Origin of the sequence: uncultured Maribacter sp. (assembly GCF_947500405.1) — a bacterium.
Lineage (GTDB): Bacteria > Bacteroidota > Bacteroidia > Flavobacteriales > Flavobacteriaceae > Maribacter_B.
Map to the genome: position 1 here is coordinate 1 of NZ_CANMRY010000001.1, position 57,671 is coordinate 57,671.

Genomic DNA, 57,671 nt, shown 5'->3' on the forward strand with positions numbered 1-57,671 from the left:
ATACATACATACATACATACATACATACATACATACATACATACATACATACATACATACATACATACATACATACATACAAACCATCAAATAACTAATTCACTTAATACCTACCTATAATATTATAGATAGTTATCAAAAAGAACCAAACTATATTGCTCGCCTGAATACTACATATTATATTTGTTCCTTATTAGCTAAAAACTAGGAATGATTAAAATTACTTTACCAGATGGTTCAATTAAGGAGTTCCCTAAAGGAACAACTCCTTATGATATTGCAAAAAGCATAAGCGAAGGTCTTGCTAGAAATATAATTTCAGCAAAATTCAATGATACTATATTAGAAACCGTTTCTCCTTTAAACGAAGATGGAACATTAGTACTTTACACCTGGAATGATACGGAAGGAAAAAAAGCTTTTTGGCATTCTAGTTCACATATAGTTGCACAAGCAATTGAAGAACTTTACCCTGGAGCTAAATTAACTATTGGCCCCGCTATAGATAATGGTTTTTATTATGATGTTGATTTTGGCGAAAAAACTCTTTCCGAAAAAGATTTTAGTACTATTGAAAAAAGAGCTATTGAAATTGCCAGAGGCAAACATGCTTTTAAAATGCGTTCTGTTTCTAAAAATGTAGCGCTTACCTTATATAAGGAACAAGGCAATGAATATAAAGTAGAGTTAATAGAAAATCTAGACGATGGCACTATTACTTTTTGTGATCACGATACTTTTACGGATTTATGTAGAGGCGGACACATACCTAATACTGGCATTGTAAAAGCCATTAAAATTTTAAGTGTTGCAGGAGCTTATTGGAGAGGTGATGAAAACAACACACAATTAACTAGAATTTATGGCATTTCTTTCCCTAAACAGAAAGAGCTTACAGAATATCTTCATTTATTAGAAGAAGCAAAAAAGAGAGACCACAGAAAACTGGGAAAAGAATTAGAACTCTTTACTTTTTCACAAAAAGTAGGGCAAGGACTCCCTCTATGGCTACCTAAAGGAGCAGCACTTAGAGAGCGTCTAGAAGATTTTCTTAAGAAAGCTCAAAAAAAAGCCGGCTATGAGATGGTGGTTACACCTCATATTGGACAAAAAGAACTTTATGTTACTTCTGGGCATTATGCGAAATATGGCGAAGACAGCTTTCAACCAATAAATACTCCTAAAGAAGACGAAGAGTTTTTATTAAAACCCATGAATTGCCCACATCACTGCGAAATATACAACCACAAACCTTACAGCTACAAAGAACTACCAAAAAGGTTTGCAGAATTTGGAACTGTATATAGATACGAACAAAGTGGGGAACTACATGGATTAACAAGAGTTAGAGGTTTTACTCAAGATGATGCTCATATATTTTGCACTCCAGAACAATTGGATCAAGAATTTAAAAATGTTATTGACCTATCCTTATATGTATTAAGTTCTTTAGGATTTGAAAATTTTACTGCACAAGTATCTGTCCGTGATCTAACAAAACCAGAAAAATACATTGGCGAAGTAGAAAATTGGGAAAAAGCTGAAAATGCAATTATAAATGCTGCTAAAGAAAAAGGGCTAGATTTTATTATAGAAAGTGGAGAAGCCGCTTTTTATGGCCCAAAATTAGACTTTATGATTAAAGATGCTTTGGGTAGAAGTTGGCAATTAGGAACAATCCAAGTAGATTACAACCTTCCAGAAAGGTTTGAACTCTCTTATAAAGGAAGTGATAATGAGTTACACAGACCTATAATGATACACCGCGCTCCTTTTGGAAGCATGGAACGTTTTATAGCCTTATTACTAGAACATACCGGGGGTAATTTTCCACTTTGGCTTATTCCTGAACAAGCCATAATTTTACCAGTTAGCGAAAAACATGAAATTTATGCTAAAAAAGTTTTAAATTCATTAGAAAATAACGAAATTCGCGCCCTTGTAGACAATAGAAATGAAACTATTGGAAAAAAAATACGAGAAGCGGAAATGAGCAAAACACCATTTATGCTGATTGTTGGAGACAATGACATTGAAGGAAATACAATTTCTGTTCGTAGACACGGTGGAGAGGATATAGGAGCAATAAGCATTGAAAAGTTTACAGACTTGGTAAATAATGAAATAAACAGTACCTTAAAGTCGTTTTAAAGAAAAATATTAAGTTTAATTAAAATATATTAGTCATAGCAATTAGAAAGAGATTTAGGCCGCAACCTAGAAGGGAAAATAAAAACCCACACAAAATTAACGAGAACGTTATTTCCCCTAACGTTAGGTTAGTTGGTGATAATGTGGAGGTTGGTGTATATACATTGCAACAAGCAATGGCAAAATCAGAAGAACTTGGTTTAGATTTGGTAGAAATTTCTCCCAAAGCTGACCCACCAGTTTGTAAAATTATTGACTATAAAAAGTTCCTATACGAGCAGAAAAAGCGAGAAAAGGTTATGAAGGCGAAAGCCTCCAAAGTTGTGGTTAAAGAAATACGTTTTGGTCCTAATACAGACGATCATGATTATGAATTTAAAAAGAAACATGCTGAAAAGTTCTTAAAAGAAGGAGCTAAATTAAAAGCTTATGTATTTTTTAAAGGAAGGTCTATTGTTTATAAAGATCAAGGAGAAATTCTTTTACTTAGATTAGCCTCTGAGTTAGAAGAATTAGGAAAAGTAGAACAAATGCCTAAGTTAGAAGGTAAAAGGATGACAATGTTTATTGCTCCTAAGACAAAAAAATAATTTTTAAATTCCTTTACAGGATTTAAAAAATTTATATAGAAAACTGAATATCTGCCTATATTTTTATAGGCAGTTTCAGCATAAAAAAGTGAGATAATTTAATACATAGGAGAAAATGCCTAAACAGAAAACAAAATCCAGTGCTAAAAAGCGTTTTAAGCTTACAGGCTCTGGTAAAATCAAGAGAAAGCACGCTTTTAAGAGTCACATTTTGACTAAAAAATCTAAAAAGCGTAAGCTTGCGTTAACACACTCAGCGTTGGTACACCAAGCTGATGTTAACAGTATAAAAGAACAATTACGTTTAAAGTAATATTCTTTTCGGTAAACAATTATTAACCCTGGAGTTAGGCCATTAAAAGAATCAATATTTAAATTGATCGCCTTCTACAAAAAAATTAAAATTATGCCAAGATCAGTAAATGCAGTAGCTTCTAGAGCCCGAAGAAAAAAGGTAATGAAGCAAGCCAAAGGTTACTTTGGAAGACGTAAAAACGTTTGGACAGTAGCTAAAAATGCGGTTGAAAAAGCAATGTTATATGCTTATAGAGACCGTAGAAATAAAAAGAGAACATTCCGCGCCTTGTGGATTACCAGAATTAACGCTGGTGCTAGATTACATGGAATGTCTTACTCTCAGTTTATGGGAAAAGTAAAAGCTAACAATATAGAACTTAATAGAAAAGTTTTAGCAGACTTAGCAATGAACAACCCAGATGCTTTTAAAGCAATTGTAGAGCAAGTTAAATAAATTAAGAATATTATCTCACTATAAGGAAAATCCGATTCTAACGAATCGGATTTTTTTTATTTAATATTAGTATATTTAGGTATTAATTTTAAAGTATATCTATATCAATCCTATAATATACGTAATTGGTGTTTCTGGCTCTGGTAAATCTACTATTGCCAAATTACTATCCGAAAACACAAATATTCCATTTTTTGATGCAGATGATTTTCATCCTGAAGCAAACGTTATTAAAATGAAATCTGGCACTCCTTTAAATGACAATGACCGTTTAGGTTGGCTAAAGACCATAAATAAATTAGCCTCAAAAAAAACAAATGAAAAAGGAGCAATTATTGCCTGTTCTGCTTTAAAAGAATCTTACCGTTTACTATTAAGTAAAAATATTTCAGACAAAACCACTTGGGTATTCTTAGATGGATCTATAGAATTAATTAACAAACGTATGCAAGCAAGAGAAAGTCATTTTATGCCTTCTACACTACTAAAATCTCAATTTGACACTTTAGAAGTTCCTGAATATGGCATACACTATTCTATTGACACTTCTCCTGAGGTTATTATTAATGATATTAAAAAGAAATTACAGATTTAATACTTGCTTATTTAATACTGTTTAATAAAATGTATTAGACTTTTATACATTAAGATTATATTAATACATAGCTTAAATTAATGACTACAACTTTATTATTATCCGTATTTATAGGTATTGCAATTTTATTAATTTTAGTTTTATACTTTAAAATTCAAGCATTTATTTCTCTTCTTATTGCTAGCATTAGCGTTGGTCTCATAGCCGGACTAGATGGTATGCAAATTATACAAGTAATACAGAACGGAATGGCTAGCACACTAGGTTTTGTAGCCACTGTTGTTGGCTTAGGTTCTATTCTTGGTGCCATATTAGAACACTCTGGTGGAACAAAAGTTATAGTTTCTTTTATGATTACTAAATTTGGTATAAAGAGAGCCCCTACAGCACTTGCTATTTCTGGTTTTATTATTGCTATTCCTGTTTTCTTTGATGTTGCGTTTATTATACTTATACCTATAATCTATTCTTTACAAAGGAAAACAAGAAAATCTCTTTTATTATACGCCATTCCTCTATTAGCAGGATTAGCAGCAACACATGCTTTTATACCTCCTACTCCTGGCCCAGTTGCTGTTGCTGATATTATTGGAGCTCAATTAGGATGGGTAATTCTTATAGGTGCAATTACTGGAATACCAACTGTTCTTGTTTGCGGTTTAATTTTTGGAAAATATATTGCAAAGAAAATACATATAGATGCTCCAGAGTTACAAGAAGAAAATAACAAAGATAATAACCTACCTAATATAGGAATTGTATTTTCTATTATTCTTATTCCTATAATTTTAATATTAGCAAATACAACTATACAAGCTAATAATACTATAATTACAAATTATGGAACTGCCACGTCTATATTTAATTTTATTGGACATCCATTTATCGCATTAATAATTGCAAACTTATTGGCCTGGTACTTTTTAGGTATTAAAATGGGATATACCAAGAAAAAAATGTTAGACATTTCTTCAAAATCATTAGCTCCTGCTGGTATAATTATTTTATTGACAGGTGCTGGAGGAGTTTTTAAACAAATTTTAATAGACACTGGAGCTGGTAGAGTAATAGCAGAGCTAATGACCAATTTAGGGTTACCAATTATTATTTTTTCTTTCTTTGCCGCTGCAATTGTTAGAATTATACAAGGATCGTCTACAGTTGCTATGATAACTGCTGCAGGTTTAGTATCTCCTTTATTATCAATGCATACTTTTTCTAGCCCTCAATTAGCCTGTTTAGTTATTGCAATTGCTTCTGGAGCTTCTATCTTATCCCATGTTAATGATAGTGGATTTTGGTTAGTAAGTCAATATTTACACTTAACAGAAAAACAAACATTTAAATCATGGACTTTAATGACAACTATTCTTGCACTCACAGGTTTCGCTACGGTAGTATTACTATATTCTTTTGTTTAATTCCCAAATACCGTAATTACAATAGTTCTTCCGGAAGCATAATCTCTATGTTCACAAAGATAAATGCCTTGCCAAATTCCTAGATTTAACTTTCCTTTAGTTATTGGTATTTGTAGAGAGCTTCCCATTAAAGAAGCCTTTATGTGAGCTGGCATATCATCAGGACCTTCATATGTATGTTTGTAATAGGGCGCATTTTCAGGAACCATTACATTAATATGACTTTCAAAATCATCTCTAACTGTACTATCTGCATTTTCATTGATGGTTAAACTTGCAGATGTATGCTTAATAAAAACCTGAAGGTTTCCTATAGAAATATTTTTAATTTCAGGAATAGAATCAAGAACACAATCTGTAATTAAATGAAAACCTCTTTTAAATTTAGGCAACAGGATTTCTCTTTGATAAGATTTCATATTTTAAAAAATGAATTTACAAGAACTAAGATATAATTAAATCCAATGAAATACCTTTGTAAAAAAATATTGCAATGGATTTATCTAGAATTAAAATGGTAGTTACCGATATGGATGGTACGTTACTAAACTCTAACCATCAAGTTAGCGACCGTTTTTTTAAATTACACCAACAACTAAAAGGTAAAAACATTCAATTTGTTGCAGCAAGCGGAAGACAATACCATAGTATTATTGATAAACTCTCTTCTATTAAAGAGGATATCATTGTAATTGCAGAAAATGGTAGTTTTATAAAACAACAAAATAAAGAGCTATTATCTACCCCGTTAAAGCCTGAAATAAAGGATGAAATTTTAAAAATTGTTGCCAATATAAAAGGTGTACACCCTGTTCTTTGCACAAAAGAAAAAGCTTACTTATTAAATTCTTCTACCAAATTTGCTACTAAATTAAAAGAATTTTATTCAAAATATGAGATGTTAAACAATCTAGAAGATTACTCTGGAGAAGTTTTAAAAATTGCAATTTATCATTTTGAAAGTTCAGAGGAATTTATTTATCCAGCTGTAAAACATTTAGAAAAAAAAATAAAGGTAAAAGTATCTGGGCAAAATTGGTTAGACTTATCGGACTTTAATGCGCACAAAGGTTATGCATTACAAAAAGTTCAAGAATTAATTAATGTTCTACCAGAAGAAACAATGGTTTTTGGTGATTACAATAATGATTTAGAAATGCTAGCCATGTCTACATATAGTTTTGCAATGGAAAATGCTCATGAAAATGTAAAAAAAATTGCTAATTTTAGCACTACTAGTAATGATGATTATGGTGTAGAAAGAATATTAGAAAAACTTCTAAACTAAATAACATAACTAGGCAAAAACCCATAAATATTTTTAAATGCTACGGTAAATTGTTGCGAATTTTTATAACCTACCTCATAAGATATTTCAGAAACTGTATATTCTTTTTTTCAATTAACTCTTTTGCTCTCTGCATTCTATGCTTAGTTATATGTTTAAAAATAGTAGATTTAAACATCCTACTAGAAGGACCAAAATTAAACAGCAAATTATATATTCGTCCAATTTTAAAGTTATACGAAAACTTAAAATCATGAGGATAACCCTTTTCTTTTGAGCTTAAAAATTTGAATGGAATACAATTTGTTTCGGCGATTTACTATCAGTAATTCACAAAAAAACAAACTCACAAAAGAATATATTCTATTGAGAATATAGGACAAAAAACTTTTAATTAGTGTTTGGAGACAAAACAGAAAGCAAATTGAAATGGATTGCTATTACGTTTTTTGTTTCTTTTTTCTTGCCGCAGGAAATAAAATATTATTTAAAATTAGTCTATACCCAGGAGAAGTTGGATGTAACTCTAATTCTGTTTTAGGATCTCCTACTCTATGTTGGTAATCTTCTGGGTCATGACCACCATAAAAAGTAAAAAAACCTTTTCCTTTTATACCATGAATATAACGAGCCTCGCTATTAATTCTATTCTCGCCTAATACTAGTACTGTAGGTTTTATTTGCTCTCTATTAAATGCCGTTGTTTGCCCCATAAAACCTTTTACCAAAGAAGTATGATTTTGACAGAGCATCGTTGGTATTGGATCCCATTTAGCCGAAAAATCCATTAAAGAAAAATAATCGGTCTCTTTTTGAATTTTTCTTCTTTTACTGGTCATATCTATAGAAGAAAATTCATATTGCAATGGGTTTCTTTCTAAAATGTAGTCTGTAAATGCAAAAGATTTAGTGTAATCTAATTTACTCTGGTAATTAGCTTCGGAAGGGTCTCCATCAAACATTGGTTCACAAATATCTAATCCGTGTGTTGCCAATGCAATATCAAAACTATCGGTTGCAGAGCACATTGCAAACATAAATCCGCCTCCAATTACATAGTTTCTTATTTTTAAAGCTACCGCTCTTTTTGCTTCGGATACTTTACTATAACCAAGTTTAGTAGCTAAGGCTTCTGCATCTTTTTTTTGTTGCATATACCAAGGTGCTGCACGGTAAGCACCATAAAATTTACCATATTGCCCCGTAAAATCTTCATGGTGTAAGTGTAACCAATCATACAAAGCTAATTTATCTTCTAAAACCTCTTCATCATAAATAGTTATATACGGTATTTCCGCATAAGTTAAAACCATAGTAACAGCATCATCCCAAGGTTGTTTTCCTTTAGGAGAGTATACTGCTATTTTAGGAGCTTTTTCTAGAATTACAGATTCTTGATTTTTAGAAGGGCTACTTATGTCATCTAAAATTCCATTTGCTTCTCCGTCTGATAAAATCTCAAAAGAAACGCCTCTTATTTGGCATTCTTTACGTATTGCTTCGCCATCTGGTAATAAAAAAGAACCTCCCCTATAGTTTAGCAACCACTGTACTTTTTGTTGTTTTGATAAAACCCAATAAGTAATCCCGTATGCTTTAAGATGATTTTTTTGAAATTCTGCATCCATAGGAATTAAAATAACAGATGCTGTTACTTTGGAAACAAAAACTGCAAATAGTAAAAACAGTACTACCTTTTTCATATACACTTTATATAGTCTATACCCAAAGATAACTTAAAAAGAAGTTTCTATAAAAGTTAGAAACTTAACCTTATCCTAAAATCTAAAAAGGAACATCATTATCCTCTGGAGCACCATCATTCATAGAACTACCAAATGCTTCATTGGCATTGGGTAAATTCTTCGTGATAAAAGGATTATCATCGTCTTCATTCATTTTAGATTGAAACTCAAACGGAGAATCAAAATCATCTAAATTATCAAACTTACCTTGGTTACCAATAAATTTAAGACGTATATTTTCTAGACCACCGTTTCTGTGTTTGGCAACAATAAATTCTGCTTGGCCAGCGGTAGGACTTTGTTCTTCGTCATCCCACTCATCAATCTTATAATATTCTGGTCTGTATATAAAAGATACAATATCGGCATCTTGCTCAATGGCACCAGATTCTCTTAAATCTGAAAGTACTGGACGTTTACTACCACCACGAGTTTCTACAGCACGAGATAACTGTGATAATGCAATAACAGGAACATTAAGTTCCTTTGCTAATGCTTTTAAGTTTCTAGAGATTGTAGATATTTCTTGTTCCCTGTTTCCTCCTTTTTGACTACCACCAGCTGTCATTAACTGCAAATAATCAATCATAATCATTTTTATATCATGCTGTGAAGCTAGTCTACGACACTTTGCTCTAAGGTCAAAAATAGATAATGACGGTGTATCATCAATAAACAAAGGGGCTGCTTCTAAAGACTTAACCTTTACATTTAATTGTTCCCACTCGTGTTTTTCTAATTTACCAGTTCTTAATTTTTCAGAAGATAATCCTGTTTCCGAAGAAATTAATCTGGTAATAAGCTGTACAGAAGACATCTCCAAAGAAAAGAATGCTACTGCAGTTTTGGATTCAACTGCAATATTCCTTGCCATAGATAATGTTAGTGCAGTTTTCCCCATACCAGGACGGGCTGCAACAATAATTAAATCACTCGGTTGCCAACCAGAGGTTAACTTATCTAACTTATCAAAACCAGATGCCACCCCACTCATCCCCTCTTTTCCTGCAATTTCTTCAATACGCTTTTTAGCTTGAATAACTAAATTCTGTGCGGTTTCTGCAGAACGCTTAAGATTTCCTTGTGTAACATCGTATAATTTAGATTCAGCCGTGTCCAATAAATCAAACACATCGGTAGATTCGTCATAAGCAGATTCTATAATTTCTCCTGATATTTTTATTAGACTACGTTGTATAAATTTTTGAAGTATTATACGTGCATGAAACTCAATATGTGCAGAAGAAGCTATTTTTTGAGTTAGCTTTATAAGATAAAAGTCGCCCCCAACACTTTCTAACTTACCATCTTTCTTTAGTTGTGTAGAAACGGTTAATAAATCTATTGGTTCCGATGTTTCAAACAATTTAAAAATTGCTTCAAAAATGTACTTATGTGCGTCTTTATAAAAAACATCTGGATGCAAAATATCTATAACCTCATCCACCCCTTTTTTATCGATCATCATAGCACCAATAACAACCTCCTCTAAATCAACTGCTTGAGGTGGTATTTTCCCCTTTTCTAAACTGATAAGGGTAGATTTATCTATCTTACGACCAATAACTGGGTTCGGTTTTTCCATGAGTACGAAAGTATGCAATTAACCTTTAGTTAACATGAATTTCAATGCTTACGATATTCACATTTCACTAACAATTGACTGTTAATAAGTTACAAAATTATGTTGATAACAAAAAAAATCCGGAATTTTAATTTTCCGGATTATAAGAAAGTATTTAAAATATGCGGTTAGCCATTAAAAACACCCATACTTGCATATTTGTCCATACGTTTATTTACTAAATCTTTTGGTGATAACTTTTCCAATTCTTGAAAATGTTCAAATATTTTAGACTTTACAGCTTCAAAAGTGTTTTCTCTATCAGAATGTGCTCCTCCAATAGGTTCTTTAACTATTTCATCTACTATTTTCATTTTCTTCATGTCAGGAGCTGTTAGTTTTAAAGCATCAGCAGCTTGTTCTTTAAACTCCCAGCTTCTCCATAAAATAGAAGAACAAGATTCTGGTGAAATAACAGAATACCAAGTATTCTCTAACATTAAAACCTTATCTCCTACTCCTATTCCTAATGCTCCACCTGAAGCTCCTTCTCCAATAATAACAACAATGATTGGGACTTTAAGTCTTGTCATTTCTAAGATATTACGTGCAATTGCCTCTCCTTGTCCACGTTCTTCTGCTTCTATTCCTGCATATGCTCCTGGAGTATCTATAAAACATACAACAGGTACATTAAATTTCTCTGCAGACTTCATTAAACGTAATGCTTTACGATATCCTTCTGGATTTGCCATTCCAAAATTACGATACTGTCTTGTCTTGGTGTTGTATCCTTTTTGTTGGCCAATGAACATAAAACTTTGGTCGTTTATTTTTCCTAAACCACCAATCATAGCTTTATCATCTGCAACATTTCTATCCCCATGAAGTTCTAAGAAAGTATCTCCGCATAAAGCATTAATATAATCTAGTGTATATGGTCTATTAGGATGTCTTGATAACTGTACACGCTGCCAAGAAGTTAGATTTTTGTAAATTTCTTTACGAGTCTCTAAAAGCTTTTTTTCAATTTTTTTACAAGTTTGTGTTACATCAACATCACTCTCTTCTCCAATAATAACACACTTGGTTAACTGCTCTTCTAGTTCTTTAATTGGAAGTTCAAAATCCAAATACTCCATAAAAAAGTAATTTTTGTTAGTTTAAAGAACAAATATAAAGCTTTAATGGTAACGATTGCGCTACTACTTCTTTAATTTCCTTCTATTTTTAAGAATTCCGTTAGCAACTACAGTTGCAAGTATAATCAGTGCGCCTACATAAAACATAGAATTTATCTCTTCATTTTCTCCTAATAATAACAATGCCATTAGTATACCGTACACTGGTTCTAAATTTGTAGTAAGCATTACGGTATATGGTGTTAAAAAACGCATCACTTTTACTGCCGCAATAAACGCATAGGCAGTACATATAGAAGATAGTATAAATAAGTAAAACCAGTCTTTTGCTGATATTTGAAAAAATTCTGTCTTAAATGTATTTGTAAAAAGAAAATATATAGATAAAAATACGACACCTGTACTAAGCTCTACCATTGCTATTATAGATGGTTTTTCTTTTTGAACTAGTTTCCCATTAATTATTGAAAAGGTTGCTGCTAAAAAAGCGGAAATAGCTGCCAAAATCATTCCATATAAATAAGAAGTGTCTACCCTAAAAATAAAGTATAAACCTATAATAACTAGTAATCCAAAAAAAATCTCATATTTAATTATTTTTCTCTTATACCAAATTGGCTCTAAAATAGCCGTAAAAAAAGCTCCTATAGATAATGTTGCTAAAGCTATGGATACATTAGAAACTTTTATCGCAATAAAAAAGGTAACCCAATGGAGAGCCACGACTATTCCTCCTAAAAACATTGTTATAAGAGTCTTTTTGGTTATTTTAATCCTAATTTTCTTTACTAACACATATAAGATAATTAAAATAGATGCTATACCCATTCTATACCAAACAAGTGGCAATGCATCTATAGTTATTAGCTTACCTAAAATTGCGGTAAAACCCCATACAAAAACTATAAAATGTAGGTGAACTAAATTTTTTAATTTATCGTTTTGCATTTTGAAGAAGATAAAATGCCAATATTCCAAATAATATATTAGGTATTATTACTGCCAATAAAGGAGAAAAACCAGATTGTTCTGCTAGGGTTCCAAATACTTTATCAAAAAACACAAATATAAAAGCTACGAGAATACCAAAAGCAAGATTTACCCCCATTCCTCCTCTTCTTTTTACAGAAGATACTGCAACGGCGATTATTGTTAATATAAATGCTGTTAGTGGCAAAGCCCAACGTTTATATTTTACTAAAATATAGGTATTAATATTAGAAGCTCCTTTTCTTTTTTGCTCCTCTATAAATTTATTAAGTTGAAATAAATTTTTGGTTTCTGCTACATAGGAAACCGGAGTTAAATCATCTATTTTAAAGGCAAATAGAGTATCTAATCTTCTTTTACTTTCTAAAATTGCAGAGTCTCCTACTATAGTTCTTTTCCTATAAGATGTAAGTCTATACAAGCTATCTTTTTCTACCCATCTAATATTACTTGCTGCTATTTTAAATTTTAAATTATTTTCTTCATCAAAACGCTCAAAAGTAAAATTCTTTCCATTTTGCCTTGCCGATTCAAAACTACTTATATAAATAAAATCGGTTTCATTAAGTTGATTGTATATATTATTTGTTACACGATCTTGCTTTCCTTTTTTCAAGTATTTATACTTAAACTCATTAAAACCTACACTTGCTTTAGGTACTAAAAACATTCCCATAACAAACATAAGAATAGCAACTAAAGTTGCTCCTATAATATAAGGTCTTAAGAACCTATTATAAGAAACACCAGAACTAAGAATTGCTACAATTTCGGTATCATTAGCAAGTTTAGAGGTAAAATAAATAACAGATAGAAATAGAAATATAGGAAACAACAAGCTACCTATATATACTGTAAAGTGCATATAATATATAAGTATTTCATTGACAGGAGCATTATTTGCAGACATTTTTCCATTCTGCTCCGCAAAATTAACCATGATACCAATAGGAATAAAAAGTAGTAACATTACCGAAAAGGTTGCTAAATATCTTTTTAAAATATATCTATCTAGTATGGTAAGCATTTACAATCTTTTATCCATTTGTTTCACCATAGTATCTTTCCAAATTCTAAAATCTCCTGCTAAAATATGCTTTCTAGCTTCTCTTACAAGCCACATATAAAAGCCTAAATTGTGTATGGTTGCTATTTGTTTTCCTAAATACTCATTAGCCGCAAATAAATGTCTTAAATATGCTTTAGTATACTCTTTATCTACAAACGTAGTTCCTTCTGGATCTAGCATAGAAAAATCATCTTCCCATTTTTTATTTTTAATGTTAATGGTTCCATGAGAGGTAAATAGCATTCCGTTTCTTGCATTACGTGTTGGCATAACACAATCAAACATATCTATGCCCAATGCTATGTTTTCTAAAATATTTATTGGGGTTCCTACTCCCATTAAATATCTTGGCTTATCTTCTGGAAGCACTTCACAAACAACCTCAGTCATGCCATACATTTCTTCTGCTGGTTCTCCTACAGATAATCCACCAATAGCATTACCTTCTGCTCCGGCATTAGCAATGTATTCTGCAGATTGTCTTCTTAAATCTTTATATGTAGACCCTTGAACAATTGGGAAGAAAGTTTGCGAATAGTCATACACAAAAGGTGTTTTATCTAAATGTGTTATACAACGATCCAACCATCTATGTGTCATATACATAGATCGTTTTGCATATTTATAATCACATGGGTACGGTGTACACTCATCAAAAGCCATAATAATATCCGCGCCAATGGTTCTTTGTATTTCCATTACATTTTCTGGCGTAAACATATGGTAAGAACCGTCTATATGCGATTTAAATTTAACCCCTTCTTCTTTTATTTTTCTGTTAGATGAAAGAGAATATACTTGATACCCACCACTATCGGTTAAGATATTACCATCCCAACCCATAAACTTGTGTAAGCCCCCTGCTTTATGCAAAATTGGCGTTTTAGGTCTTAAGAATAAATGATAGGTATTCCCAAGAATAATGTCTGGTTTAATTTCTTCTCTTAATTCTTTTTGATGCACTCCTTTTACAGATGCTACTGTACCTACAGGCATAAATATTGGAGTTTCTATAGTCCCGTGATCGGTAACCATTGTTCCTGCTCTAGCTTTACTTAGAGGATCGGTATGATGTAATGTAAATTTCAAATCTTTATTTAAGAACACAAATATAATCAACTATAGCGCATAAAAAACTTAAGAAAAGGATAAAGATTAAATCTAGTACCGTTAATTTGTTATTTTAAAATGTTAAATATTTTTGCTCCTTTTTATCTTAACAATAAAGAGTAATGCCTTGCGTTCTGCTAGTAGAGACGAAAAATAACAATGGTATCATTATTGCTGCTGTTGAATTGTAAAAAATGAAATTATGAAAAAAATTCTTTTAGTAGCAGTATGTGCTTTGTTTAGCATTTCTGCATTTTCTCAAAAAGAAGCTGGTTTTGGTATAACTGGCGGACTTAATTATAGTGCTAATGGTGATTATTTTGAATCTGCCTCTAATGCAGCTGAAAATCCTGATAGAAACATAGGGTATCATATTGGTGTTTATGGTAAAGTTGGAGAGCGCTTTTATGTAAGACCTGAATTATTATACACCAGAACAAAGTCTGATTATGATGGGGACAAGTTTAACATGAGTAAGCTAGATGCCCCAGTTCTTGTTGGCGCAAAAATAATTGGTCCTTTACATATTTTTGCAGGACCTGCTTTTCAATATATATTAAATACTGATTTTGATGGTATTACCATAAATGATGTAGAAAATGATTTTTCTGTTGGTTTACATATTGGTGCAGGAGTAAATTTAGGAAAACTAGGGATAGATGTGAGGTATGAAAGAGGCTTAAGTAGTAATGAAGCTAGTTTTATTAATACAAATATTACTACATTACAAGCTAGTAGAATAGATGTAAGACCGGATCAAATAATTCTTAATTTATCTATTAAATTATAATAAAAAATAGTGCGTAGCTATAGTAACAAAAAAGCCAGAAAGTAAATTACTTTCTGGCTTTTAATTTAATATTTGCGTTAATTAATTCACATCAGGATTTAAATAATCTGCTGTACCACCATTTTCTGTTCCTGGGTAAGAATCTGGACTTGTAACCTCACCCGCCTCATTTCTTATTTCCTCGTTTGTTGGTGTAAAATCTCCGTCATCATCGGTATCTAAATAGTCTGCTCCTCCATCTTCATCGGTATCATCATTTCTTGGATTGCCATCTTTATTAATATCTTCTTTCCATGTTGGGACTCCATCTCTATCATGGTCAGATTCTTCTACACGAAATAAATTAACTTTAAAAATTATTGGTGCGTAAGCAACTCCAGGTCGTGTTCCTGCAAAATAAGCCAACCCAGATGGCATAAATATTAATCCTACTCCTGGATCTAGAATAGTAAAAGTCCCATCTCCGTTCTCTTCTACCTCGCCACCTGCTTTTAAACCTGCAACACCTTTACCAAAACCACTTACAGTTGTAACCATATCAAACCAAACTGGTGCATCTGCACTATCAAAAATAGTGTTGTCTATACGTCTTCCTTCATATGTTACAAAAGTAGAATCCATAGCAGTTGGTTGCACACCTTGATCTCCATCCCCTTTATTAGCAACTATATAATACAACGTATGCTCAATGTCTATTTCATTTCCAGGTAAATTAAAATCCTCCGAACTAACCTTAATAGTTTCACTCTTCAATTCTGGAGAATCAAATAACGAAGTTTTATCAGCGTTATCCCCTTCTATTACTCCAATTTTTATTTGGTAATCAAAACCATCGGGTTTATTCTCAAATTCCTCATAGTTATAAAAGTGTGTCTTTAAGTATTCTAAAATTTCCGCATCGTCTTCAATGGCTACTTCGCTTAGTAATCTAGGAGGATCAACATTATTACCATTATCATCATTATTACAAGACAAAGCAATAATAACTATTACTACTAGTGTTAAAAACTTATTCATTTTCATTAAAAAATAATTTAAATGCCGAAGATACAATTTTCCCTTATTTTTGTAGAGTACGTTAATAAAGAATTTTAATTCAAAAATGCGAGTAGACAAATACTTATGGAGTATCCGATACTATAAAACTAGAAATATTGCTACTACTGCTTGTAAGAAAGGGCATGTAAAAGTAAATGGACAAGTAGTAAAACCATCTAGAGAAGTATACCCTATGGATAAATTAATTGTACGCAAAGAGCAAATAAACTATGAATTAGTAGTTTTAGATACTCCTAAAAGCAGGGTTGGTGCCAAGTTAGTAGACATTTACAGAAAAGACACTACCCCCAAAGAAGCCTTTGCTCATGATGAACTCTTACAACATGCAAAAGATTATTATAGAAAAAAAGGGACAGGAAGGCCTACCAAAAAAGATAGAAGAGAAATTGAAGATTACTTAGATGAATCTGAATAAAGAATTTTGGGAGAATAAATATGAAAACAAAGATACTGGTTGGGATATAGGTTATATTTCTACACCATTAAAAACTTATATAGACCAATTAAAAAATAAGAATATAAAAATATTAATTCCTGGAGCAGGAAAAGGATATGAGCCTATTTATTTACATGAACAAGGTTTTAAAAACGTTTTTGTTGTAGATATAGCTAAGCAACCGTTAGATTTAATCCTTAAAAAAGCTCCCTGTTTCCCAATAGAAAGATTAATTCAAGAAGATTTTTTTAATCTAGAATTAAGCGGATTTGATTTAATTTTAGAACAAACTTTTTTTTGTGCAATTTCTCCTAAATTGCGTCCAAATTATGTTTCAAAAATGCATAGTTTATTAGCTAAAAAAGGTAAATTAGTCGGGCTTCTTTTCAACTTTCCAAAAACAGAAAAAGGGCCTCCATTTGGCGGTAGTAAAAATGAATATGTAACCTTATTTGACAATGATTTTACAATAAAAATACTCGAAAAAGCATCAAATTCTATTTTACCTAGAGCAGGTAAAGAACTCTTTTTTATCTTTGAGAAGTAAATTATAGCGGACTATGAAAAACACAATACTATCTCATAAACAAATACAACATAAAATAAAGCGTATTTCTTATCAAATTTTTGAGGCAAATGTTGATGAAAAAGAAATAATTATTGCTGGTATTGATGGTGTTGGTCTAAAGTTTGCAAAAAAAATTCAAACTATACTACGAAAAATAACAGATGCAGAAATTACTTTATGCAAAGTTATGATGGACAAAACTGATCCTTTAAAAAGTGGTGTAACTACTTCTATACCAGAGAATAAATACCTAAACAAATCTGTTGTATTAGTAGATGATGTTTTAAATTCTGGAACAACTTTAATTTATGGTGTACACCATTTTTTAAAAACCCCTTTAAAACAGTTAAAAACAGCAGTTTTAGTGAATAGGAACCACAAAAAATATCCTGTAAAGGCAGACTATAAAGGAATTTCTTTGTCTACCTCTTTACAAGAACATGTAAATGTTACTCTAGAAGCTAATAATGATAGTGTTTTTTTAGACTAATAATTGCTTAATAGTTTCTACTGTTTCTTCTGGAGTTCTAGTATCTGTATTTAAGGTATTATGGGCTTTGGAATAAAAGAAACTCCTTTCGAACATATGCTTTCCAATAAATTCTGGCATTTCCTCATCCTTAATATTTTTAATTAGCGGTCTATGCTCTTTCTCTAAAGAAAGGCGTTTTACTAACTCATTAATCCCCACCTTTATATAAAATACATTTTTAGTTGCAGAAAGTATTGTGCTCATGTTTACACCATAACAAGGAGTACCTCCTCCCGTAGAAAGAACTATATTTTTTTCTTTATTTAAAATTTCTTCTAAATAATAAAGTTCTTTTTTTCTAAAATAAATCTCCCCTTTTTCTTTAAAAATATCAGGGATTGTTTTTTTTTCTGAATCTTCAATATAATCATCTAAATCTAAAAAAGAAAGGTTCATATTTTTCGCAAGTAACTTACCAACAGTAGTTTTACCACTCCCCATATAGCCTACTAAAACAATTTTCATACAGTATTTTTTTTTACAAAATTCAGCTAATTAATAACCATTTCAAAGAATTTTAAAATTTCTTTAAAATCTCCTTGCTAAATTAATTAAACGTACTATATTTGCACCCGCAATAAGGATTTTAGTTCTTTATATTTTGACCTGGTAGCTCAGTTGGTAGAGCATCTCCCTTTTAAGGAGAGGGTCCTGGGTTCGAGCCCCAGCCAGGTCACAGATACTTAAAAACCTCTTTATTTAAAGAGGTTTTTTAATTTAAATATGTGCTCTGTTTATTATTATAAAAATCACATAAGTTCTTCATAATTTTGACCTGGTAGCTCAGTTGGTAGAGCATCTCCCTTTTAAGGAGAGGGTCCTGGGTTCGAGCCCCAGCCAGGTCACTAAATAAACTTATTTTTTTTATATACTTCAGAAAAATTAAATAGTAACTACACCTAAACAGAACAAAATAAGTTCCTTTTTTGTCAAAAAATTACATGTAAAAATTTTGTGATAAAAGATTTTACTCGTGGTTTTTTTAAGCATTATCCCTAAATAATAGAATATTCTGATTAATAATAATGCACGCGAATAAACTTATACTGCTTTAATAAATGAAATTTTCTTTTTTAAATCCTATTTTTACAATTATAAATTAGTCATTTGCTTAAAACATGGGAATAAAACAAATTGCAAAACTCGCAAATGTATCTATTGGTACAGTAGACCGTGTTATTCATAAAAGGCCAGGTGTTTCTAAAGAAACAAAAGCAAAGATTCTTAAAATTATAGAAGAAACCGGATATACAAAAAACACTACTGCTAGCAGGCTTAAGCTAGCTTCTATAAAAAAGATAAAATTTGCTGTGTTATTGCCTGAGACCAAAAAAGAATGGAATTATTGGAAACTACCTATTCAAGGCATAAATAATGCCGTTAATGAATTAAAAGAAATGGGGGTTGCTGTAGACTTTTTATATTTCACAGATTCTAATACGTATACAAAAAGTATAGAATTTATTTTTTTGAAAGAATATAACGCTATTATTACAGTTCCTTTTTTTAAAAAAGAAAGTAATACTCTATTACAAAAAGCTGCTAAAAAAAAAACTACCGTTGTTTTTTTAGATACCGAAATAGACTTAGAAAAAAATGCTCACTTTATTAGGCAAAACTCTCATCAAGCAGGTAAAGTTGCCGGAAGATTACTTTATGGCCTTGTTGGTGCAGATGGGGAATACCTTGTTATAAATAAACAAAACGACAAAGGAACTTTAGTTAACAACTTACAAAGAGAGGATGGTTTTAAAGAGTTTATAAAAAGTGTACAGTACAAAAAAGAAATACTTTCTAAATCTTATATCTTTAAAAAAGACTTTAATTTATGTCCTGATTTAATTACATGGTTAAAAACTAAGTCTCTAAAAGGGATTTTCGTAACAAATTCTAAATCTCATATTATTGTAAAAGCATTAAACAAAGAAGGTATTACAAATACGCAAATAATTGGGTTTGATTTGAATGACAAAAATATTAACTGCTTAAAAAATGAAGAAATAAGCTTCCTAATTAATCAGCAACCTGAATTGCAAGGATATATGGCCATTAAAAACTTATTTAACCATATTGCTAAGCAAGAAACTTTAAAAACAAACTACAATATTCCTATAGATATTATCTTAAAAGAAAACCTTTTAACTTCATAGAAACAAAACTCTAAATTAATTTTTAGTTCCCCACTAGCTTTATATATTTGCGCTTTATTATATTGCCCACGTGGCGGAATTGGTAGACGTGCTACCTTGAGGGGGTAGTGTTCTTATGGACGTGCTGGTTCGACTCCAGTCGTGGGCACAAAACGCTTTTTTACTATGTATAAAAGCGTTTTTTATTCCGCAACAATAAGTCCATCTATTAATTTTCTGGTTTTATCACTATTCCAATCTGCGGCACCCGTTTTGACTACTACAATTTCTCCTTTCTTATTAACTATATAGGTTGTTGGTATACTATTAGATGAAAAAGCCTCTGGTGCTTTAGAATACTCGTAATACACAGGAAAAGTAAAATGATTTTCTTGAAGATAAGCATTTACTTTTTCAGGGGCATCTTGTGCTATAAATAAGAATACAACATCTTTATTATAGGTTGCATATAATTCTTGTAAACTTGGCATTTCTGCAACGCAAGGAGGGCACCAAGTAGCCCAAACATTTATTAATACTACCTTACCCTTTGTTTCTCTTAAGTTTATGTGTTCCAATTTAGAAGTACGTAACTGCCAATTATAATCCTTAATTATAACCCGCTCTTCTTCATTCACCATAGAAGGACTAAAAGAAATTATTCTATTTACATATACTTTAATAGAAAAACCTAAGGGAGTAAATAACAATATAACTAGTAGCGCAACAAACAGTATATTACCAATTAGTTTCTTGTTTATTTTCATCTTACTCCTTTATCAAATCTTGCAACAAAGTATCTATTGTATTATTATCCCAATCTGCAATATCTAATTCTTTAATAACAACCTCTCCTTTTTTATTTAAAAGATAAGATGCTGGTGCCTCTAAAATTTCTAATGGCGATTTTTTTCCTATAAATAGATAGGTTACAGGAAAAGTAAATTTATTTTTTATCATAAATTCTTCCACTGGCGCCCTTTCCTCATTGGTTATAATATAAAAATCTACTGTATCCTTATATTTATTATATACTTCTTGAATTTCTTGTAACTCTGCTGCACAAGGCAAACGCCACGAAGCCCAAAAATTAACAAAAACAACTTTCCCTTTAGATTTATTAAAATTAAAAACATTCCAATTAGGGTCTTTTAATTCCCATTCATAATCTTTAATTTTTTCTCTATTCTCTACTGCAATAACAGTTGGTGTTTTAGCAAATATTTTATTTAACCACACCTTACCATAATAACCCACTGGGGTAACAAAAAAAGAGGCTACTGCAACTATTAATACTACGTTTACTAATGTTTTTTTACTCATATATACTCCAAAACTAAAAAACTCCTGAAGAAAATCAGGAGTTTTTTATTAAATATTTATAACTAGCAATTAGCTAGCGTTTTCCATTTTTATAACATTTAAAGCAGAACCTTTTCTGTACCACTCTATTTGCGCATCATTATAGGTATGGTTAGCCATAATAACATCTTTACTTCCGTTTGCATGAACAATTTCAATTGTTAATTGCTTATCCGGAGCAAACTCAGAAATATCTATAAAATTAAACGTATCATCTTCTTGAATTACATCATAATCATTCTCATTTGCAAACGTTAATCCTAACATACCTTGTTTTTTAAGGTTGGTCTCATGAATACGAGCAAAAGATTTTACAATAACTGCTGCAACCCCTAAATGCCTAGGCTCCATTGCTGCATGCTCACGAGAAGAACCTTCTCCGTAATTATGGTCTCCAACTACAATACTTCTTATACCTGCAGCTTTATATGCGCGTGCCGTATCTGGAACACCACCAAAGTCTCCTGTTAATTGATTCTTTACAAAATTAGTTTTCTTACCAAAAGCATTTACAGCACCTATTAAACAGTTATTAGAAATATTATCTAAATGTCCACGGAAACGCAACCAAGGCCCAGCCATAGAAATATGATCTGTTGTACATTTACCAAAAGCTTTTATTAATAATTTAGCTCCAATTAAACTCTCATCTTTTATAGGAGTAAAAGGCTCTAGCAACTGCAATCTTTCAGAATCTGGAGATACTTTAACCACAACACCAGAACCATCTTCATCTGGAGCTAAAAAGCCTGCATCTTTTACATCAAACCCTTTTGGTGGTAATTCCCATCCTGTTGGTTCATCAAACATTACTTCTTCTCCGTTTTTATTAATTAGGGTATCTGTAATTGGATTAAAATCTAATCTTCCAGCAATAGCAATAGCTGCAGTAATTTCTGGAGAAGCTACAAAAGCATGTGTATTTGGGTTACCATCTGCACGCTTGGCAAAGTTTCTATTAAAAGAGTGTACAATACTATTTTTAGGAGCATTCTTAGGATCACTATATCTTGCCCATTGCCCAATACATGGTCCACAGGCATTTGTAAAAATTTTAGCATCTAGGTTTTCAAATATTCCTAGAATACCATCGCGCTCTGCAGTATAACGCACTTGTTCCGAACCAGGGTTTATTCCCAATTCTGCTTTCATTTTTATTCCTTTATCAATAGCTTGTTGCGCTATGGATGAAGCTCTAGACAAATCTTCATAAGAAGAGTTAGTACAAGAACCTATTAATCCCCACTCTACCGCTATAGGCCAATCATTCTCTGTAGCCTTTACATTCATATCTGTACCAACTTTGGTAGATAAATCTGGCGTGAAAGGGCCATTTAATAATGGTGTTAATTCCGATAAATTAATTTCTATAAGCTCATCAAAATAGTCCTTCGGATTTGCATAAACTTCTGCATCACCAGTTAAGTATTCCTTAACCTCATTTGCTGCATCTGCAATATCTGCCCTATCCGTAGCTCTTAGATAACGTTCCATAGCTGCGTCATACCCAAAAGTGGATGTTGTAGCACCTATTTCTGCACCCATATTACAAATAGTTCCTTTTCCTGTACAAGATAAAGATATAGCCCCAGGGCCAAAATATTCTACTATAGCTCCAGTTCCTCCTTTTGCTGTTAAAATTTCTGCTACTTTTAAAATAACATCTTTAGGAGCTGTCCAACCAGAAATTGTTCCTGTTAACTTAACTCCTATTAATTTAGGAAACTTTAATTCCCAAGCCATTCCTGCCATAACATCTACAGCATCTGCACCACCAACACCAATAGCTACCATTCCTAAACCACCAGCATTTACAGTGTGCGAATCGGTTCCAATCATCATTCCTCCTGGAAATGCATAATTTTCTAATACTACCTGATGAATAATACCTGCTCCTGGTTTCCAAAAACCAATTCCGTATTTATTAGAAACCGACTCTAAAAAATCAAAAACTTCTGCACTTGTAGTATTTGCTGATTTTAAATCTGCTGAAGCTCCGTCTTTTGCTTGTATTAAGTGATCACAATGTACTGTGGTTGGTACTGCAACTTTAGTCTTCCCCGCTTGCATAAATTGTAATAGTGCCATTTGTGCCGTTGCATCTTGACACGCAATACGGTCTGGCGCAAAATCTACATAATCTTTCCCTCTTACAAATGCTTTGTTTGCTTTACCATCCCATAAATGGGCATATAAAATCTTTTCTGCTAAAGTTAAAGGTTTACCTACTACTTGTTTTGCAGCATCTACTCTATTTTTAAGATTTGAGTAAACTCCTTTAATCATGTCAATATCAAATGCCATAAGATTTTTATTTTTAATTTCTTTTTAAGTTTTCTCTAAGGTACAAAAATTACCACATTCCTATAAAGCAAATATACAATCTATTCGTACGGTCATCTCCAGTAACTAAATCCTCTTTGAAATAAAATTTTTTTGACACGAATTCGTTATTCTTAGTAATACAGACCTTTCCTAATCCCTAAAAATATCTACTGTGAAGATTAAAAAATTCTGGAAACGAATTTTACTAGCATTAATCTTAGTTCCAATGCTATTAATAGGGAGCCTAATGCTATATATTCAGAGTAATCAATCTGAAATTATTAAAGGAGAAATTACCAAACTAAACAAAGAACACAAAGGGCTTATTAGAGTTGGCAAAAGCAAATTATCTCTTTTTAGCAATTTTCCGTACGTCTCTATAAAAGTATATGATGTACAGATTTTGGAAACAAAAAAAGACAATGCGCCTATTATCATGAATGTAAAAGACATATTCGTAGGTTTTAATCTATGGGATATTGCAAAGGGAAATTATGATATTCAGTCTTTAGTACTAGAAGAAGGCGTTTTTAATGTCGTAATTCATGAAAATAACACTACTAATATTCAAAATTCCTTAGCTAGCACACAAGAATCAGAAACACCATCTACTAGTATTCATTTAAAAAAAATAAAATTTAAAAATCTTGATATTCACACATTAGATGAAGCTACCAATACTGATGTTGAAAAATTTATTTATACTGGAGTAGGTGGTTTTAGTCAAACAGACAGTATCATCGCAGGGCATATAGATACCGATTTTGAATTAAATGTGATAAAAGATGGAGATACGACTTTTATTCATAAAAAACATTTTGAAATTCATACCGATGTGGCATTTAATGAATACACTGGCATTCTAAACATACAACCTTCGGGTATTGTCATGGAGAATGGGGATTTTGAACTAGAAGGCTCTATAGATACAAAGAATGATGTAGACCTTAACCTTTCTATAAAGGGAACTAAGCCCAATTTTGATATGCTTATTGCTTTTGCTCCTACAGATGTAATACCCATATTAGATAAGTACAAAAATGCTGGTGAAATTTATTTTAATGCTACTATTCAAGGACCGTCTAACAAAGGAAACCGACCTTTTATAAACGCCAACTTTGGAGCAGGAAAAGCCTTTTTGGAGAATACCCAAAAAAGAAAAAAAATAGATAATATGGGTTTCCATGGCCATTTTACAAATGGCGCAAATAGAAATACCAGTACTATGGAATTTTCTTTAACCGATATGACTGCATCTTTAGAAAAGGGAGAATTTAAAGGGTCTCTTTTTGTAAAGAATTTTGAATCTCCTGAAATCGACATGCAACTAAACTCAAATTTTAATCTCGATTTTGTTACAGACTTTTTTAACCTACAACAAGTACAAGATGCCTCTGGGCAAGTATCCCTGAAAATGAATTTTCATGATATTATAGACATAGATAATCCCGAAAAGGCCTTAGAAAAACTGAACCAAGCTTATTTTGCAGAATTATTGGTAAAAGATTTGAGTCTGTCTTCTAAAGAGCTTCCAGCTCCCTTACAGAATCTAAATGTACATTTAGTAATGAATGGCAAGGAAGCAACATTGCATAAGTTTCAATTATTAATGGGTAATACCGATGTATCTATACGTGGTTTTCTTTCCAATTTACCAGCCATAGTACACCATACCAACATTCCAGTAAAAGCGCATTTAGATATAGCCTCTAACACCATAGATGTTTCCGAATTAACTGGTTTTTCAAAAAAGGATTCTATACAAACTGGTATCGATGAACAAATAAAAAACTTAAGTCTAGGGCTTTCTTTTAAAACTTCTGCCAAAGATTGTACAGAAACTACTTATTTGCCTAAAGGAGAATTTTTTATAGATAGTTTATATGCAGACTTAAAACATTATCCGCATAAACTACATGATTTTCATGCCGATATATTAATAGATGAGAAAGACTTACAGTTAGTAGATTTTACAGGTTATATAGATGATAGCGATTTTCATTTAAACGGCCTCATACATGATTATGGCTTTTGGATGCAACCAGAGCTTAACGGAGAGGTAGATTTAGATATTAATCTTACTGCTAAAAAACTAAAACTCGAAGACCTCTTTTCTTATAAAGGAGAAAATTACGTTCCCAAAGAGTACCAACATGAAACCTTTAACAATTTGGCATTGCATTTTGCGTCTAGCATGCATTATAAAGACTCCTCATTACATTCTATAGATTTGGATTTAGATAAGCTAGATACCAAAATGAAATTACACCCACTTCGTTTTCATGATTTTAAAGGAAATATACATTACGGAGAGGAACATATAGTTATAAAAGATTTTCATGGAGAAATAGGAACTACCAATTTTAATTTTGATTTAAACTATTATTTAGGGAAGGATGCACAAATAAAGAAAAGAGATAATTATTTAGCACTAAAAGCAAATTATATAGATTTTGATGCCCTTTTTAATTTTGATGCAAGTCCGCCAAAACAAACAGGAGTTGTTACTTCAAAAACTGAAGATGTAAAAGAGCATGCAGATGCATTTAACATATATGAGTTGCCATTTACAGATATGCAATTTAAGGCAGATATTACTCATTTTATATACCATAGAATAGACTTACAAAATATTAAAGCCGATTTAAGAACTACTCCTAACCATTACCTTTATGTAGATACATTAGATATGAATGCCGCAGGAGGAAGTATTCAATTAAAAGGGTATTTTAATGGCAGTGATCCAAAACATATTTATATGCAGCCCAATTTGGTTTTAAATAATGTGGATTTGGATAAATTGCTGTTCAAGTTTGAAAATTTTGGACAAGACCATCTCGTTTCAGATAATTTACAAGGAAAGCTTACTTCTAGAATTAATGGTAAAATTAGAGTATATCCAGATTTGGTGCCAGATTTAGACCAATCTACTTTAGATATGGATGTACAAGTATTAAACGGAAGATTAAAAAATTATAACCCAATGCTAGCACTTTCCGATTATATGGAGGATAAAAACTTGCAAAATATTCGGTTTGACACCTTGCAGAATAACCTAAATATACAGCAAGGAAAAATTACCATTCCCGCAATGACCATTGCTTCTACTCTAGGGCATATGCAACTTTCTGGTACGCATGATAATAATCAAAACATAGACTACGCCATACGTATTCCTTGGAAAACCGTAAAAAAAGCCGCTTGGCAAAAACTGTTTGGAGGCAAGAAAGATACTATTAGTAGTCTCCAACAAGAAGATGAAATTGTAAAAGTAGATGCTAACCAAAAAACAAAATACCTTAATTTAAAAATTAAAGGAACTATAGACGACTACAAGGTGTCTTTAGGGAAGAAAAAAGGACAATAGCAATTGTTATTTACTCCCAATAATTAAGAATTAAAAAGTAAAATTTAGTGCTTTTACTAAGAAACAATTCATCCTTTTTAACTTATATTGATTACTTGACTTTATCGAAAAATAAGGAAATTAGCATATCATTGGATACAAAATATTAATGTTCTTTTTTATCCGCGACAATCTGGTTTAATGAAATTATTTCAAAACAGAATTTAACCTATTAAAAGAATTAAACAAATTAAATCCATCAGTAAAGCACCACCTAATCGTTGGCTTTCTTATCAGCATCTGGATATTTATTTTGCTTATTATTAGAGCCTTTGATGATGGCACATTGGACTTTCGCCTATGGTTTTTAATAAGTATTGGATTTAGCCTAACTGCATTAATATCGTATACTTTTCTTTCTCTTATTCAAAAAAAAACTTATACTAAATTTTTAAAATGAAGTATTAGCGTAAAAATACATATATAATTTTATAATTAAATTAACGTTTTAAAAGTGCTATTAAACTAATTTTGGCACGGAAATAGCTATTTTTACGTACATTGTTGGCTCTATTTTTTTTATTATTACTTTTGTCAACGATTTAAAATTAAATATTTTTTATTATATTTAGATATCAAATCTCATAACAATAACTATGAAAAAAAGAAAAATAAAATATAAGACTGATTATCTCTTACCTAAAAATAATTTTTTGGTTGGAATGGGGTCTATATTAAATTTAGCAGGTAGTTATTTTGAATATAATTACTCAAAGTCAGATGGTGATGCAGACCTAAAAGCTTTAACCTCAGATTGGGAAAATATCGGAGAAGATATTAGAAAATCTAAAAGTAATTTTGAAAAAGAGAATAAACAAGAATTTTGTTTAAAATAATTTCTTGTGTCTAAAAACAGAAAAGTTGAAAGTAAGCCTGCTATAAAAAAAGCGCAGCAAGAAATTCCAGAAGAACTTCAAGTAATAGAGGAAGATTTAACAAGTTATAATCCAGAAATTTTTAAGGGAGTTCCCCATAAAAAGAAAATGGAAATTCTACAAAGTTTTTCGATAGTATCAATTCAACATAAAAGCCATTCAGGCCCTTTACCTGATGCAGATACTTTAATAAAATATAATTCTGTTATCCCGAATGGAGCTGATAGAATTATGAAAATGGCAGAAACCCAACAAACTCATCGAGTAAGTATTGAAAGTAAAGTAATTACTAGTCAATCTAACCAAAGTAAATTAGGGCAAATATTCGGATTAATAATTGGTTTAGTCGGAATTGGATGTGGTACGTTTTTAGCTGCTACAGGAGAACCTACAGTTGGTGGAATTATAGCTGGAGCAACAGTTGTCAGTTTAGTATCCGTTTTTGTGATTGGAAAATCAACTCAACGTAAAGGTTCAGATTAGCAGTTACATTTCTCAAATCGTAACCTATAATACAGGATAAGCAACAGCTTAAACGCTCGATATTAACATGTTACATCCAAACTTATAAACACTTCAATTCTACTCATTCTTTATCCTTTAGATTAACTTGAAATGACATATAAAAACAAAAAGTCCGAGCTTAAAAACTCGGACTTTTTAAAATATTATAATCGTAACCTAAAACTAACTTACTAATTGCTTTTGAGAAGGTTTAAACTTTGTAAGTACAATACCTTCTACAGCAGCTTCGTACTCTTCCATAGTAGGTGTTCTTCCTAAAATAGTAGATAATACTACTACTGGTGTGGAGGATAATAAAGATTCTCCTTTTTTCTCCGCTGCATCTCTCACAACTCTTCCTTGGAATAAACGTGTAGAGGTGGCCATTACGGTATCTCCTGGCTCAGCCTTTTCTTGGTTACCCATACAAAGGTTACATCCTGGACGTTCTAAGTACAGCATATTTTCATATTTAGTACGTGCTAAACCTTTTGGTGCGTCATCATCGAATACAAAACCGGAGTATTTTTCTAATATTTCCCAATCGCCTTCTTCTTTTAACTCATCTACAATGTTATAGGTTGGTGGTGCAACTACTAAAGGTGCATTAAACTCCACTTTTCCTTGTTGTGCCTCTACATTCTTTAGCATTTGCGCTAAAATCTTCATATCTCCTTTATGGATCATACAAGATCCTACAAATCCTAAATCTACTTTCTTAGTACCTCCATAGAAAGATAATGGTTGAATGTTATCGTGTGTATAACGCTTAGATACATCTTCGTTATTTACATCTGGATCCGCAATCATTGGCTCCACAATCTTATCTAAGTCAATTACCACTTCTGCATGGTACTGTGCATCTGCATCTGGCTTTAAAGCTGGTCTTTCACCAGATTTTAACTCTGAAATACGCTTGTTTGCTTTATCTACTAAGCCTTGTAATACCTTCTTGTCGTTATCCATACCCTTATCTAACATAATTTGGATACGATCTCTTGAAATTGCTAAGGACTCTGCTAATGTAGCATCTTCCGATATACAGATAGATGCTTTTGCTTTCATCTCTGCCGTCCAATCTGTAAATGTAAAGGCTTCATCTGAAGTTAAGGTACCAATATGTACCTCAATGATTCTTCCTTGGAATACATTCTCTCCGCCAAACTGATTTAACATCTGCTCTTGCGTAGCATGTACCACATCACGGAAGTCCATGTACGGTTTCATATTTCCTTTAAAGGTTACTTTTACAGACTGTGGAATTGGCATAGTAGCCTCTCCTGTTGCCAATGCTAAAGCAACGGTTCCAGAATCTGCTCCAAAAGCAACACCTTTTGCCATACGTGTATGCGAATCTCCACCGATAATTACATCCCAATCATCTACGGCTATATCGTTTAATACTTTATGAATAACATCGGTCATTGGAAAGTATTTTCCCTTAGGATCACGACCTGTAATTAATCCAAAATCATTCATAAATGACATTAATCTTGGAATATTAGCTTTAGACTTATCATCCCAAACTGAAGCAGTATGACAACCCGATTGGTATCCTGCATCTACAATTGGTGAAATAACAGTTGCTGCCATCATCTCTAACTCTTGAGAGGTCATTAATCCTGTAGTATCCTGAGAACCAACAATATTAACTTCTACTCTAACATTAGATCCAGCATGTAATGTTTTTCCTGGTGTGGTTCCTACTGCATTTTTGTTGAATATTTTTTCAACGGCAGTTAACCCTTGCCCTTCTATAGAAACTTCTTTTGCCGCAGCGTATACTTGAGGAACATCTATTCCTAAAGCTTTACACGCAAAAGTTTGTAATTTTTTACCGAAAACAACGGCGTAAGAACCACCTGCTTTAATAAACTCCATTTTTGGAGGTGTTAATGCTGTAGAAATATCTTTAACGGCTTTACCGTCTTTGTATAATTTTTTCTCTTTTGTATTTATAGTAAGTACTGTACCTGTTTCTACAGAATATACTTGTTCTAAAACTGGTTCTCCGTCTGCATCATAAACGGTTTTACCGTCCGCATCCTTTTTAGTTATCCAGTTTTTAAGATCAATACCAATACCACCAGTTACCCCAACTGTTGTTAAGAAAATTGGAGCAATACCATTTGTTCCAGCAATAACTGGTGCAAAATTAATAAATGGCACGTATTTGCTAAAAGGAACCCCTGTCCATAAGGCTACATTATTAACTCCAGACATTCTTGAAGACCCCACTCCCATGGTTCCTTTTTCCGCGATTAACATTACGCGCTTATCTGGATGCTGCTCTTTTAAAGCTAACAATTCATTTTGCATATCTTTATTATGCTCAAACATACACTGACCATGTAATTCACGGTCTGATCTTGAGTGTGCATCGGCACCTGGCGATAATAAATCTGTAGAAATATCTCCAACACCAGCAATATAGGTTACGATTTCTATCTCTTCTTCTACTTCTGGAAGTTTTGTAAAGAATTCTGCTTGCGCATAACTTTCTATAATTTCTTTTGCAATAGCACTTCCTGCTTTCATTGCGTCTTCTAAACGGTCTGTATCTGCTTCATATAGGAATACCTGGGTTTTTAAAACCTCAGCTGCTTGTTTTGCTATAGATGCATCTTCACCTAAAGCTAAATCTAACAACACTTCAACGGAAGGCCCACCTTTCATGTGCGATAATTGCTCTAAAGCAAAATCAGGTGTAATTTCTTTTACAACTTCTTCTCCTAAAATAATTTCTTTTAAAAAGGTAGCTTTTACACCTGCAGCACTTGTGGTTCCAGGTAAAACATTATAGATAAAAAAGTGAAGAGAATCTTCTCTATACGCATTATCTACATCTTTAATTTGGTCAATAATTGCGCTTAATAATTCTGCGCCATCAATTGGTTTTGGATGAAGCCCCTGTCCTTTTCGTTCTTCAATCTCCGCAATGTAATCCTTATAAATAGTCATAAAAGAAATTAGTTTAGTATTGTATTTTAATAAGTGATTTTATCTAGCTATAAGCATTTTCTCTATATAGCCCTATCCACATAAAACGCTCTTCCCAACAAAAATATTTTAGGGAAATTCAATCTTGTAAAATTACTAAAATCTATAAGTTTTTGGAAAAAATTCTAGTTGCCTCACTATTGTTTTAAAGAAAAACAAAAAAAATAGGTATGAAAAAACGAATTCCGTATTTATTGAGTGCTTTTTTTAACAATATCGCTAACGAAAACGTTTGAAATACAGTAACGACACTACCACAAATGTTTTATAATTGTCTCTTCGGAGATATTTTCGGCCTCTGCTTTGTAGTTTTTTATAATTCTATGTCTTAAAATCCCAAGGGAAACGGCTTTAACATCTTCTATATCTGGAGAAAATTTACCATTAATTGCCGCATGCGCTTTTGCAGCTAAAACTAAATTCTGTGATGCTCTTGGCCCTGCTCCCCAATCTATATATTGTTTTACAAAATCTTCTGCAGTATCTAAATTAGACCTAGTTTTATTTACTAACTTAACTGCATATTCTACTACATTATCAGGAACAGGTATTCTTCTAATTAATTTTTGAACTGCAATAATTTCTTCTGCACTAAATAAAGTATTTATTACTGCTTTGCTATCTGATGTGGTATTTTTTACTACTTGTATTTCTTCTTGTACAGACGGGTATTTTAACTCTATTGCAAACATAAAACGGTCTAACTGCGCTTCTGGCAAAGGATACGTACCTTCCTGCTCAATAGGGTTTTGGGTTGCTAATACAAAATACGGTAAATCTAATTTATGCTGTGTTCCTGCAATAGTAACTGCTCTTTCTTGCATTGCTTCTAATAAAGCTGCTTGCGTCTTAGGTGGCGTTCTATTGATTTCATCTGCCAATATAATATTAGAAAATATTGGTCCTTTTATAAATTTAAAATTCCTGTTTTGATCTAAGACTTCGCTACCTAAAATATCACTTGGCATTAAATCTGGCGTAAACTGTATACGCTTAAAATTTAAACCTAATGTTTGGGCTATAGTATTTACCATTAAGGTTTTTGCCAAACCAGGAACACCTATTAACAAAGAATGTCCTCCTGTGTAAATAGAAAGTAATATTTGATCTATTACTTGATTCTGCCCAACTATAACTTTAGCAATTTCTTGCTTTAAGGCTTTGTGTTTTTTTACTAAATTTTCTATTGCAGTAACGTCTGACATGTATTTATTCCTTTACCCAATTATTGGTAAAATCGCAGTCTTTCTTAGAGTCATTTACACTAATATAAGTATCTTCTATATGATTATCCATCCACTCTTTAATAGCTTCGAACTGCTTTTCTGTTAGTGCTAATTTCTGAATTTTAATATAGTCTTTTGCAAAATCTGCTACATGTTCATCATACCTATTAGTAACTTTTAATAGCTTATATTTTGGAGGACCTCCTCTTGGGTCATCTTCTCTAATAGGATAAGAAACTTCATTGTCTTTCAAGTCTCTTACTTGGTTATATAGAGATGGGTCCATTTTTGTTAACTCAAAACGAGAATCAAAATTTGTTGGGTTTCTTAACAAACCTCCATCAAACTTTGTTTCTTTTTCATCAGAAAAATTAAGAGCAGCTTCTGCAAAAGTGAACTTCCCTTCGTTTATTTTAGCGCGTATACTATCTAGCTCTGTTTTAGCTTCAAGTAATGCATCGTCCGAGATTTCTGGTTGAATTAAGATATGCCTTAAATCTAACTCTTGGCCTCTAATTTTTTCAATAAAAATAATATGGTATCCAAATTGTGTTTCAAAAGGCTCTGAAACTTCTCCTTCTTGTAAACTAAATGCTACGTCTTTAAACGTTTTATCAAACCCTGTTTCTTTTGTAATACTATAAAACCCTCCTTTAGATTTGGAACCAGGATCTTGAGAATACAAAATAGCCTTTACACTAAAACTAGCATCATTATCATCTACATCGGCCTTAATTTCATTTAATCTATCAATTACTTTTTGTATTTCTTCTTCAGATGGTTTTGGAGATTTTACAATCTGTGCTATTTCCATTTCTGCACCAAAAACGGGTCTTTCTTCTTTTGGAATCTTATTAAAAAACTGTCTTACTTCTTCCGGTGTAATTTCTATTTCAGATACAATGCTACCCTGCATTTTCTCTGATAACATACGTAATTTATTAATCTTAAATAATTCCTCTCTAAAACTAGCCTCATCTTCTTTTTTATAATACTTTAAGACCTTGTCCATTGATCCTATTTGTTGTACTAAAGATTGTAGTTGCCTATCTCCTGTTGCATTTACCTCATCATCAGAAACTAAGATACTATCTTGTACTGCTTGGTGGGCATACAAACGGTCTTCCATTAATTTTCCTAACAAACTACAACGTGTAATATCTTCTGTAGATGCTCCTTGACTTTTTAAATCTATCAGTGTTTTTTCTATGTCAGACTCTAGAATAACATAATCCCCAACTACTGCAGCAATACCATCTAACTTAATTCTCTTAAAAGTAACTGAATCTTTTACAGGTTCTATAGTTGCTTCTTCTACTACTACTTCTTTAGGTTCTATTTGCGTATCTGGAACTTCTTGTTCTACTTCCTGTGCAAAAGCAACTCCAGAAAACATACTACATATAAATAATGCTTTTATTTTATTCATTCTTAACATATACTTCAAATTCTTTTTCTTTAACTGCTTCGTCTATTATTTCTGTTTCCAATTTTCTAACAAAATCTAACTTTCTTCTACTTAGCAAGACTTGTTTAATATTTGGTTTTACAAAAGACAAAGGAGCAACGTCATTTACTTCTTTTACTTCTACAATTTTTCCCAAATATACCCCTAATGCATCCTCCAATTCAAAAAATTGTGATTTTTTTAAGTACTTATCCTGATTATCAATAGTTAATGGAGGTATTTCTTGTATAACTCTAGAGGCAGATACCCAAATAGAATCATTAAAATTTAATTTCTTAAACTGAACACCAATAGAGTCTAAGAATTTTAAATCGTGACTTTTAAAGCTCTTTAGCTTTTTTATTACCTCTTCTTTATTTAAAAATTGTTTAGGCAACTCTACAAAACGTAGTTTAACTATTCTTTCTTTGAGCTTAAAATTTTCTTTTTCACGTTCATAAAAACTTTCTAATTGTGCATTAGTCACCAAAGAATCGCTCCCTTGTTGCACTAAAGCGTCTTTATAAGCTCTGGTATATAAATCCGTTTTATAATTTGCTACTAGAGTATCAAACTCCGCTAGCTTTTCTTCTGGTAAATTAATCTTTGCTTTCTTTAACAACAACTGCTTAGAAGCCCAATTATTAACATAATTAGAAATTATTGCCGCACTATCATTAGAAGAAATTCCTTTTCTTAAAAAAGGAGCCACACTACTCATATATAAATAAGACTCTCCTACTCTTGCCAAGGGTTTTTTCTCTTCTTCTTTCTTAATAAAAGAGCCACAAGAAAAGACACTAAAAACAATTACCAAACACAAAATAAATTGTGTTGCAATTTTTAACTTCATATTCATTTTAAATAAACACATTCCGCAAAAATAGTAATAAGATGGTGTTTCGCAATATTTTATGTTTTTACTAATTACATTTAATACCCATATTATATAGAATTACTAATTTAGACCTCTAATATTTTTGATTTAAAATTTTAAATGGATAAAAAAATAAAACTTATATGGGATTTTCGTGGTCCTGCAGCATTAAAAACCGCAGAACACCATGAAATACATTTAAAAGAATATATTACCATAGAAGGACTTTCTATAAACATTACTGGCTTTTCCGTTCTTAATGATATGCATAGTATTGCTTATATGGTTGTAGAGGAATCTAACATGATACCAGTAAGAGATGCTTTAAAACCGCATAGAGGAGAAATCTATGTTGAAAAATAAGGCTTAGAACCTTAATCTATTATTACTTTACCAATAAAAAACTACTACTCTTTACAGATAATATTTTATGACAGAGCCTAAAAAAACAAGAATTAATAAATACCTAAGTGAAGTTGGCTTTTGCTCTAGAAGAGCTGCTGATAAACTTATAGAACAAGGCAGAGTTACTATCAATGATAAAGTTCCAGAAATGGGCACTAAAATTATTGAGGGAGATATTGTAAAGGTAGATGGCGAAAGTGTTACCCAACCTAAAGAAAAACCCGTATATATTGCTTTTAACAAACCTATTGGTATTGTATGCACTACCGATACAAGAGTAGAAAAAGATAATATAATTGACTATATAAACTACCCTAAAAGAATTTTTCCAATTGGCAGATTAGATAAACCAAGTGAAGGTCTTATTTTCTTAACCAATGATGGTGACATAGTTAACAAAATATTACGTGCAAGAAACCATCATGAAAAGGAATACATTGTTACTGTAGACAAACCTATAACGCCAAATTTTTTACACCAAATGCGAAACGGTATTCCAATTTTAGATACCGTAACTCGTAAATGTGAAGTAGAAGAAATAAGTAAATACCAATTTAAAATTATTTTAACGCAAGGATTAAATCGTCAAATTAGACGCATGTGCGAGTATTTAAATTACGATGTAAAGAAGTTAAAAAGAGAACGTATTATGAACATCTCTTTAGATGTACCCGTTGGAAAGTGGCGTTATATTACCGAAAAAGAACTTGCAGAAATTAACAGACTTGTATCTACCTCATCAAAAACTCATGACACTGATTTTTAACATGTTACTTCCTTAAAAAATAGTACATTTTAACATACTTTTATTTAAAAATTAGTACCTTGTAGTTGGTCTCTTTTTGCTCTAGAGAGTAAATAGTTTTCTAAAATCCAAAATTACCATGGCAGCAAACAAAAAAGTATCCATATTACTATTCACTACTTTTATTCTTTTAAGTTTAAATAGCACAATAGCTTTTGCTTTTCAAGAACCAGAAACTAATTATGCAGAATATAAAGGAGAAGTATTAGATGAATCTTCAAAAAAACCATTGATTTTTGCTACTCTAGCTATAGAAAAGTCAAACATTAGTACTGTAACAAATAAAGAAGGAGAATTTTCTCTAAAGATTCCAAATTCCACCGAAAGTAAAAATGTAATCGTTTCTTTCTTAGGATACAAAACAAAAATTATTCCTTTAAATGAATTCAAAAAAAATAAAACAAAAATATATTTAGCTATCTCTGTAACAGAACTAACCGAAGTTAATTTAAGTATTCCAAAAAATGCAGAAGCACTAGTAAGAGAAACATTAAAAAGTAAAGGAGAAAATTATTTTGACGACCCAACTTTAATGACTGCTTTTTATAGAGAGACAATAAAGAAAAGAAGAAAAAATGTCTCCTTATCTGAAGCCGTAGTTAATATATACAAAACACCATACACCTCTAAAAGAAATGATGCCGTAAAACTATATAAAGCAAGAAAAAGTACGGATTATAATAAACTAGATACCGTTGCCTTAAAACTGCAAGGAGGGCCTTTTAATGCTCTTTATATTGACATTATAAAATATCCTGAATATATTTTTAGTGAAGAATCGTTGGACAATTACCTCTTTAGCTATGACAGCTCTACAAGAATAAATGATAAATTAATCTATGTTATTAATTTTAAACAAAAACCCCATGTATACTCTCCCCTATATAAAGGGAAACTTTTTATAGACATTGAAAACAAAATTCTTACCAATGCTACCTATAAATTAAATATTACAAACAAAGAAGCTGCATCTAGAATGTTTGTTCGCAGAAAACCAAAAAACGCTAACGTACGACCTACAGAAGTTGCCTATAGAGTAGACTACAGAGAAAAAAATGGTAAATGGTATTATGGGTACAGCAATGTTTTTTTAGAATTTAAAATTGATTGGGATAAGAGATTATTTAACTCTGTTTATAGTATGACCTGCGAAATGGCAGTTACGGATTGGGAAAAGAGCACTAAAGAATCACTCCCTAAACCAAAAGAGCGTATTAAATCTTCTATTATTTTAAGTGATGCTGCTGTAGGTTTTTCTGATCCAGATTTTTGGGGAGAATATAATATTATAGAACCAGAAAAATCTATAGAATCGGCTATAAGAAAAATTAAACGTCAGCTAAAACGTATTAATGTAAACGAAGGTACATCTAGACCGTAACTAAAAAAGAGAGCCAAAACATAACAAAATGATTTGGTTCTCTTTTAATTTTATGCTTATACTAATTAGCTACTTCACTAATAAATTTTAACCTATATAAACGAAGTTCTTCATCTTCATAATCCCCATCAAACTCTTTACTGGCTTCTTCTAAATCATCTGTTTCTGCTTCTAAAAAGTAATCGTGTATTTCATCTTGTTGATCTTCATCCAAAATTTCATCAATCCAATAGCCTAAATTTAATTTTGTACCACTGAAAACAATTTGCTCCATCTCTTTTATTAAATCTGGAAGCTCTATACCTTTAGCAGAAGCAATATCATCTAAAGACAATTTACGATCCACATTTTGTATTATATATAGCTTTAAAGCAGAATTTGCGCCCGTACTTTTTACTACTAAATCATCTGGACGAATAATATCATTATCTTCTACATAACTGGATATTAACTCTACAAATGGTTTTCCGTATTTTTTTGCTTTCCCTTCTCCTACACCATGAATATTTAACATCTCTTCCATAGAGATAGGATATTTTAAAGCCATATCGGCCAAAGAAGGGTCTTGAAACACTACAAAAGGAGGTACACTTAATTTATCTGCTTGTGCTTTACGCAAATCTTTTAATTGCTTTAACAACTTCTCATCTGAAACCCCTGCAGCTTTAGACGCACTAACAATAGCAGCATCGCTCTCCTCATTATACACATGATCCATAGTCATCATGAAAGACTCTGGTGTATCTAAATATTCTTTCCCTTTTGGAGTTACTCGTAACACTCCATACTGTTCTATCTCTTTTTTAAGATACCCTGCAACAAGTACTTGACGAATAAGTGCCATCCAATAACTAGAATCTTTATCTTTCCCTATACCAAAAAAAGGCTTTTCATTAGTTTTATGAGAAGATATTAAGGCGTTAACCTCTCCAATTATTGTTTTTACTATCTCTTTGGCTTTAAACTTTTCACTTGTACCCTGAACCACACTAAGTAGTTTTACTACATTCTCTTTGGCTTCTTTTTTATCTTTAGGGTTACGAGCATTATCATCCATATCTGCTCCTTCGCCATTTACCTCATCAAAAGATTCTCCAAAATAATGCAGCATAAATTTACGTCTAGACATAGACGTTTCTGCATAGGCAACAACCTCTTGCAAGAGTGCATTTCCTATTTCTTGTTCTGCAACAGGCTTACCAGACATAAACTTTTCTAGTTTCTCTACATCTTTATACGAATAAAAAGCAAGGCAATGCCCTTCTCCACCATCTCTTCCTGCACGTCCTGTTTCTTGGTAATAACTCTCTATACTTTTAGGAATATCATTATGTATTACAAAACGAACATCTGGTTTGTCTATTCCCATACCAAAAGCTATTGTAGCAACTACTACATCCACATCTTCCATAAGAAACATGTCTTGGTACTTAGACCTTGTTTTTGCATCAAAACCAGCATGGTATGGCACCGCACTTACGCCATTTACTTGTAATACTTGCGCTAAAGCCTCTACTCGTTTTCTACTTAAACAATAAATAACCCCAGATTTTCCTTGATTTTGTTTTACAAAACGAATAATATCTGCATCTATATTTTCTGTTTTGGTACGTACTTCATAAAACAAATTTGGTCTATTAAATGATGCTTTAAATAATTGCGCATCTGTAATACCTAAATTTTTAATAATATCTTCTTGTACTTTTGGGGTAGCCGTAGCTGTAAGACCTACAATAGGAATATTATCTCCTAATCTCCCAACAATATTTCGTAAATTTCTGTATTCTGGTCTAAAGTCATGCCCCCATTCCGAAATGCAATGTGCCTCATCTACAGCAACAAAAGAAATGGTTACAGAATTAAGAAACTCTACATATTCTTCCTTTGTTAAAGACTCTGGTGCAACATATAAAAGTTTTGTAATCCCATTAGTTACATCTTCTTTTACTTGTTTTATTTCTGTTTTATTTAAAGAAGAATTTAATACATGTGCTACACCATGTTCTGAGGAAACACCTCTTATGGCATCCACTTGGTTTTTCATCAAAGCAATTAAAGGAGAAACTACAATGGCTGTACCTTCTTTCATTAATGCTGGTAATTGGTAACATAAAGATTTACCCCCTCCCGTTGGCATAATTACAAAAGCATTTTTGCCATCTAAGATTTTTCTTATTACTTCTTCTTGTAAGCCTTTAAACTGATTAAATCCAAAATGCTTTTTTAGTGCAGCATGTATATCATCAACATTACGACTCATAACTATCTATTGTCATTTTTCACTTAATCCTGTGAATATTATCACATGAATTTAATAAATTATACTTTTAAAACCTAGCTACTAAATAAAACAAAGCTAATTTCTATTTTATAAAATATTGTATAAAATTAAGTTTGCTTAATTTTGCAGTTCTTAAAGATAATACATTCTTTTAGGAATACAATCCTTTTAATTGCACATTACATTGAACAATACAAAAGCTATACTAGATTTAGCAAAAAAAACAATAGACCTCCAGAGTAAAGCAATAGGCAATATTGCTAATTTGCTAGATGCAAATTTTGCAAATGCCGTAAATGCAATTATGGAAGCCAAAGGCAGAGTTATTGTTACAGGAATAGGAAAAAGTGCTATTATAGCAAGTAAAATTGTAGCCACTTTTAATTCTACTGGAACTCCTGCTATTTTTATGCATGCTGCCGATGCCATTCATGGTGATTTAGGAACAGTACAAGATAATGACGTTGTTATTTGTATTTCTAAAAGCGGTAATACACCTGAAATAAAAGTTTTAGTCCCTTTACTAAAAAGAGGCAAAAATAAACTTATAGGAATTACCGGAAACACAGAATCTTTTTTAGCGCAACAAGCAAATTTTATTCTTAATACTTATGTAGAAAAAGAAGTATGCCCAAATAATTTAGCACCTACTACCAGTACTACAACACAATTAGTAATGGGAGATGCTCTAGCTATTTGTTTGTTAGAACTAAAAGGATTTAGCAGTACTGATTTTGCAAAATACCACCCAGGTGGTGCATTAGGCAAAAAACTATATTTACGTGTTGAAGACATAGCTAATAATAACAAAAAACCACAGGTTAATATTTATGCAGATGTAAAAGAAGTTATTGTAGAAATATCTGAAAAAATGCTTGGGGTAACTGCAGTATTAGAAGACAATAAAATTGTTGGTATTGTAACAGATGGGGATATTAGAAGAATGCTTAATAAACATGACTCTATTAAAGGGCTTACCGCAAAAGATATAATGACCACTTCTCCAAAAACAATAGAAACTGGTGTACTTGCAATTAAGGCTTTAGAAATAATGCAAAATAGCGGTATTTCTCAATTACTAGCTATTAAAGACAATACATACCAAGGCGTTGTTCATTTACACAATTTAATAAACGAAGGCATATTATAATGAGTAATAAAAATAAACAAACTCCTGCAGAAATGTCTTTTCTTGACCATTTAGAAGAATTACGTTGGCACCTTATAAGAAGCACCTTAGCAGTTGTAATTATAGGAAGTCTTGCTTTCTTATTTAGAGGATTTGTTTTTGATACGGTTATTTTTGGGCCTAAGAAAATGGATTTTCCAACCTATAGATTATTTTGTGAAATAGCAACTTACTTAGGTTTTGATTCTGACTTCTGCGCTGATAAATTACCTTTTACCATACAAAGTAGATTAATGTCTGGCCAATTTTCTGCACATATTTGGACCTCTATTTGGGCTGGTTTTATAGTTGGTTTTCCGTATATTTTATACGAAATGTGGAAATTTATTAGCCCTGGGCTCTATGAAAAAGAACGTAGAAACTCTAAAGGCTTTATTTTAATAGCCTCTTTTTTATTTTTTCTAGGAGTTTTATTTGGATATTATATAGTAGCGCCATTATCTATTAACTTTTTAGGAACTTACCAAGTAAGTGAAGAAGTACTAAATGAGTTTGATTTAAGCTCATTTATTGCTACAGTACGATCCTCTGTTATAGCATGTGGTATTCTTTTTGAATTGCCAATTATCATATACTTTTTAACCAAAATAGGAATAGTAACTCCAGAGATAATGAAAAAATATAGAAAAATAGCTTTAGTTGTTGTTCTTATACTTTCTGCTGTAATTACACCTCCGGATGTTGCTAGCCAAATTATTGTTGCAGTACCTGTTTTAATTTTATATCAGGTAAGTATTTATATTTCTTCTTATGTATTAAAAAAAGAAGCTAAAAAGGCAAAGAAAAACCTAAAAACAAGTTAGACCTTAAAAAGGAATTGGTTAAAAATTACATAAATTCTTTTGATGCTAACCAAATAGAATTAGATTTGAAAATATGAAGCTAAGAGCAGATAATATTATGAAAGCCTATCGTGGGCGCCAAGTTGTTAAAGGTATTTCTTTAGAAGTAAACCAAGGAGAAATTGTTGGTCTTCTTGGCCCAAATGGCGCAGGAAAAACCACTTCCTTTTATATGATTGTTGGCCTTGTTAAGCCAAATAGCGGTAAAATCTATTTGGACGATATGGAAATTACCAATTTCCCTATGTACAAAAGAGCTCAAAATGGCATTGGTTATTTAGCGCAAGAAGCATCTGTTTTCAGGAAACTAAGTATTGAAAAAAATATTCTTAGCGTTTTACAACTTACCAAACTAAGCAAAAAAGAGCAACACATGAAAATGGAGTCTCTTATTGAAGAGTTTAGCCTTGGACACATTCGTAAAAACCGTGGCGATTTACTTTCTGGTGGAGAGCGCAGACGTACTGAGATTGCAAGAGCATTAGCTACAGACCCAAAGTTTATATTACTAGATGAGCCTTTTGCTGGTGTAGACCCTGTTGCTGTAGAAGACATACAACGTATTGTAGCACATTTAAAAGATAAAAATATAGGCATTTTAATTACGGACCACAACGTACAGGAAACACTTGCTATTACAGAACGGTCTTACCTAATGTTTGAAGGTGGTATTTTAAAATCTGGAATTCCTGAAGATTTAGCTGCGGATGAAATGGTACGTAAAGTATACCTTGGACAAAACTTTGAATTACGTAAAAAGAAGCTTGATTTTTAAAGGGCTGATTTTTCTAGTTAAAAAGAATAAATTTCATGGATAATTTTGAAGAAACATTAAAAAATCCTGTTTGGCATGCGTTAAGTGAAGCACATGAAAAATTTGCTATATCTTTAAATGGAGTTAAATTTTATGACCCAAAAATTTGTCCTTTTGGAGCTTTTGAGACCCCAGAAAAAACCAGTAAGGCATTAAACGAATATGCCAAACTTACTAATGATTTTTTTCTAGTTTCAGAAAACATAGACCCAATATTTGATGAAAAATTTGTGGTTTTAGATCGTAAAATTGAAGGCGTACAAATGGTTTTAAAGGGTGCTTTAGAAGATTGTATAATTACGGAAGAAATTGTACCTCTCACAGAAGAACATGTAGATAAAATTTACGATTTAATATGGCTAGTTATGCCTGGGTATTACAAAAAAAGAAGCTTTGACATGGGCTCTTATTTTGGTATTTTTAAAGACAATATATTAGTTGCTGTAACTGGGCAACGCATACAAACGAATAGCTTTATTGAGGTTAGCGGTGTTGTTACGCACCCTAATTACACAAGACGTGGCCTTGCCAAACAATTGGTAGCACATACTACAAAAGAAATTTTAAAAACCGGAAAAAAAGCAATTTTACATACTACAAAAGGTAATGCAGCTATTAAACTTTATGAAAAACTAGGATATACATTAACTAGAGAAATGAACTGGTGGTATTTTCATAAAAAATAAAACTTACTCCAAAAATCAATATTTAATTTTATTCCCATCTTTTTAAACGCCAATCTTTTTGTTTTTCTTTAGACAAGAAAGTCCAAATTACTACTCTACTTATTTTATTTCCTTGCCCCATAGGCAAAGTGCCCACTTCTTTTGCTTCCACTCTTTCTAGTAATTTATGTACTATTGGCAAATTAGATTCTTTAGACACTAAGGTAGAAAACCACAAACATGAATTTGCAAATTGCCTACTTTGGTAAATCATATCTTTTACAAATTTCATTTCACCACCATCACACCATAACTCGTTTGCTTGTCCACCAAAATTAAGAGTAGGTTTCGCTTTTTTATCCCCTTGTAAATTTTTTAGTTTTCTTCTTGTTCCTCTTTGCGCCTCTTCTAAAGAACCATGAAAAGGAGGGTTGCAAACAGTTAAATCAAACAACTCCCTCTCTTTAATAATTCCTTTAAAAAAATCTCTAGAACTGGATTGCTGCCGCAATTCTATTTTTCCCCTTAAATGCGCATTCTTTTTAATAATATTCTCTGCAACTTCTATTGCTTTTGCGTCAATATCAGAACCAACAAAAGTCCACCCATACTCCGCTTCTCCAATAATAGGATAAATACAATTAGCTCCTACTCCAATATCTAAACATTTAATTTTGCTATTTTTCTTAATACCCTCTTCTAACATTTCCGGAACATCTCTATATAAAACATCTGCTACATTATGTATATAATCTGCCCTTCCAGGAATAGGCGGACATAGAAAGTTAGCTGGAATTTCCCAAAAACTAATCTTATAATAATGCATTAACAAAGCGGTATTTAACATTTTTACCGCTTGTGGGTCAAAAAAATTAATAGATAAGTCGTTGTATGCATTTGGTTGCACAAAAGGCTTTAAATCTGGAAAAGTTGTAATTAAAGCATCAAAATCATAACGATTTCTATGCTTACTTCTAATATGCAATGTAACTTTTTCTTTTGGGTGTTTTCTTTTTACTCCTCCCATTAATTCATCTTCATTTGTTCCTCAAAAAATAATACTGCTTTATCTAAAGTAAGCTTCATTAATTCTTTATTGTGCCAAAATCCATGTGGTGCTCTTGGTAAAGAAACCAACTCACAATACACATCATATGTAGATAACTTAGCTACACTATTTACAGATTGCTTAAATGGAACAATTTTATCTGCACTACTATGTATAAATAGCATTGGCGAAGATGTTTTACTAATATGAAAGTATGGAGAAGCTAACTTCCAAATATCTTTATTCTCTGTGTATGAAACTCCTAACCACTCTGCTAAAGGTTCGCTTTCTGGTACTAAGGAAAAATCTGCATCTGCCGCTAATATTACTGCAGCATTAACCTTAAAATCATTAGGATTACCAACAGGATTTAATGGCGATATTTCATTTGTTGTTGCAAGCATCATTGCCAAATGCGCTCCTGCAGACCCCCCTAAAACACCAACCGCATTAGCATTTAATTTGTATTCCTTAGCATTCTCTTTTACCCATTGCACAGCTGCTTTAGCATCTATAACAGCTCCTGGAAAAAGCGCTTCTTTTGTGGTTCTGTATTCTATACATGCTGCTGCAAATCCTCTTTTTGCTATTTCCTTAGCTATTTTTGCAAAGCCATCCTTGTCGCCAACTTTAAAACCACCACCTCTAATTACAACAATAGTTCTTAATTTTCCTTTAAAGACTTTTGGCTTGTATAAATCTAATAACAGGGTATCTTTCTTATAAGTTGCATATCTAATATCTTTTACAACAGCTATAGAAGTTTCTATTGCTACAGAATCTTTCTGAGAAAAAACAAAAGTAGACACAAAACAAAAAAGCAAGGTAATTGCAAATTGGAGCTTATATTTAATTACTTTCTTCATAAATAACCCCTCATTTATTAATACTCTCATAACTATTTACTAATTAAATTTATTTATTAGAACTTAAGTTTGTAATAAAAGAACTTACAACATAAAAAATAATAACAAATGGTATTGCTAAAAACTGTAATGTTAGTATTAAGACTAAGCTTATAATTATGAAAATATAGCGTAAAGCGTTATCCTTAAAACTCCAATTTTTAAATTTAAGAGCAAAGAGAGAAATATTAGCATTTAAAAGATAAGTACTAAGTATAATAACACTAATTAAAAACCACTGATTTAAAATTATACTATTTAAAAAGTCATTATTATGATGTAATAATATTAATGGTAACGACAATATTAATAAAGCGTTTGCTGGCGTTGGAAGCCCAGTAAAGGAAGTAACTTGATTTTCATCTATATTAAATTTTGCCAACCTATAAGCAGATGCTAAAGTAATTAAGAATCCTAAAAAAGGTAAAGGCGAAACTTTTAATCCTACCCAAAAAGTAGCATCCGACGCTTGTGATGCCATATCTACGTTCCACCCGCCAGACATAGACATTGCTAATAATTGAAACATTACAATACCAGGAACTAAACCACTAGTAACCATATCTGCAAGGGAATCTAACTGCAACCCCAAAACACTTTGTACGTTTAGAACACGAGCCGCTAAACCATCAAAAAAATCAAAAAATATACCTAAAAAAACAAATAAAGCAGCAAGCTCTAATTGATTTAAAACTGCAAAAATTACCGCTACACAACCGCAAAATAAATTACCTAAGGTTATTAAATTAGGAATATGTTTTTTCATCTTTTTTCGTATACTTTACGTAAAAGTAAGACATTTTTTCAGGAATGGGATTTGTTCCTAAATTATTCAGATATTTGCATTACACTAACTATTTCCTAATCATGTTTATTAAAAAATTATTATTTTGTTTAATTGTTCTTTACAGCACTTTTAACAGTGCACAAAACAAAATAGAATTATCTCCATTATCTAAAGTTAGCCTATTAACCATAGGACCTCAAGAAGAACTTAGTTCTAAATTTGGACATAGTGCTTTTAGAATACAAGACCCTACATTAGGAATAGACGTTACCTATAATTATGGGATGTTTAATTTTAGCGACCCATATTTCTATTTTAAATTTACTACAGGAAAACTACCCTATAAAATTGGCAGACATTCTTTTGAAAATTTCATGTACACCTATAAGGTTGAAAACAAATGGGTAAAAGAGCAGCATTTAGCTTTAAATTTAAAAGAGAAAAACGATCTAATAGCCTTTTTAGAAAACAATTTACTTCCAGAAAACAAGTATTATAAATATGATTTCTTGTTTGATAATTGTGCCACCAAAATTCCTGAAGTTTTAAATAAAGTAACCCAGAACAACTTACTATATAACTACCCTCATTTAAAAAATAAAAAAACATTTAGAGATTTAATACATGAATTTTTAGTTGAAAATGAATGGTCTACTTTTGGGATAGATTTAGCTCTTGGCTCTGTAATTGACAAAGAAGCAACACCCTGGGAACATCAATTTTCCCCAATTTATGTGTACCATCAATTAGAACACACTACAAAAAAAGATGGTACTCCATTAGTTTCTAAAACTGCTATGATTTTAAAATCTAAACCAGAAGAAAAAAGCAACTTATTTATTCTTAGTCCTCTTTTTTGGTTAGGGCTAATCTTATTAGCAACAACTGTAATAACAATTAAAGATTATACCTCAAAAAAAAGAACAAAATGGTTAGATGTTGTTCTTTTCTCAGCAACTGGTCTTGCTGGCATATTAATACTCTTTCTATGGTTAGGAACGGACCATACTGCAACTGCGTGGAATTTTAATTTCTTATGGGCATTTCCTATAAACTTATATTTTGCTTTTTTAGTAAGAAAAAACAAACTTCCAGAAACCATAAAACTATATCTCATTATTCTTTTATCACTAATTTTAGTTACTATGTTTTTATGGGTTGCAGAAATACAAGTATTCTCTCCTATCTTAATTTTTATACTACTTTCATTAATAATAAGGTACCTTTACATACTTTTTTATTTAAGGCACTCCCATATTAAATCCTAGTTTTAAAACATGAATTTACTTACTGTAGAAAATATTGCTAAATCCTTTGGCGAACTTGTTCTTTTTGACAACCTTTCTTTTGGCATTAATAAAGACCAGAAAATTGCTTTAATTGCTAAAAATGGTAGTGGAAAAACATCTATTTTAAATATACTATCGGGTGCAGAAAGTCCAGATAGTGGGCAAGTAAACTATCGTAAAGGAACCAGAGTCTCTTTTCTAGAGCAAGAACCAAAAATGGATCCTGACCTCACTATTGAGGAGACTATTTTTGCTTCGGATAATGAGGTATTAAAAGTAATAAGAGCTTATGAAAAAGCTTTAAACAATCCAGAAGACGCAGAGGCTTACCAAAAAGCTTTTGAAGCAATGGACCGTTTTAATGCATGGGATTTTGAAACCCAATACAAGCAAATTTTATTTAAACTTAAGTTAGAAGACTTAAACTTAAAAGTAGGTCTATTATCTGGTGGACAAAAAAAGAGATTAGCTTTAGCAGATGCACTAATTAACAAACCCGATTTATTAATTCTAGATGAACCAACTAACCATCTAGATTTAGAAATGATAGAGTGGTTAGAGCAATATTTTGCTAAAGAAAATATGACGCTCTTTATGGTTACCCACGATCGTTACTTCTTAGAACGTGTTTGTAATGAAATTATAGAGCTTGATGGTGGGCAACTTTACCCTTACAAAGGAAATTATTCTTACTATCTAGAAAAGAAAGAAGCAAGGCAAGAACAAGAAGCTGTAGAACACCATAAATCTAAATTATTATTTAAAAAAGAATTAGATTGGATGCGTAGACAGCCAAAGGCAAGAACTACAAAATCTAAATCTAGGATAGACGATTTTCATGCCATTAAGGAAAAAGCTAATAATAGAAGAAAAGAGCACGAGGTTCAGTTAGAGATTAACATGACCCGTATGGGAAGTAAAATTATAGAGCTTCATAAAATATCTAAAGCTTTTCCTGAAAAACCTATTTTAGACCAATTTGATTATAGTTTTACAAAAGGAGAACGGGTAGGTATTATTGGAAAAAATGGAACTGGAAAATCTACTTTTTTAAATATAATTGCAGGAAAAGGACAACCAGATAGTGGAAAGGTAGTAATTGGAGATACTATTAAATTTGGTTACTACACCCAAAAAGGTATTGAAATAAAAGAAGGCCAAAAAGTAATCGATGTTATTAGAGATTTTGGAGATTACATTCCTCTTAGTAAAGGTAGGCAAATATCTGCGCAACAACTTTTAGAACGCTTCCTTTTTGATAGAAAAAAACAATATGATTTTGTAGAAAAATTAAGTGGTGGTGAACGTAAAAGACTCTATTTATGTACCGTTTTAATACAAAACCCTAATTTTTTAATTCTGGATGAACCTACAAACGATTTAGATATTGTTACCCTAAATGTATTAGAAAGCTTCTTATTAGATTTCCCAGGTTGCCTTATGGTGGTTTCTCACGACAGGTATTTTATGGATAAAATTGTAGACCATTTATTTGTTTTTAGAGGCAATGCAGAAATAGAGAATTTTCCAGGAAACTACTCTGATTACAGAGCCTATGAAGATAGTCAGGTTTTAGAAAAAAGAGAACAAAAAGAAAACGCTACATCTAATTCTAAAAACTCTTGGAAAGCCGAGAGTAAAACTGGCACAAAATTATCCTATGGAGAGCAAAAGGAATACAACCAACTAGAAAGAGAAATACAAAAACTTGAAAATAAAAAAACAAAAGCGCAGAATGAATTTACAAATCCAGAATTATCTGGAGATGATATTGCTAAGCTTTCAAAAAAACTACAAGAAATAACTTCTGAAATTGAAACAAAAACAGAACGCTGGTTTGAGCTTTCTGCTATGTTAGAAGGTTAAGTTTATTATGTATTCTTTTATTTCGTATATAAAATTTTTATTCTCTGCTACCAATCAGCACGGTGTGCATTCCCCTTTTGTATATTCTTACATTACAAAAGGACTTTATACTAAAAAGAAATTTACGACATTAAAAAGTGTAGATATACTTCTAAAAAGCATACACTATTTTAATGTTAAAAATTTAAAGATAGACTCTGAAAGTAGCCTCTATCAAAATAATATTAAAACAAATTTCCCTAATTTAGAAACCAATGCTTCCCAATTTGATGGCATTTATTTAGAAAACTGCAAAGATTGGAGCAACACTATTATAGAAAAAGAAATAAAAAACGCTACTTGGGTTCTTATTAATAATATACACAACAATAAAGAAGAAAATTCCTTTTGGGAAAAGATTAAAAAACAAAAAGAGGTAAAGGTAAGTGTAGATTTATTTTATTGTGGTATCCTTTTTTTTAGAAAAGAACAAGAAAAAGAACATTTTAAAATTAGATACTAAAAGATTAATTTTAATGCAAAATAACGTTCTGAGCGTTAAAATATAGATTATCAAGTAAACTACCTCGGGGCAAGCTCACGAGGAATTAGAAGGAAAATTAGCATTGATTTCGACGCAAGTGTCGGAGCATTTAAATCTCGATTATCGAGTAAATTAGAATATTATGGAAGGAAATACTATATATTACGTATTAGGCGGAGTTGCAATGTTATATCTAATTGTTTCTATAAGAAATCGTCAAAAATCTAAGGATAGGAAATCTAGAAAATTTATGAGCGATTATAACCGAAAAAATAAAAAATAAACCTCTCTACTCCTAAAGCCCCCTAAAGCTATACATATGAAAATTTATACTAAAACCGGAGATAAAGGAACCTCTGCTCTATTTGGCGGCACAAGAGTTCCTAAACATCATATTAGATTAGATTCTTACGGTACTATTGATGAGCTTAATTCATGGATTGGCCTTATTCGTGACCAAGAAATAGACAGTATTTCTAAACAAACACTACTAACCATACAAGATAAACTTTTTACTGTAGGAGCAATTTTAGCTACAGACCCAGAAAAAGCTATTTTAAAGAACGGAAAAGAACGTCTTTCTATTCCCAAAATATCGGACGTAGATATTACTTTCTTGGAAGATAATATGGATACTATGGAAACACAGTTACCACAAATGACTCATTTTATTTTACCAGGCGGACACACAACCGTGTCATACTGTCATATAGCACGAACAGTTTGCAGAAGAGCAGAAAGGATGATTTCTTTTTTAAATGAAAACGAACCTACAGATGGTAATGTTTTGTCATTTATTAATAGATTGTCCGACTATCTATTTGTATTGGCACGAAAATTGTCGTTTGACCTCAAAGCGGAAGAAATAAAATGGATACCTGAGAAAAAAGGCTAATAATTTTGTTATTTATTCGTTATCAAAATATTAGAAAAAGATTTTTGTTGATAAAATATCAGAATTACTAGCAAAAAAACTTGGCTATTTATATTTAAAAATTATTTTTGCAAAAAATTAAAACATACTTTTAATATGTATTGGACATTAGAACTAGCATCTTATTTGAGTGATGCACCATGGCCTGCTACCAAAGATGAATTAATAGATTACTCTATTAGAACAGGAGCACCATTAGAGGTTGTAGAGAATTTACAATCCATGGAAGAAGAGGGCGGAGAAATTTACGAGTCCATAGAAGAAATATGGCCAGATTACCCCACCGAGGAAGATTACCTCTGGAATGAGGATGAATATTAATAAAATATTATAACAATTGCTATAAAAAAGTCTCCTTGGAGGCTTTTTTTTTATGTAATTTTGTCAGCCGTGTAATGCTATATTTACAAATACCTAAACTGGAATAGCTTTTGTTATGTAAGAAAACAGTTGGTAAAATATACTAGGCTTAAAAAATTATTGAAAAACCAATACCTAACTATACTAGTTGTTTATGTTTTTCTATCTAAAATATAGAATAAAATTATGAGTTTTATAAATTCAATACTAAAGGTGTTTGTAGGAGATAAATCCGAAAAAGATGTTAAGGCACTACAACCCATAATTAAACAAGTAAAATCTTTTGAAGCAGCTCTAGAAAACCTTAGTCATGATGAACTAAGAGCTAAGACTACAGAGTTTAAAAACAAAATAAAAGAAAATTGTTCTGACATTACTTCTAAAATTAATGCCCTAACAGAAGAAGTAAATGAATCTACAGACATAGACAAGAATGAGGACATCTATGCCGAAATAGATAAACTTAAAGAAGAAGCATACAAAATATCTGAAGAAACATTAAATGATATTTTACCTGAAGCATTTGCAGTAGTTAAAGAAACCGCTAAACGTTTTGCAAATAATACTACATTAACTGTTTCCGCATCTGAATATGACAGAGAACTATCTGGAGAAAAAGAATATGTTACCCTAGAAGGAGACAATGCCACTTGGCAAAACTCTTGGAATGCTGCAGGTAAAGAAGTTACCTGGGACATGATCCATTATGATGTGCAATTAATAGGTGGTATTGCATTACACCAAGGCAAAATTGCAGAAATGCAAACTGGGGAAGGTAAAACCTTAGTAGCTACCCTTCCACTCTACTTAAATGCGCTAACAGGAAATGGTGCTCACTTAGTAACTGTGAATGATTATTTAGCAAAAAGAGATAGTGCATGGATGGCTCCTATTTTTCAATTTCATGGTCTTTCTGTAGATTGTATAGATTATCATAAACCAAATTCTGATGGTCGTAGAGCTGCCTATAATGCAGACATTACTTATGGTACGAACAATGAGTTTGGCTTTGATTATTTAAGAGATAATATGGCGCACACACCAAAAGATTTAGTACAGCGCCCACATAACTTTTCTATTGTAGATGAGGTAGATTCTGTTTTGGTAGATGATGCTCGTACACCATTAATCATCTCTGGTCCTGTCCCAGAAGGAGACCGTCATGAGTTTAATGAACTTAAACCAAGAGTTTCTGAAATTGTTCAAAAACAAAGACAATACCTTACTGGAGTTTTTGCAGAAGCTAAAAAGCATATTTCTGAAGGAGATACTAAAGAAGGTGGTTTTCTTTTATTAAGAGTGCATAGAGGTTTACCTAAAAACAAAGCATTAATTAAGTTTTTAAGTGAAGAAGGAATAAAACAATTACTTCAAAAAACCGAGAACTTTTATATGCAAGATAACAACAGAGAAATGCCTAAGGTAGATGAAGAGTTGTTATTTGTAATTGATGAAAAAAACAATCAAATAGAACTTACCGATAAAGGTGTAGATTATATCTCTGGAGACCAAGACAAAGATTTCTTTGTAATGCCAGACATTGGTGGAGAAATTGCTAAAATTGAAAACCAAAATCTAGAAATAGAAAAAGAAGCAGAACTTAAAGAAGAGCTATTTAAAGACTTTACTGTAAAAAGTGAGCGTATACATACCATGAGCCAATTACTAAAAGCCTACACTCTATTTGAGAAAGATGTAGAGTATGTAGTAATGGATAATAAGGTAATGATTGTAGATGAGCAAACAGGTCGTATTATGGATGGTCGTAGATACTCAGACGGTTTACACCAAGCCATTGAAGCTAAAGAAAATGTAAAGATTGAAGCCTTAACACAAACTTTTGCAACAGTTACTTTACAAAATTACTTTAGAATGTATAGTAAGCTTTCTGGTATGACAGGTACCGCTATTACAGAAGCTGGGGAATTTTGGGAGATTTACAAATTGGATGTTATGGAAATACCTACCAACAGACCAATTGCTCGTGATGACCGTAATGACTTAATTTACAAAACAAAAAGAGAAAAATACAATGCCATTATTGATGAAGTTACCAAACTATCGCAATCTGGCAGACCTGTATTAATTGGTACAACATCGGTAGAAATTTCTGAATTACTATCCCGTATGTTAGCAATACGTAAAGTACCGCATAATGTATTAAATGCCAAGCTACACAAAAAAGAAGCAGACGTTGTTGCAGAAGCTGGTAACCCTGGCATTGTAACTATTGCAACCAACATGGCCGGTCGTGGTACTGATATTAAGTTATCAGACACTGTAAAGGCTGCAGGTGGCTTAGCAATTGTAGGTACAGAAAGACATGATTCTAGAAGGGTAGATAGACAGTTAAGAGGTCGTTCTGGTCGTCAAGGAGATCCAGGAAGTTCACAATTCTACGTTTCTTTAGAAGATAACCTTATGCGTTTATTTGGTTCAGACAGAGTAGCCAAAATGATGGACAAAATGGGCTTAGAAGATGGTGAAGTTATTCAGCATGGCATGATGACCAAATCTATAGAACGTGCGCAGAAAAAAGTAGAAGAAAATAACTTTGGTGTTCGTAAACGTCTTTTAGAGTATGATGATGTTATGAATGCGCAAAGAGAAGTTGTTTACAAGCGTAGAAGACATGCCATACAAGGTGAAAGGCTAAAGGTGGATATTGCAAATATGATTTATGACACTTGCGAAGTTATTACCGAAACTAATAAAGGAGCAAGTGACTATAAGAATTTTGAGTTTGAACTTATTAAATATTTCTCTATAACTTCTCCTGTTTCCGAAGCAGATTTTGAAAAATTAGGAATACAAGAAATAGCTAATACCATATACAAAGAGGCGTACAAGTATTACACCGAAAAAATGGAACGTAATGCCACTACTGCTTTTCCTGTAATTAAACAGGTTTATGAAGACCAAGCTAATAAATTTGAAAGAATTGTGGTGCCTTTTACGGATGGCATAAAAAGCTTAAATGTAGTTACGAACTTGCAAGAAGCTTATGATAGTAGCGGAAAGCAGTTAGTTACAGATTTTGAGAAAAATATATCTTTAGCAATTATTGATGATTCTTGGAAAACTCATTTACGTAAAATGGATGAGCTTAAACAATCTGTACAACTTGCTGTACACGAACAAAAAGATCCATTATTAATTTATAAATTTGAAGCTTTTGAGCTTTTTAAGAGTATGATTGATAAGGTAAATAAAGAAATAGTTTCTTTCTTATTTAAAGGAGAATTACCTTCTGAGAGCTCTACCATACAAGAAGCTGGAAGCGTAAGAAGACCAAAAGAGAATTTACAAACCAGTAAAGAAGAAATTCCTAATAGCGATGAGCTTGCTGCACAAAATAGAGCGGCAGGACAAACGCAAGGACAAAGACCTGCTGTTACTGAAACTATTACTAGAGAAAGGCCTAAAATTGGTAGAAACGATAGAGTTACTATTAAAAACATAATGTCTGGAGAAAGTAAAACTGTTAAATACAAACAAGCCGAACCTTTAATTACTAAAGGCGAGTGGGTTTTAATTGAAGAATAAACCTATACAAATATATAAAACGGCAATCTTTATAAGATTGCTGTTTTTTTTGCACTATAAATTAAAAAACTAGTAATTCCTCTTAGTTTTTTTCAAATTTTCAGAAACTTGTTGGTTTTAATCCAAAAACATAACTAGATTTACAATGGATAACTACGCTAACCAAGCTATAAAATCCAGTATATGCATAACAACATACTAGATAATAAAAAACAAATAAAAAAAACTAACTTTTTTTTAATAGTTAATTATGTTTCTTCACTAGCTGCAATACTATTTGCTGGAGCATGTTATTTTGTTTTTAATATAAACGTATTAGTAGCAATAGCATTCTTAATTTTTGGGATTCTAATTTTTATAAATTCTTTTCTTTTAAAGAAAAGAATAACACTATCAAACAGTAGCCTTATTTATAGTAATAATACATTATCTAAAAAACTATTAGAGAAAGAAACCCTATTAAAAGAAATTCATCATAGAGTAAAAAACAATCTACAAACAGTATCTAGCCTGCTTAGTATGCAATCTAGAAACATGGAAGATAAAGAGCTACAAACACTACTTAAAGGCACTCAAAATAGAGTAATATCCATGTCTATGATACATGAAATGCTTTACATGCGTAATGACCTTTCTAAAATAGAGTATAAAACCTATGTACAAGAACTAAGTCAGTATTTAATAAAATCTATAAAAGGAATAGAAAACAAAGTAAAACTAACCATAGATATACCAGATATAAAATTAGGTATAGATACTGCTATACCTTTAGGACTATTAATAAATGAAACTATTACAAACGCCTTAAAATATGGTATTGTAGATGATTCTGAAGGAGAAATACATATAGCTATTAAGAAAGAGATTCATAAAGAATATGTATTAATAATAGGAGACAATGGAGTTGGTTTTCCAGAAACTGTAAACCATAAAAACACAAAGTCTTTAGGGTTAAAGTTAATATACAGCCTAACAAGGCAACTAAAAGGCTCTGTTATAAGAGATATTTCTAAAAAAGGAACTAACTATATTATTAAGTTCCAAGAAATAGGACAACAACTAAACCCAATTGTATAAACTTATTTTTTCTTCTCTACAGGAATTTTTATAGGGCGTAAAGCTGCTCTTTTTTCTCTGTAATTAAAAATTAATGACCCTACAAATACTGCCGAGATTACTATTAGAAGTGCTATCATATTATTTTTATTAATTTGCTACTATTTGTAGTAGCTATAAATATACTTTCAATTATTATGCCAATGTATATATTTAGCATTTTTAAAACTCTTTTATTTACTCCAACGTTTTACCCTTAAAATTAAAGCCAAAACTGCTACTGCTAATATCCAGAATAATACCCATTTAAGAAAAGCCCAATTAATCATTTGCATTTATTTTATGCAAGTGCTATAGCCCCTATAATTTAAATTCGTATTAAAATTACCTTTTATCACTTGTCGTTTCGTTCTTTAAAGATAAGCTTACAAGGTCTAAAAACCTTAGTAAATCGCTGAAATACAGGTATTTTAGTTAAAGAATAAATGGTTAGATGTATTACAAAAACCAACTATCAAAATACAATACTTTATGCCTGTCTTATTCTGTTTCTTTTGGTTCTAAAAGCTAATTCTTTTAAAATTCTAGAATTTTTGTACATATACAAACGTGTTAGTTGCTTTTCGTTGGTAATCTCTAGGTTTTTAAAAGAGATTAATGTTGTTTGCTCTAACACTACTCCTTTTTCTAAAGTAGTAACTTTTTCCTCAAGAGGTAAGTTTTTTGCAAAACCTAAAACACTCATAAATAAGATTAATAATAATGTAATAACTGCTTTCATAACTAAGATTTGGTTCTGTAAAATTAGAACCCACCTTAAACAAAAAAGAGATAATACGCTGAACAACAAGTATTTTCGGCTAGTGTAAAAAAAATAGATAAAGTACTAAAAAGTATAGATAAACGTATACACCACTACTAAATGCTTAACTGTTTTTAGTGCACTTTATCCATACTTATTAAAAAATATTCCAACATAAGAGCTATAAATAATATCTTTAAACAAATTATTCATCAGTATATATTTCATGAAAAACTACAAGCTACAAATACAAGATTATTTAAACAGGTTTGTTCCATTTTCAGACAGCGAAATAGATATAATCTATAAAAGCCTAGTACTTAAAACTTATAAGAAAAAAAGCTTCTTATTAGAACAAAATTCAATTTGTCTTTACAATTACTTTGTTTGCAAAGGATTAATTAGATCATATACGACAAATTCTGCTGGAGAAGAAAAAACTAGTCAATTTGCTATAGAAAATTGGTGGGTAACTAGTATGGAGAGTTTTATTAAAGAAAAACCTTCTTTTAATACCATACAAGCCATTGAGGAAACTACTGCCTTATGCTTAGATAAAAGCACTTTAAATAGTTTGTATACTAAAGTTCCCAAACTAGAACGTTGCTTTAGAATAATTACAGAGAATATGCTTATTGCTATTTTACGAAAAGATGAAATTTTCATGAAGCTCAATAGCAAAGAAAGGTATTTAGGCTTTGTAAAGAAAAACCCAACTTTTATGCAACGAGTACCACAATATATGGTCGCCTCCTATTTAGGTATTACTCCTGAGTATCTTAGTGAATTAAAAAAAACAATGCATCAGTAAAAAACCTCGGAGCAAGACCGAAAGGTATTAGAAAGAAAATTAGCATTGATTTCGACGCAAGTGTTGGAGCATTTAAATCTCGATTATCGAGTAAATATTTCTTAAGAAATCCTAAGAAGTTATAGCTAGTGCACTTTCTAATTTTGTTATCTCTAATTAAATAATAATAATAATAATGGAAAGAATTACCTATCAAGATATTCCAGATGGAATGTTTCAAAAACTAAAAAATATTGAAGATTTTATTAATCAATCACCTCTTAACGAGTCTTTATTAAAATTAATTAAACTACGCGTTTCTCAAATTAACGGATGCGCCTATTGTGTAGATATGCATTATAAAGAACTAAAACACATAAACGAAACAGAACTCCGTTTATCTTCTTTAGTGGTATGGAAAGAAACACCAT

Annotated in this window: 52 protein-coding genes and 3 tRNA genes (1 of these 55 running past the window's edge); 34 read left to right on the forward strand and 21 right to left on the reverse strand. The window is 31.6% G+C overall.

The features are described from left to right. The first annotated feature begins 210 nt into the window (after positions 1 to 210). From thrS to Q0945_RS00030, 6 genes are all read left to right on the forward strand, one after another. A complete protein-coding gene (gene thrS / locus Q0945_RS00005; RefSeq protein ID WP_299429519.1) occupies positions 211 to 2,151 on the forward strand; it encodes a threonine--tRNA ligase in 1,941 nt (646 codons plus the stop codon). Between the two features lie 41 nt (positions 2,152 to 2,192). Continuing rightward, entirely contained in the window at positions 2,193 to 2,741 is a 549-nt protein-coding gene (gene infC / locus Q0945_RS00010) for a translation initiation factor IF-3 (protein ID WP_262697348.1), read from the forward strand. 115 nt (positions 2,742 to 2,856) lie between these two features. Continuing rightward, positions 2,857 to 3,054, forward strand: coding sequence for a 50S ribosomal protein L35 (rpmI, locus tag Q0945_RS00015; RefSeq protein WP_121067903.1), 198 nt, complete (start codon positions 2,857 to 2,859; stop codon positions 3,052 to 3,054). 93 nt (positions 3,055 to 3,147) lie between these two features. Then, positions 3,148 to 3,492, forward strand: a complete 345-nt coding sequence (rplT, locus tag Q0945_RS00020; protein WP_121067905.1) for a 50S ribosomal protein L20 — start codon at positions 3,148 to 3,150, stop codon at positions 3,490 to 3,492. A 124-nt stretch (positions 3,493 to 3,616) separates the two neighbouring features. Further along, positions 3,617 to 4,087 carry a gluconokinase gene (locus tag Q0945_RS00025; RefSeq protein ID WP_299430300.1) on the forward strand — a complete coding sequence of 157 codons (471 nt, stop codon included), beginning with the start codon at positions 3,617 to 3,619 and terminating at the stop codon, positions 4,085 to 4,087. An 80-nt stretch (positions 4,088 to 4,167) separates the two neighbouring features. Continuing rightward, positions 4,168 to 5,508 carry a gluconate:H+ symporter gene (locus Q0945_RS00030; RefSeq protein ID WP_299429522.1) on the forward strand — a complete coding sequence of 447 codons (1,341 nt, stop codon included), beginning with the start codon at positions 4,168 to 4,170 and terminating at the stop codon, positions 5,506 to 5,508. On the opposite strand, the gene Q0945_RS00035 is transcribed toward Q0945_RS00030, so the two are convergent. Further along, the gene (locus Q0945_RS00035) at positions 5,505 to 5,927 is read right to left on the reverse strand and encodes a secondary thiamine-phosphate synthase enzyme YjbQ (protein WP_299429524.1); all 423 of its coding nucleotides are present in this window, start codon (positions 5,925 to 5,927) and stop codon (positions 5,505 to 5,507) included. The genes Q0945_RS00030 and Q0945_RS00035 overlap by 4 nt on opposite strands. Positions 5,928 to 6,001: 74 nt before the next feature. On the opposite strand from Q0945_RS00035, the gene Q0945_RS00040 reads away from it, so the two are divergent. Further along, positions 6,002 to 6,796: an HAD family hydrolase gene (locus Q0945_RS00040; RefSeq protein ID WP_299429526.1), complete on the forward strand. Its 795-nt coding sequence runs from the start codon at positions 6,002 to 6,004 to the stop codon at positions 6,794 to 6,796. Positions 6,797 to 7,236: 440 nt separating this feature from the next. On the opposite strand, the gene Q0945_RS00045 is transcribed toward Q0945_RS00040, so the two are convergent. The 6 genes from Q0945_RS00045 to tgt form a co-directional block, all read right to left on the reverse strand. Beyond that, on the reverse strand, positions 7,237 to 8,499 hold the full coding sequence (locus Q0945_RS00045) for an asparagine synthetase B (protein ID WP_299429528.1): 1,263 nt from the start codon (positions 8,497 to 8,499) through the stop codon (positions 7,237 to 7,239). An 82-nt stretch (positions 8,500 to 8,581) separates the two neighbouring features. Next, the gene (gene dnaB / locus Q0945_RS00050; RefSeq protein WP_299429530.1) at positions 8,582 to 10,126 is read right to left on the reverse strand and encodes a replicative DNA helicase; all 1,545 of its coding nucleotides are present in this window, start codon (positions 10,124 to 10,126) and stop codon (positions 8,582 to 8,584) included. 167 nt (positions 10,127 to 10,293) lie between these two features. Then, complete coding sequence (locus Q0945_RS00055; RefSeq protein WP_299429532.1) at positions 10,294 to 11,247, reverse strand: acetyl-CoA carboxylase carboxyltransferase subunit alpha; 954 nt, start codon at positions 11,245 to 11,247, stop codon at positions 10,294 to 10,296. Between the two features lie 63 nt (positions 11,248 to 11,310). Then, complete coding sequence (locus Q0945_RS00060) at positions 11,311 to 12,195, reverse strand: DMT family transporter (protein ID WP_299429534.1); 885 nt, start codon at positions 12,193 to 12,195, stop codon at positions 11,311 to 11,313. Further along, the gene (locus Q0945_RS00065; protein WP_299429536.1) at positions 12,182 to 13,264 is read right to left on the reverse strand and encodes an LptF/LptG family permease; all 1,083 of its coding nucleotides are present in this window, start codon (positions 13,262 to 13,264) and stop codon (positions 12,182 to 12,184) included. The genes Q0945_RS00060 and Q0945_RS00065 overlap by 14 nt, the downstream gene beginning before the upstream one ends. Continuing rightward, positions 13,265 to 14,395 (reverse strand): tRNA guanosine(34) transglycosylase Tgt, encoded by a 1,131-nt coding sequence (gene tgt, locus Q0945_RS00070; RefSeq protein WP_299429538.1) that lies wholly within the window; start codon positions 14,393 to 14,395, stop codon positions 13,265 to 13,267. It abuts the gene before it with no gap. Positions 14,396 to 14,618: 223 nt separating this feature from the next. Here tgt and Q0945_RS00075 point away from each other — a divergent pair, with 223 nt between their 5' ends. Further along, positions 14,619 to 15,206, forward strand: coding sequence for a porin family protein (locus Q0945_RS00075; RefSeq protein ID WP_299429540.1), 588 nt, complete (start codon positions 14,619 to 14,621; stop codon positions 15,204 to 15,206). Positions 15,207 to 15,287: 81 nt separating this feature from the next. Here Q0945_RS00075 and Q0945_RS00080 read toward each other — a convergent pair whose 3' ends face one another. After that, a complete protein-coding gene (locus Q0945_RS00080) occupies positions 15,288 to 16,229 on the reverse strand; it encodes a hypothetical protein (RefSeq protein ID WP_299429543.1) in 942 nt (313 codons plus the stop codon). Positions 16,230 to 16,308: 79 nt separating this feature from the next. Here Q0945_RS00080 and Q0945_RS00085 point away from each other — a divergent pair, with 79 nt between their 5' ends. Genes Q0945_RS00085 through Q0945_RS00095 form a run of 3 tightly spaced genes read left to right on the forward strand, consistent with a single transcriptional unit; the run spans position 16,309 to position 17,759 of the window. Then, entirely contained in the window at positions 16,309 to 16,680 is a 372-nt protein-coding gene (locus tag Q0945_RS00085; RefSeq protein ID WP_299429545.1) for a S4 domain-containing protein, read from the forward strand. Then, a complete protein-coding gene (locus tag Q0945_RS00090) occupies positions 16,667 to 17,248 on the forward strand; it encodes a methyltransferase domain-containing protein (protein ID WP_299429547.1) in 582 nt (193 codons plus the stop codon). The genes Q0945_RS00085 and Q0945_RS00090 overlap by 14 nt, the downstream gene beginning before the upstream one ends. 13 nt (positions 17,249 to 17,261) lie before the next feature. Next, positions 17,262 to 17,759 (forward strand): phosphoribosyltransferase family protein, encoded by a 498-nt coding sequence (locus tag Q0945_RS00095; RefSeq protein WP_299429549.1) that lies wholly within the window; start codon positions 17,262 to 17,264, stop codon positions 17,757 to 17,759. Here Q0945_RS00095 and Q0945_RS00100 read toward each other — a convergent pair. Next, the gene (locus Q0945_RS00100; RefSeq protein WP_299429551.1) at positions 17,751 to 18,266 is read right to left on the reverse strand and encodes a shikimate kinase; all 516 of its coding nucleotides are present in this window, start codon (positions 18,264 to 18,266) and stop codon (positions 17,751 to 17,753) included. The two genes, Q0945_RS00095 and Q0945_RS00100, sit on opposite strands and share 9 nt — an antisense overlap. A gap of 138 nt (positions 18,267 to 18,404) precedes the next feature. On the opposite strand from Q0945_RS00100, the gene Q0945_RS00105 reads away from it, so the two are divergent. From Q0945_RS00105 to Q0945_RS00120, 4 genes are all read left to right on the forward strand, one after another. Next, positions 18,405 to 18,477: transfer RNA gene (locus tag Q0945_RS00105), tRNA-Lys, on the forward strand. Between the two features lie 96 nt (positions 18,478 to 18,573). Beyond that, a tRNA-Lys gene (locus tag Q0945_RS00110) sits at positions 18,574 to 18,646 on the forward strand. Between the two features lie 273 nt (positions 18,647 to 18,919). Next, positions 18,920 to 19,951: a LacI family DNA-binding transcriptional regulator gene (locus Q0945_RS00115; RefSeq protein WP_299429553.1), complete on the forward strand. Its 1,032-nt coding sequence runs from the start codon at positions 18,920 to 18,922 to the stop codon at positions 19,949 to 19,951. A gap of 64 nt (positions 19,952 to 20,015) precedes the next feature. Next, positions 20,016 to 20,099, forward strand: a tRNA-Leu gene (locus Q0945_RS00120). Positions 20,100 to 20,133: 34 nt separating this feature from the next. On the opposite strand, the gene Q0945_RS00125 is transcribed toward Q0945_RS00120, so the two are convergent. From Q0945_RS00125 to Q0945_RS00135, 3 genes are all read right to left on the reverse strand, one after another. Beyond that, a complete protein-coding gene (locus tag Q0945_RS00125) occupies positions 20,134 to 20,697 on the reverse strand; it encodes a TlpA disulfide reductase family protein (protein WP_299429555.1) in 564 nt (187 codons plus the stop codon). A 1-nt stretch (position 20,698) separates the two neighbouring features. Beyond that, positions 20,699 to 21,253 (reverse strand): TlpA disulfide reductase family protein, encoded by a 555-nt coding sequence (locus Q0945_RS00130; RefSeq protein WP_299429557.1) that lies wholly within the window; start codon positions 21,251 to 21,253, stop codon positions 20,699 to 20,701. 69 nt (positions 21,254 to 21,322) lie between these two features. Then, positions 21,323 to 23,596, reverse strand: coding sequence for an aconitate hydratase (locus Q0945_RS00135; RefSeq protein WP_299429560.1), 2,274 nt, complete (start codon positions 23,594 to 23,596; stop codon positions 21,323 to 21,325). Positions 23,597 to 23,789: 193 nt separating this feature from the next. On the opposite strand from Q0945_RS00135, the gene Q0945_RS00140 reads away from it, so the two are divergent. The 3 genes from Q0945_RS00140 to Q0945_RS00150 all read left to right on the forward strand — a co-directional run bounded on the left by Q0945_RS00140 (position 23,790) and on the right by Q0945_RS00150 (position 28,381). Beyond that, positions 23,790 to 26,984, forward strand: a complete 3,195-nt coding sequence (locus tag Q0945_RS00140) for an AsmA-like C-terminal region-containing protein (protein ID WP_299429562.1) — start codon at positions 23,790 to 23,792, stop codon at positions 26,982 to 26,984. A 635-nt stretch (positions 26,985 to 27,619) separates the two neighbouring features. Beyond that, entirely contained in the window at positions 27,620 to 27,859 is a 240-nt protein-coding gene (locus tag Q0945_RS00145; protein WP_299429564.1) for a hypothetical protein, read from the forward strand. A 6-nt stretch (positions 27,860 to 27,865) separates the two neighbouring features. After that, positions 27,866 to 28,381, forward strand: coding sequence for a DUF2335 domain-containing protein (locus Q0945_RS00150; RefSeq protein WP_299429566.1), 516 nt, complete (start codon positions 27,866 to 27,868; stop codon positions 28,379 to 28,381). A gap of 204 nt (positions 28,382 to 28,585) precedes the next feature. On the opposite strand, the gene Q0945_RS00155 is transcribed toward Q0945_RS00150, so the two are convergent. The 4 genes from Q0945_RS00155 to Q0945_RS00170 all read right to left on the reverse strand — a co-directional run bounded on the left by Q0945_RS00155 (position 28,586) and on the right by Q0945_RS00170 (position 34,928). Continuing rightward, a complete protein-coding gene (locus tag Q0945_RS00155) occupies positions 28,586 to 31,363 on the reverse strand; it encodes a bifunctional aconitate hydratase 2/2-methylisocitrate dehydratase (RefSeq protein WP_299429568.1) in 2,778 nt (925 codons plus the stop codon). Between the two features lie 290 nt (positions 31,364 to 31,653). Continuing rightward, complete coding sequence (locus Q0945_RS00160; protein ID WP_299429570.1) at positions 31,654 to 32,607, reverse strand: MoxR family ATPase; 954 nt, start codon at positions 32,605 to 32,607, stop codon at positions 31,654 to 31,656. A 4-nt stretch (positions 32,608 to 32,611) separates the two neighbouring features. Next, entirely contained in the window at positions 32,612 to 34,066 is a 1,455-nt protein-coding gene (locus Q0945_RS00165) for a peptidylprolyl isomerase (RefSeq protein WP_299430302.1), read from the reverse strand. Next, positions 34,050 to 34,928, reverse strand: a complete 879-nt coding sequence (locus tag Q0945_RS00170; RefSeq protein WP_299429572.1) for a peptidyl-prolyl cis-trans isomerase — start codon at positions 34,926 to 34,928, stop codon at positions 34,050 to 34,052. Before Q0945_RS00170 ends, Q0945_RS00165 begins: the two co-directional genes overlap by 17 nt. Before the next feature lie 144 nt (positions 34,929 to 35,072). On the opposite strand from Q0945_RS00170, the gene Q0945_RS00175 reads away from it, so the two are divergent. The 3 genes from Q0945_RS00175 to Q0945_RS00185 all read left to right on the forward strand — a co-directional run bounded on the left by Q0945_RS00175 (position 35,073) and on the right by Q0945_RS00185 (position 37,543). Further along, on the forward strand, positions 35,073 to 35,315 hold the full coding sequence (locus tag Q0945_RS00175) for a hypothetical protein (RefSeq protein WP_299429574.1): 243 nt from the start codon (positions 35,073 to 35,075) through the stop codon (positions 35,313 to 35,315). A 67-nt stretch (positions 35,316 to 35,382) separates the two neighbouring features. Continuing rightward, positions 35,383 to 36,123 carry a 23S rRNA pseudouridine(2604) synthase RluF gene (gene rluF / locus Q0945_RS00180; RefSeq protein WP_299429576.1) on the forward strand — a complete coding sequence of 247 codons (741 nt, stop codon included), beginning with the start codon at positions 35,383 to 35,385 and terminating at the stop codon, positions 36,121 to 36,123. Between the two features lie 118 nt (positions 36,124 to 36,241). Beyond that, positions 36,242 to 37,543 carry a carboxypeptidase-like regulatory domain-containing protein gene (locus Q0945_RS00185; protein ID WP_299429578.1) on the forward strand — a complete coding sequence of 434 codons (1,302 nt, stop codon included), beginning with the start codon at positions 36,242 to 36,244 and terminating at the stop codon, positions 37,541 to 37,543. A gap of 61 nt (positions 37,544 to 37,604) precedes the next feature. Here the strand turns inward: Q0945_RS00185 and recQ are convergent, their stop codons facing one another. Then, a complete protein-coding gene (gene recQ, locus Q0945_RS00190) occupies positions 37,605 to 39,803 on the reverse strand; it encodes a DNA helicase RecQ (protein ID WP_299429580.1) in 2,199 nt (732 codons plus the stop codon). Between the two features lie 205 nt (positions 39,804 to 40,008). Here recQ and Q0945_RS00195 point away from each other — a divergent pair, with 205 nt between their 5' ends. From Q0945_RS00195 to Q0945_RS00210, 4 genes are all read left to right on the forward strand, one after another. Next, positions 40,009 to 40,974, forward strand: a complete 966-nt coding sequence (locus Q0945_RS00195) for a KpsF/GutQ family sugar-phosphate isomerase (RefSeq protein ID WP_299429582.1) — start codon at positions 40,009 to 40,011, stop codon at positions 40,972 to 40,974. Next, positions 40,974 to 41,816 carry a twin-arginine translocase subunit TatC gene (gene tatC, locus Q0945_RS00200; protein WP_298488238.1) on the forward strand — a complete coding sequence of 281 codons (843 nt, stop codon included), beginning with the start codon at positions 40,974 to 40,976 and terminating at the stop codon, positions 41,814 to 41,816. The genes Q0945_RS00195 and tatC overlap by 1 nt, the downstream gene beginning before the upstream one ends. Before the next feature lie 73 nt (positions 41,817 to 41,889). Beyond that, complete coding sequence (lptB, locus tag Q0945_RS00205) at positions 41,890 to 42,630, forward strand: LPS export ABC transporter ATP-binding protein (RefSeq protein ID WP_121068106.1); 741 nt, start codon at positions 41,890 to 41,892, stop codon at positions 42,628 to 42,630. 35 nt (positions 42,631 to 42,665) lie between these two features. Then, complete coding sequence (locus Q0945_RS00210) at positions 42,666 to 43,355, forward strand: GNAT family N-acetyltransferase (protein ID WP_299429585.1); 690 nt, start codon at positions 42,666 to 42,668, stop codon at positions 43,353 to 43,355. Between the two features lie 28 nt (positions 43,356 to 43,383). Here the strand turns inward: Q0945_RS00210 and rlmF are convergent, their stop codons facing one another. Genes rlmF through Q0945_RS00225 form a run of 3 tightly spaced genes read right to left on the reverse strand, consistent with a single transcriptional unit; the run spans position 43,384 to position 46,053 of the window. Beyond that, entirely contained in the window at positions 43,384 to 44,361 is a 978-nt protein-coding gene (rlmF, locus tag Q0945_RS00215; RefSeq protein WP_299429587.1) for a 23S rRNA (adenine(1618)-N(6))-methyltransferase RlmF, read from the reverse strand. Next, positions 44,361 to 45,278: an alpha/beta hydrolase gene (locus Q0945_RS00220; protein ID WP_299429589.1), complete on the reverse strand. Its 918-nt coding sequence runs from the start codon at positions 45,276 to 45,278 to the stop codon at positions 44,361 to 44,363. Before Q0945_RS00220 ends, rlmF begins: the two co-directional genes overlap by 1 nt. 19 nt (positions 45,279 to 45,297) lie before the next feature. Then, positions 45,298 to 46,053: a CDP-alcohol phosphatidyltransferase family protein gene (locus Q0945_RS00225; protein ID WP_299429591.1), complete on the reverse strand. Its 756-nt coding sequence runs from the start codon at positions 46,051 to 46,053 to the stop codon at positions 45,298 to 45,300. 101 nt (positions 46,054 to 46,154) lie between these two features. On the opposite strand from Q0945_RS00225, the gene Q0945_RS00230 reads away from it, so the two are divergent. The 7 genes from Q0945_RS00230 (at position 46,155) to Q0945_RS00260 (ending at position 55,669) form a co-directional block, all read left to right on the forward strand. Continuing rightward, positions 46,155 to 47,342 (forward strand): DUF4105 domain-containing protein, encoded by a 1,188-nt coding sequence (locus Q0945_RS00230; RefSeq protein ID WP_299429593.1) that lies wholly within the window; start codon positions 46,155 to 46,157, stop codon positions 47,340 to 47,342. Between the two features lie 9 nt (positions 47,343 to 47,351). After that, the gene (locus tag Q0945_RS00235; protein ID WP_299429595.1) at positions 47,352 to 49,229 is read left to right on the forward strand and encodes an ABC-F family ATP-binding cassette domain-containing protein; all 1,878 of its coding nucleotides are present in this window, start codon (positions 47,352 to 47,354) and stop codon (positions 49,227 to 49,229) included. 7 nt (positions 49,230 to 49,236) lie between these two features. Then, positions 49,237 to 49,731, forward strand: coding sequence for a hypothetical protein (locus Q0945_RS00240; RefSeq protein ID WP_299429596.1), 495 nt, complete (start codon positions 49,237 to 49,239; stop codon positions 49,729 to 49,731). Between the two features lie 340 nt (positions 49,732 to 50,071). Next, positions 50,072 to 50,647: a cob(I)yrinic acid a,c-diamide adenosyltransferase gene (locus tag Q0945_RS00245; RefSeq protein ID WP_299429598.1), complete on the forward strand. Its 576-nt coding sequence runs from the start codon at positions 50,072 to 50,074 to the stop codon at positions 50,645 to 50,647. 135 nt (positions 50,648 to 50,782) lie between these two features. Then, positions 50,783 to 51,007 carry a DUF2795 domain-containing protein gene (locus Q0945_RS00250; protein ID WP_013994285.1) on the forward strand — a complete coding sequence of 75 codons (225 nt, stop codon included), beginning with the start codon at positions 50,783 to 50,785 and terminating at the stop codon, positions 51,005 to 51,007. A gap of 225 nt (positions 51,008 to 51,232) precedes the next feature. After that, entirely contained in the window at positions 51,233 to 54,592 is a 3,360-nt protein-coding gene (gene secA / locus Q0945_RS00255; RefSeq protein WP_299429600.1) for a preprotein translocase subunit SecA, read from the forward strand. Positions 54,593 to 54,775: 183 nt separating this feature from the next. Further along, a complete protein-coding gene (locus tag Q0945_RS00260; protein WP_299429602.1) occupies positions 54,776 to 55,669 on the forward strand; it encodes a sensor histidine kinase in 894 nt (297 codons plus the stop codon). A 508-nt stretch (positions 55,670 to 56,177) separates the two neighbouring features. Here Q0945_RS00260 and Q0945_RS00265 read toward each other — a convergent pair. Beyond that, a complete protein-coding gene (locus Q0945_RS00265) occupies positions 56,178 to 56,429 on the reverse strand; it encodes a hypothetical protein (RefSeq protein ID WP_298488265.1) in 252 nt (83 codons plus the stop codon). A gap of 247 nt (positions 56,430 to 56,676) precedes the next feature. Between Q0945_RS00265 and Q0945_RS00270 the strand changes: the two genes are divergently transcribed. Next, on the forward strand, positions 56,677 to 57,261 hold the full coding sequence (locus Q0945_RS00270; protein ID WP_299429605.1) for a Crp/Fnr family transcriptional regulator: 585 nt from the start codon (positions 56,677 to 56,679) through the stop codon (positions 57,259 to 57,261). 175 nt (positions 57,262 to 57,436) lie between these two features. Continuing rightward, positions 57,437 to 57,671, forward strand: partial view of a carboxymuconolactone decarboxylase family protein gene (locus Q0945_RS00275; RefSeq protein ID WP_299429607.1) — the 5' portion only. The gene runs 218 nt beyond the window's last position; 235 of the gene's 453 nt are visible here — the first part of the coding sequence; the start codon lies at positions 57,437 to 57,439; its stop codon lies off the right edge, out of view.

What these genes read in the sequence shown, in the direction of transcription:
- thrS (WP_299429519.1), top strand. Translation starts at nt 211, where the DNA reads ATGATTAAAATTACTTTACCAGATGGTTCAATTAAGGAGTTCCCTAAA.
- rpmI (WP_121067903.1), top strand. Translation starts at nt 2,857, where the DNA reads ATGCCTAAACAGAAAACAAAATCCAGTGCTAAAAAGCGTTTTAAGCTT.
- rplT (WP_121067905.1), top strand. Translation starts at nt 3,148, where the DNA reads ATGCCAAGATCAGTAAATGCAGTAGCTTCTAGAGCCCGAAGAAAAAAG.
- Q0945_RS00030 (WP_299429522.1), top strand. Translation starts at nt 4,168, where the DNA reads ATGACTACAACTTTATTATTATCCGTATTTATAGGTATTGCAATTTTA.
- Q0945_RS00035 (WP_299429524.1), bottom strand. Translation starts at nt 5,927, where the DNA reads ATGAAATCTTATCAAAGAGAAATCCTGTTGCCTAAATTTAAAAGAGGT.
- Q0945_RS00040 (WP_299429526.1), top strand. Translation starts at nt 6,002, where the DNA reads ATGGATTTATCTAGAATTAAAATGGTAGTTACCGATATGGATGGTACG.
- Q0945_RS00045 (WP_299429528.1), bottom strand. Translation starts at nt 8,499, where the DNA reads ATGAAAAAGGTAGTACTGTTTTTACTATTTGCAGTTTTTGTTTCCAAA.
- dnaB (WP_299429530.1), bottom strand. Translation starts at nt 10,126, where the DNA reads ATGGAAAAACCGAACCCAGTTATTGGTCGTAAGATAGATAAATCTACC.
- Q0945_RS00055 (WP_299429532.1), bottom strand. Translation starts at nt 11,247, where the DNA reads ATGGAGTATTTGGATTTTGAACTTCCAATTAAAGAACTAGAAGAGCAG.
- Q0945_RS00060 (WP_299429534.1), bottom strand. Translation starts at nt 12,195, where the DNA reads ATGCAAAACGATAAATTAAAAAATTTAGTTCACCTACATTTTATAGTT.
- Q0945_RS00065 (WP_299429536.1), bottom strand. Translation starts at nt 13,264, where the DNA reads ATGCTTACCATACTAGATAGATATATTTTAAAAAGATATTTAGCAACC.
- Q0945_RS00075 (WP_299429540.1), top strand. Translation starts at nt 14,619, where the DNA reads ATGAAAAAAATTCTTTTAGTAGCAGTATGTGCTTTGTTTAGCATTTCT.
- Q0945_RS00080 (WP_299429543.1), bottom strand. Translation starts at nt 16,229, where the DNA reads ATGAAAATGAATAAGTTTTTAACACTAGTAGTAATAGTTATTATTGCT.
- Q0945_RS00085 (WP_299429545.1), top strand. Translation starts at nt 16,309, where the DNA reads ATGCGAGTAGACAAATACTTATGGAGTATCCGATACTATAAAACTAGA.
- Q0945_RS00090 (WP_299429547.1), top strand. Translation starts at nt 16,667, where the DNA reads ATGAATCTGAATAAAGAATTTTGGGAGAATAAATATGAAAACAAAGAT.
- Q0945_RS00095 (WP_299429549.1), top strand. Translation starts at nt 17,262, where the DNA reads ATGAAAAACACAATACTATCTCATAAACAAATACAACATAAAATAAAG.
- Q0945_RS00100 (WP_299429551.1), bottom strand. Translation starts at nt 18,266, where the DNA reads ATGAAAATTGTTTTAGTAGGCTATATGGGGAGTGGTAAAACTACTGTT.
- Q0945_RS00115 (WP_299429553.1), top strand. Translation starts at nt 18,920, where the DNA reads ATGGGAATAAAACAAATTGCAAAACTCGCAAATGTATCTATTGGTACA.
- Q0945_RS00125 (WP_299429555.1), bottom strand. Translation starts at nt 20,697, where the DNA reads ATGAAAATAAACAAGAAACTAATTGGTAATATACTGTTTGTTGCGCTA.
- Q0945_RS00130 (WP_299429557.1), bottom strand. Translation starts at nt 21,253, where the DNA reads ATGAGTAAAAAAACATTAGTAAACGTAGTATTAATAGTTGCAGTAGCC.
- Q0945_RS00135 (WP_299429560.1), bottom strand. Translation starts at nt 23,596, where the DNA reads ATGGCATTTGATATTGACATGATTAAAGGAGTTTACTCAAATCTTAAA.
- Q0945_RS00145 (WP_299429564.1), top strand. Translation starts at nt 27,620, where the DNA reads ATGAAAAAAAGAAAAATAAAATATAAGACTGATTATCTCTTACCTAAA.
- Q0945_RS00155 (WP_299429568.1), bottom strand. Translation starts at nt 31,363, where the DNA reads ATGACTATTTATAAGGATTACATTGCGGAGATTGAAGAACGAAAAGGA.
- Q0945_RS00160 (WP_299429570.1), bottom strand. Translation starts at nt 32,607, where the DNA reads ATGTCAGACGTTACTGCAATAGAAAATTTAGTAAAAAAACACAAAGCC.
- Q0945_RS00165 (WP_299430302.1), bottom strand. Translation starts at nt 34,066, where the DNA reads ATGTTAAGAATGAATAAAATAAAAGCATTATTTATATGTAGTATGTTT.
- Q0945_RS00170 (WP_299429572.1), bottom strand. Translation starts at nt 34,928, where the DNA reads ATGAAGTTAAAAATTGCAACACAATTTATTTTGTGTTTGGTAATTGTT.
- Q0945_RS00175 (WP_299429574.1), top strand. Translation starts at nt 35,073, where the DNA reads ATGGATAAAAAAATAAAACTTATATGGGATTTTCGTGGTCCTGCAGCA.
- rluF (WP_299429576.1), top strand. Translation starts at nt 35,383, where the DNA reads ATGACAGAGCCTAAAAAAACAAGAATTAATAAATACCTAAGTGAAGTT.
- Q0945_RS00185 (WP_299429578.1), top strand. Translation starts at nt 36,242, where the DNA reads ATGGCAGCAAACAAAAAAGTATCCATATTACTATTCACTACTTTTATT.
- recQ (WP_299429580.1), bottom strand. Translation starts at nt 39,803, where the DNA reads ATGAGTCGTAATGTTGATGATATACATGCTGCACTAAAAAAGCATTTT.
- tatC (WP_298488238.1), top strand. Translation starts at nt 40,974, where the DNA reads ATGAGTAATAAAAATAAACAAACTCCTGCAGAAATGTCTTTTCTTGAC.
- lptB (WP_121068106.1), top strand. Translation starts at nt 41,890, where the DNA reads ATGAAGCTAAGAGCAGATAATATTATGAAAGCCTATCGTGGGCGCCAA.
- Q0945_RS00210 (WP_299429585.1), top strand. Translation starts at nt 42,666, where the DNA reads ATGGATAATTTTGAAGAAACATTAAAAAATCCTGTTTGGCATGCGTTA.
- rlmF (WP_299429587.1), bottom strand. Translation starts at nt 44,361, where the DNA reads ATGGGAGGAGTAAAAAGAAAACACCCAAAAGAAAAAGTTACATTGCAT.
- Q0945_RS00220 (WP_299429589.1), bottom strand. Translation starts at nt 45,278, where the DNA reads ATGAGAGTATTAATAAATGAGGGGTTATTTATGAAGAAAGTAATTAAA.
- Q0945_RS00225 (WP_299429591.1), bottom strand. Translation starts at nt 46,053, where the DNA reads ATGAAAAAACATATTCCTAATTTAATAACCTTAGGTAATTTATTTTGC.
- Q0945_RS00230 (WP_299429593.1), top strand. Translation starts at nt 46,155, where the DNA reads ATGTTTATTAAAAAATTATTATTTTGTTTAATTGTTCTTTACAGCACT.
- Q0945_RS00235 (WP_299429595.1), top strand. Translation starts at nt 47,352, where the DNA reads ATGAATTTACTTACTGTAGAAAATATTGCTAAATCCTTTGGCGAACTT.
- Q0945_RS00240 (WP_299429596.1), top strand. Translation starts at nt 49,237, where the DNA reads ATGTATTCTTTTATTTCGTATATAAAATTTTTATTCTCTGCTACCAAT.
- Q0945_RS00245 (WP_299429598.1), top strand. Translation starts at nt 50,072, where the DNA reads ATGAAAATTTATACTAAAACCGGAGATAAAGGAACCTCTGCTCTATTT.
- Q0945_RS00250 (WP_013994285.1), top strand. Translation starts at nt 50,783, where the DNA reads ATGTATTGGACATTAGAACTAGCATCTTATTTGAGTGATGCACCATGG.
- secA (WP_299429600.1), top strand. Translation starts at nt 51,233, where the DNA reads ATGAGTTTTATAAATTCAATACTAAAGGTGTTTGTAGGAGATAAATCC.
- Q0945_RS00260 (WP_299429602.1), top strand. Translation starts at nt 54,776, where the DNA reads ATGCATAACAACATACTAGATAATAAAAAACAAATAAAAAAAACTAAC.
- Q0945_RS00265 (WP_298488265.1), bottom strand. Translation starts at nt 56,429, where the DNA reads ATGAAAGCAGTTATTACATTATTATTAATCTTATTTATGAGTGTTTTA.
- Q0945_RS00270 (WP_299429605.1), top strand. Translation starts at nt 56,677, where the DNA reads ATGAAAAACTACAAGCTACAAATACAAGATTATTTAAACAGGTTTGTT.